Source organism: Campylobacter sp. CNRCH_2014_0184h (assembly GCF_025772985.1).
Taxonomy (GTDB): domain Bacteria; phylum Campylobacterota; class Campylobacteria; order Campylobacterales; family Campylobacteraceae; genus Campylobacter_D.
The window spans coordinates 1-44,741 of the sequence record NZ_JAKMTB010000008.1; the positions used below are offsets into that span (position 1 = coordinate 1).

44 protein-coding genes are annotated in these 44,741 nt (G+C 29.4%); 17 read left to right on the forward strand and 27 right to left on the reverse strand.

The features are described 5' to 3' along the window. Positions 1–149: 149 nt before the first annotated feature. The 6 genes from L8X36_RS06930 to L8X36_RS06955 form a co-directional block, all read right to left on the reverse strand. Positions 150–2,258, reverse strand: a complete 2,109-nt coding sequence (locus tag L8X36_RS06930; protein ID WP_263683186.1) for a polyribonucleotide nucleotidyltransferase — start codon at positions 2,256–2,258, stop codon at positions 150–152. Positions 2,259–2,390: 132 nt separating this feature from the next. Beyond that, on the reverse strand, positions 2,391–3,047 hold the full coding sequence (locus L8X36_RS06935) for a phosphoribosyltransferase family protein (protein WP_263683187.1): 657 nt from the start codon (positions 3,045–3,047) through the stop codon (positions 2,391–2,393). Next, complete coding sequence (locus L8X36_RS06940; RefSeq protein ID WP_263683213.1) at positions 3,047–5,083, reverse strand: LPS-assembly protein LptD; 2,037 nt, start codon at positions 5,081–5,083, stop codon at positions 3,047–3,049. Before L8X36_RS06940 ends, L8X36_RS06935 begins: the two co-directional genes overlap by 1 nt. Continuing rightward, positions 5,073–5,531 carry an RDD family protein gene (locus L8X36_RS06945; protein ID WP_012661236.1) on the reverse strand — a complete coding sequence of 153 codons (459 nt, stop codon included), beginning with the start codon at positions 5,529–5,531 and terminating at the stop codon, positions 5,073–5,075. Before L8X36_RS06945 ends, L8X36_RS06940 begins: the two co-directional genes overlap by 11 nt. After that, positions 5,528–6,778: a phosphoribosylamine--glycine ligase gene (gene purD / locus L8X36_RS06950; RefSeq protein ID WP_263664186.1), complete on the reverse strand. Its 1,251-nt coding sequence runs from the start codon at positions 6,776–6,778 to the stop codon at positions 5,528–5,530. Before purD ends, L8X36_RS06945 begins: the two co-directional genes overlap by 4 nt. Before the next feature lie 261 nt (positions 6,779–7,039). Then, positions 7,040–8,479, reverse strand: coding sequence for a hypothetical protein (locus L8X36_RS06955; protein ID WP_263683188.1), 1,440 nt, complete (start codon positions 8,477–8,479; stop codon positions 7,040–7,042). 112 nt (positions 8,480–8,591) lie between these two features. Between L8X36_RS06955 and L8X36_RS06960 the strand changes: the two genes are divergently transcribed. Next, the gene (locus L8X36_RS06960) at positions 8,592–9,143 is read left to right on the forward strand and encodes a class I SAM-dependent methyltransferase (protein ID WP_263664184.1); all 552 of its coding nucleotides are present in this window, start codon (positions 8,592–8,594) and stop codon (positions 9,141–9,143) included. On the opposite strand, the gene guaA is transcribed toward L8X36_RS06960, so the two are convergent. Beyond that, complete coding sequence (guaA, locus tag L8X36_RS06965) at positions 9,144–10,679, reverse strand: glutamine-hydrolyzing GMP synthase (RefSeq protein ID WP_263679590.1); 1,536 nt, start codon at positions 10,677–10,679, stop codon at positions 9,144–9,146. Between the two features lie 9 nt (positions 10,680–10,688). Then, positions 10,689–12,047 carry a sodium:proton antiporter NhaD gene (gene nhaD / locus L8X36_RS06970; protein WP_263683189.1) on the reverse strand — a complete coding sequence of 453 codons (1,359 nt, stop codon included), beginning with the start codon at positions 12,045–12,047 and terminating at the stop codon, positions 10,689–10,691. 134 nt (positions 12,048–12,181) lie between these two features. On the opposite strand from nhaD, the gene L8X36_RS06975 reads away from it, so the two are divergent. Genes L8X36_RS06975 through L8X36_RS06985 form a run of 3 tightly spaced genes read left to right on the forward strand, consistent with a single transcriptional unit; the run spans position 12,182 to position 15,445 of the window. Continuing rightward, positions 12,182–12,634, forward strand: a complete 453-nt coding sequence (locus L8X36_RS06975; protein WP_263664181.1) for a hypothetical protein — start codon at positions 12,182–12,184, stop codon at positions 12,632–12,634. Further along, on the forward strand, positions 12,627–14,420 hold the full coding sequence (uvrC, locus tag L8X36_RS06980) for an excinuclease ABC subunit UvrC (protein ID WP_263683190.1): 1,794 nt from the start codon (positions 12,627–12,629) through the stop codon (positions 14,418–14,420). Before L8X36_RS06975 ends, uvrC begins: the two co-directional genes overlap by 8 nt. After that, a complete protein-coding gene (locus tag L8X36_RS06985; protein ID WP_263683191.1) occupies positions 14,417–15,445 on the forward strand; it encodes a hypothetical protein in 1,029 nt (342 codons plus the stop codon). The genes uvrC and L8X36_RS06985 overlap by 4 nt, the downstream gene beginning before the upstream one ends. Here L8X36_RS06985 and recR read toward each other — a convergent pair. Genes recR through L8X36_RS07000 form a run of 3 tightly spaced genes read right to left on the reverse strand, consistent with a single transcriptional unit; the run spans position 15,432 to position 17,906 of the window. Then, positions 15,432–16,004: a recombination mediator RecR gene (gene recR, locus L8X36_RS06990; RefSeq protein ID WP_263683192.1), complete on the reverse strand. Its 573-nt coding sequence runs from the start codon at positions 16,002–16,004 to the stop codon at positions 15,432–15,434. The two genes, L8X36_RS06985 and recR, sit on opposite strands and share 14 nt — an antisense overlap. A gap of 1 nt (position 16,005) precedes the next feature. Beyond that, positions 16,006–17,238, reverse strand: a complete 1,233-nt coding sequence (locus L8X36_RS06995) for an ArsS family sensor histidine kinase (RefSeq protein WP_263664177.1) — start codon at positions 17,236–17,238, stop codon at positions 16,006–16,008. Further along, the gene (locus L8X36_RS07000; RefSeq protein ID WP_012661225.1) at positions 17,235–17,906 is read right to left on the reverse strand and encodes a response regulator transcription factor; all 672 of its coding nucleotides are present in this window, start codon (positions 17,904–17,906) and stop codon (positions 17,235–17,237) included. Before L8X36_RS07000 ends, L8X36_RS06995 begins: the two co-directional genes overlap by 4 nt. Positions 17,907–18,019: 113 nt before the next feature. Between L8X36_RS07000 and dnaJ the strand changes: the two genes are divergently transcribed. Beyond that, positions 18,020–19,141 carry a molecular chaperone DnaJ gene (dnaJ, locus tag L8X36_RS07005; RefSeq protein ID WP_263683193.1) on the forward strand — a complete coding sequence of 374 codons (1,122 nt, stop codon included), beginning with the start codon at positions 18,020–18,022 and terminating at the stop codon, positions 19,139–19,141. Here the strand turns inward: dnaJ and L8X36_RS07010 are convergent. From L8X36_RS07010 to gatC, 8 genes are read right to left on the reverse strand one after another with little or no spacing between them, the layout of a single operon-like run. Continuing rightward, a complete protein-coding gene (locus L8X36_RS07010; protein WP_263683194.1) occupies positions 19,138–19,920 on the reverse strand; it encodes a shikimate dehydrogenase in 783 nt (260 codons plus the stop codon). The genes dnaJ and L8X36_RS07010 overlap by 4 nt on opposite strands. Beyond that, positions 19,917–20,723 carry an SPOR domain-containing protein gene (locus L8X36_RS07015; protein WP_263683195.1) on the reverse strand — a complete coding sequence of 269 codons (807 nt, stop codon included), beginning with the start codon at positions 20,721–20,723 and terminating at the stop codon, positions 19,917–19,919. The genes L8X36_RS07010 and L8X36_RS07015 overlap by 4 nt, the downstream gene beginning before the upstream one ends. A gap of 17 nt (positions 20,724–20,740) precedes the next feature. After that, complete coding sequence (locus L8X36_RS07020; RefSeq protein ID WP_012661221.1) at positions 20,741–21,286, reverse strand: DUF1882 domain-containing protein; 546 nt, start codon at positions 21,284–21,286, stop codon at positions 20,741–20,743. Then, entirely contained in the window at positions 21,283–22,524 is a 1,242-nt protein-coding gene (locus L8X36_RS07025) for a serine hydroxymethyltransferase (protein WP_263683196.1), read from the reverse strand. Before L8X36_RS07025 ends, L8X36_RS07020 begins: the two co-directional genes overlap by 4 nt. Then, a complete protein-coding gene (lysS, locus tag L8X36_RS07030) occupies positions 22,525–24,027 on the reverse strand; it encodes a lysine--tRNA ligase (RefSeq protein ID WP_263683197.1) in 1,503 nt (500 codons plus the stop codon). An 11-nt stretch (positions 24,028–24,038) separates the two neighbouring features. Continuing rightward, on the reverse strand, positions 24,039–24,494 hold the full coding sequence (locus L8X36_RS07035; protein ID WP_263683198.1) for a Fur family transcriptional regulator: 456 nt from the start codon (positions 24,492–24,494) through the stop codon (positions 24,039–24,041). Then, a complete protein-coding gene (locus L8X36_RS07040) occupies positions 24,484–25,053 on the reverse strand; it encodes a CvpA family protein (RefSeq protein ID WP_263683199.1) in 570 nt (189 codons plus the stop codon). Before L8X36_RS07040 ends, L8X36_RS07035 begins: the two co-directional genes overlap by 11 nt. Before the next feature lie 21 nt (positions 25,054–25,074). Then, complete coding sequence (gene gatC, locus L8X36_RS07045) at positions 25,075–25,362, reverse strand: Asp-tRNA(Asn)/Glu-tRNA(Gln) amidotransferase subunit GatC (RefSeq protein WP_263683200.1); 288 nt, start codon at positions 25,360–25,362, stop codon at positions 25,075–25,077. A 149-nt stretch (positions 25,363–25,511) separates the two neighbouring features. Here gatC and L8X36_RS07050 point away from each other — a divergent pair, with 149 nt between their 5' ends. The 6 genes from L8X36_RS07050 (at position 25,512) to pyk (ending at position 30,911) form a co-directional block, all read left to right on the forward strand. Continuing rightward, on the forward strand, positions 25,512–26,057 hold the full coding sequence (locus tag L8X36_RS07050) for a hypothetical protein (RefSeq protein ID WP_263683201.1): 546 nt from the start codon (positions 25,512–25,514) through the stop codon (positions 26,055–26,057). Next, positions 26,054–27,049: a hypothetical protein gene (locus L8X36_RS07055; protein ID WP_263683202.1), complete on the forward strand. Its 996-nt coding sequence runs from the start codon at positions 26,054–26,056 to the stop codon at positions 27,047–27,049. Before L8X36_RS07050 ends, L8X36_RS07055 begins: the two co-directional genes overlap by 4 nt. Before the next feature lies 1 nt (position 27,050). Further along, a complete protein-coding gene (locus tag L8X36_RS07060; RefSeq protein WP_263679603.1) occupies positions 27,051–27,383 on the forward strand; it encodes a hypothetical protein in 333 nt (110 codons plus the stop codon). Continuing rightward, complete coding sequence (locus L8X36_RS07065; protein ID WP_263683203.1) at positions 27,370–27,993, forward strand: type III pantothenate kinase; 624 nt, start codon at positions 27,370–27,372, stop codon at positions 27,991–27,993. The genes L8X36_RS07060 and L8X36_RS07065 overlap by 14 nt, the downstream gene beginning before the upstream one ends. Before the next feature lie 107 nt (positions 27,994–28,100). Further along, complete coding sequence (locus L8X36_RS07070) at positions 28,101–29,447, forward strand: FAD-dependent oxidoreductase (RefSeq protein WP_263683204.1); 1,347 nt, start codon at positions 28,101–28,103, stop codon at positions 29,445–29,447. 12 nt (positions 29,448–29,459) lie between these two features. Continuing rightward, positions 29,460–30,911 (forward strand): pyruvate kinase, encoded by a 1,452-nt coding sequence (pyk, locus tag L8X36_RS07075; protein ID WP_039668148.1) that lies wholly within the window; start codon positions 29,460–29,462, stop codon positions 30,909–30,911. Between the two features lie 7 nt (positions 30,912–30,918). Here pyk and gmhA read toward each other — a convergent pair whose 3' ends face one another. The 4 genes from gmhA to L8X36_RS07095 are packed head-to-tail and all read right to left on the reverse strand — an operon-like array spanning position 30,919 to position 34,300. Then, positions 30,919–31,479 (reverse strand): D-sedoheptulose 7-phosphate isomerase, encoded by a 561-nt coding sequence (gmhA, locus tag L8X36_RS07080; protein ID WP_263683205.1) that lies wholly within the window; start codon positions 31,477–31,479, stop codon positions 30,919–30,921. Then, on the reverse strand, positions 31,469–32,842 hold the full coding sequence (gene rfaE1 / locus L8X36_RS07085) for a D-glycero-beta-D-manno-heptose-7-phosphate kinase (RefSeq protein ID WP_263683206.1): 1,374 nt from the start codon (positions 32,840–32,842) through the stop codon (positions 31,469–31,471). The genes gmhA and rfaE1 overlap by 11 nt, the downstream gene beginning before the upstream one ends. Continuing rightward, complete coding sequence (gene rfaD, locus L8X36_RS07090; RefSeq protein ID WP_263683207.1) at positions 32,835–33,788, reverse strand: ADP-glyceromanno-heptose 6-epimerase; 954 nt, start codon at positions 33,786–33,788, stop codon at positions 32,835–32,837. Before rfaD ends, rfaE1 begins: the two co-directional genes overlap by 8 nt. After that, positions 33,785–34,300 (reverse strand): D-glycero-alpha-D-manno-heptose-1,7-bisphosphate 7-phosphatase, encoded by a 516-nt coding sequence (locus tag L8X36_RS07095; RefSeq protein ID WP_263679610.1) that lies wholly within the window; start codon positions 34,298–34,300, stop codon positions 33,785–33,787. Before L8X36_RS07095 ends, rfaD begins: the two co-directional genes overlap by 4 nt. A 130-nt stretch (positions 34,301–34,430) precedes the next feature. Between L8X36_RS07095 and L8X36_RS07100 the strand changes: the two genes are divergently transcribed. Beyond that, positions 34,431–34,736, forward strand: coding sequence for a cytochrome c553 (locus L8X36_RS07100; RefSeq protein WP_039668143.1), 306 nt, complete (start codon positions 34,431–34,433; stop codon positions 34,734–34,736). A gap of 11 nt (positions 34,737–34,747) precedes the next feature. Here L8X36_RS07100 and ccoS read toward each other — a convergent pair whose 3' ends face one another. Both ccoS and L8X36_RS07110 read right to left on the reverse strand, forming a co-directional pair. Beyond that, positions 34,748–34,957 (reverse strand): cbb3-type cytochrome oxidase assembly protein CcoS, encoded by a 210-nt coding sequence (gene ccoS / locus L8X36_RS07105; RefSeq protein ID WP_039668142.1) that lies wholly within the window; start codon positions 34,955–34,957, stop codon positions 34,748–34,750. Next, positions 34,954–37,299: a heavy metal translocating P-type ATPase gene (locus L8X36_RS07110; protein ID WP_263683208.1), complete on the reverse strand. Its 2,346-nt coding sequence runs from the start codon at positions 37,297–37,299 to the stop codon at positions 34,954–34,956. The genes ccoS and L8X36_RS07110 overlap by 4 nt, the downstream gene beginning before the upstream one ends. 174 nt (positions 37,300–37,473) lie before the next feature. On the opposite strand from L8X36_RS07110, the gene rho reads away from it, so the two are divergent. Then, entirely contained in the window at positions 37,474–38,778 is a 1,305-nt protein-coding gene (gene rho, locus L8X36_RS07115; RefSeq protein ID WP_263683209.1) for a transcription termination factor Rho, read from the forward strand. Between the two features lie 2 nt (positions 38,779–38,780). Beyond that, on the forward strand, positions 38,781–40,313 hold the full coding sequence (locus L8X36_RS07120; RefSeq protein WP_263683210.1) for a DNA polymerase III subunit gamma/tau: 1,533 nt from the start codon (positions 38,781–38,783) through the stop codon (positions 40,311–40,313). Here L8X36_RS07120 and L8X36_RS07125 read toward each other — a convergent pair. Continuing rightward, complete coding sequence (locus tag L8X36_RS07125; RefSeq protein ID WP_263683211.1) at positions 40,310–42,400, reverse strand: TonB-dependent receptor domain-containing protein; 2,091 nt, start codon at positions 42,398–42,400, stop codon at positions 40,310–40,312. The genes L8X36_RS07120 and L8X36_RS07125 overlap by 4 nt on opposite strands. Positions 42,401–42,553: 153 nt before the next feature. On the opposite strand from L8X36_RS07125, the gene exbB reads away from it, so the two are divergent. From exbB to L8X36_RS07140, 3 genes are read left to right on the forward strand one after another with little or no spacing between them, the layout of a single operon-like run. Then, entirely contained in the window at positions 42,554–42,985 is a 432-nt protein-coding gene (exbB, locus tag L8X36_RS07130) for a TonB-system energizer ExbB (RefSeq protein WP_149062773.1), read from the forward strand. After that, positions 42,978–43,367, forward strand: coding sequence for a TonB system transport protein ExbD (exbD, locus tag L8X36_RS07135; protein ID WP_039628097.1), 390 nt, complete (start codon positions 42,978–42,980; stop codon positions 43,365–43,367). Before exbB ends, exbD begins: the two co-directional genes overlap by 8 nt. After that, on the forward strand, positions 43,364–44,017 hold the full coding sequence (locus tag L8X36_RS07140) for an energy transducer TonB (protein WP_263683212.1): 654 nt from the start codon (positions 43,364–43,366) through the stop codon (positions 44,015–44,017). Before exbD ends, L8X36_RS07140 begins: the two co-directional genes overlap by 4 nt. 10 nt (positions 44,018–44,027) lie before the next feature. Here the strand turns inward: L8X36_RS07140 and L8X36_RS07145 are convergent, their stop codons facing one another. Beyond that, positions 44,028–44,480 (reverse strand): DUF411 domain-containing protein, encoded by a 453-nt coding sequence (locus tag L8X36_RS07145; protein ID WP_263683214.1) that lies wholly within the window; start codon positions 44,478–44,480, stop codon positions 44,028–44,030. Between the last annotated feature and the right edge of the window lie 261 nt (positions 44,481–44,741).

A 44,741-nucleotide genomic window follows, 5' to 3' on the forward strand; every position in this document is an offset into this window, starting at 1 on the left:
GATTCGAACCAACGGCCCCCTCCTTAAAAGGGAGATGCTCTACCGGCTGAGCTAACGAGACAATCAAAAAACGAAATTATGCCAAAAGAATATTCTTTTGTCAAGATATAATATAAAATTTTGAGCATATTTTTTAACATGCTCAAAATTTAGGCTAAGTCTAAAGATACTTTTCCATTTTTAATTTCTGCAACTTTAACTTTAATTTCATCTCCTACCTCTAACTTTTCTTTAATCTTAGAATTATGTAATAAACCATCCACGCCTTCTTTAAGTTCTACAAAAACTCCAAATTCTACAACCTTTTGAACTCGTCCTAAAAATTCTTCACCGATATCAAATTTAGGCATTTCCTTTTTGTCGCGCTTTTTGTTAGAACCTTTAGAGTGAAGTAAATTTAATATATACTCTTTACTTTGAGAAATCAAATCATGATCAATTCCTGCTATTTTAACCTCACCTTTATCTCTATCTAAATCAATATTAACTTCAAATTTTTCAATAATTTCTTTAATGGTTTTACCACCTTGACCTATAATATCAGGAATTTTATTTGGATCTACATTAAAAATTTCAATCTTTGGCAAAATAGCTTCATTAACAACTATGTTTTGATTAGCCTCTTCCATTAATTGCAAAATGTGCTTCCTAGCTTCTTTTGCTTGATATAAAGCCTCTTTTAAAACCTGTTGCTCTATACCACCAAGTTTTATATCCATCTGCAAAGCAGTGATTCCATCATAGCTTCCTGCTACTTTAAAATCCATATCTCCATCATGATCTTCAAGCCCCATGATATCGGTTAAAATAGCATATTTTTCATCTTCAAAAACAAGCCCCATCGCCACACCTGCTACTAGTTTTTCACTTTTTACCCCTGCAGCTCTTAAAGCCAATGCACCACCACAAACAGTAGCCATAGAGCTAGAACCATTACTTTCTAAAATTTCAGAAACCAAACGAATTGTATGAGCATAATCTGTATCAACACTAGGATACAAAGCTCTTTTTGCTAAATTTCCATGGCCAAGCTCTCTTCTACCAGGAGCTTTTATAGGGCTAGCTTCGCCCACTGAAAAACCTGGAAAATTATAATTAACCATAAATTTTTCACAAATTGGATTTTTTTCTGTAAGCATATCTGACATTTGCGCATCATTATCATTTCCCAAGGTGGCCACAACTAAGGCTTGGGTTTGCCCTCTAGTAAAAAGACAAGATCCATGTGCACTTGGTAAAATATTTGTTTCTATATCTATTTTTCTAACATCCTTTAAACCTCTACCATCTGCTCTTTTATTTTCATTAATAATTTGGTTTCTAATAAGTTCTCTTTTGCATGCATGTAAAGCTTTTTCAATATCTTCAAATTTCCATTCGTTTTCAATAGCCATAGATTCACTTTCAATCTCTTTTGCTATTTGTAAAATTTCACTTGCCCTTTCACTTTTTGCCATTTGATTAATAGCAATTTTGAGTTTTGTTATATAAGTATTTTTTATATAGTCAATAATTTGAATATTATCTGACTCTATTTTAAACTCGAGTTTAGAATTTTTTCTATAAGCAGCAAATGCTTTTTCATATTCATTGGAACCACGCAAGATTGCACTACTTGCAAAATCTAAAGCCTTTAAAGTATCATCTTCGCTAAGTTCATTCATACGGTGTTTATCATCTTGCTTGTTTGCCAAAGCTCTCATTTCTATCATTAAAAGCTCATCTTTAACGCCTGCTACATAAAGATCTAAAGTGCTATTTTTTAACTCGCTATTGCTTGGATTTAAAACAAAATCATTATTTATACGACCTATTCTTACACCACAAACAGGTGCTTTAATAGGGATATCACTTAAATACAAAGCAACGCTTGCAGCGTTTAAACTCATCACTTGCAAATCTACTTCAGGATCAGCAGAAAGAACCATTACAACAATTTGAGTTGGATATGCATATCCTTTTGGAAAAAGAGGTCTTAAACTTCTATCTATAATCCTAGCGCTTAATGTTTCATTGTCGCCTGGCTTAGTTTCTCTTTTTACATAACCTCCTGGAATTTTACCTGCTGCATAAGCTTTTTCTATATATTGTACTGTAAGAGGCAAAAAATCCTCTTCTACCATTTTTTCTTCTCTGGCTACAGTTGCCAAAACCACTGCATTTTTTTCTTGCATTAAAACTGCACCTGCTGCTTGTTTTGCCACTTTATCGGTATCAAATATTTCAAGGTGATTATTGATATTTATTTCATGTCGCATGATTTTCCTTTAAATTTTTATCATAGGCAAAACCAAATAAGCTTTTTAAATTTTAAAAACTAAAACTTAAAAAGCCTGTTTTTATTTTGCCTATAAATTTATATCTAAACAACTTATTGCTCAGATATAAATTTATTTTTTTAAAGGTAAATAATACCTACTTTCTTCTAAAATATCTAAAATTTCGTGAGCTTGCAAAATCGTTTTATTTTTAAAATAAAACTCAATATCTACAAAATGATCAATTTTTTGCACGCAATAAACCTCATCTGCAAAAACACTAATATAATCATATACATCACTTGGCATTAAAGCGGTGGCATAAATAATACTACTAACCTCTTCTTTTAACAAACTTTTTATACATGAAGAAGCAGTAATCCCACTCTCACACCCCTCATGCAACATTAAAATATTTTTTCCTTTTAAATCTTTTAAAAGATTACCTTTTCTATAACGATATACATTCTTTAAAATTTTTTCTTCATAAGTTCTATTTGCCTCACCATAAATATAATCTAAGCTTATATCAAAAGCCTTAACTAAGGCTTCATTGTAAACTAATTCTTTTGTTTCGCTAATCATAGCTATTTGACATTCATCATTATTAGGAGCTTTGATTTGCTCTGTAAATAAAAAATCATAGGGTATTTCTAATTTTTTTGCCAATACATCAACAAAAACTATAGATTTTAAAGAAGGAGTAATAATAATATAATCTTTTAATTTATTTAGTGGAAGTAAATCATATAATCTTTCAAGCGCATCTTTTTCATCTTCAAAAAACATTATATAGACCTTTCATTTTCTTCCAGAGAAAAATCATAAGATACACCGCCCAAAGGATAAAAATTAAACATAAAATACACACCACTTTGATCTTTAGCGCTAATCCCACCACTAGTAAGTTTAGGTGAAATATCCTTACGATACATCAAAGAATAATTCCAACACTTTCTTTGATAAGTATAACCTATCTCCCATTTTTCAGGATCTTTATTCAAATCAAACCACAAACCACCAAATATTTGATAGTTGGTATTTATATCATACTGAGCTTTAGTTCCTAAAAAATTATATTTTTCTTTTTCATATATTCTATAAGCATGATTTAAACTAACTTTCCACTCACCATAATCAAATAAGGCCTCACTAAATACTTTATCAAAGCGATTATCTACTCCTGAATATTCTGCCTCATTTCTTAAACTTATATAATCATTATAAAAATATTCCACAACATTATCAAAACCACCAAAACTACCTTCTTTGGTAAAATACTTAGCCTTTAAACTATGGTATAGCTTTTTTTTGCCTAAAGCACTATAAAAATACTGATACATCGAAAAATTAAACTGCTCAGGATCATCTTTTAATTCTATAAAATCTTCGGTAATTTTACCTGATTTGGCTCCAGGTATAAAATAATTAGCACCTAAATATAAAGTGTGATAAAAATTTTCATAAGGTTTAGAAAGATCTGTATATAAAGAAAAATTATGTGAATTTCTAAACAAATGCTCTTGATTTTTAATATCTGTATTAGAATAATCTACAAAATTTGCATAAACTCTTTCTGTAAAGGCAAAATTTAAAAAATCATCCAAAAAACTTGTATGATAAATTAAAGGCAAATCAAAATCTAAAGTTTTAGCATAAATACCCGTATGTCTATAATATCTATGAAAAGAAGCATCTAAACTATACTGTATATAGTTATCAAAAAAACCATTTAAATATCTATGATATTGAAAAGATGGATATTCTTGCATGGTATCTTTGTTGCTAATTTTAGAAGTGTCTATATAATACTTCGCATAAGCACCATAATAATTATCATCATCAGATAAGAAATAATTTATTTTTGAGGTAACCAAAGAAGCTTCAGTTTTTGCGCTAGAGCTTAAGTTCATATAATCTACATCATTTAAATAAGTAGCATCAATCCATAAGCCTTCTTGAAATTCATCACTCAAAAGGCTCTTGAATAAAGCTTCACTTGAATATTTAATCTCTAAACCATAATGTTCTTTATTTTTTAAATTTTCTTCTTTTTTATAGCTTGATTTTTCTCCAAAAATACCACCGCTAATTTCACCTTGAGAATAAGGACTATCAATAAATCTTAAAGTTGAGTATAATCCATAGCCTCTTTTTGTCCTAATTTGAGGTTCAAATTGAATATCTGCATTATCATCAATAACATAATAGATTGGTTGGTTATAATATAACCCCTCGCTTTGTTTTAAAACCACCTGAGGAATTAACAAACCACTTTTCCTTTTAGTGTCTACACTAAAGCCAAAATACGGCAAATACATTACAGGGGTATTTTTTACATACAATCTTGCATTATAAAGATGTAAAAAATTACTCTCTTTATTTAATTTACCCTCATCAAAACGAATTTCCCAATCAGGATTTTCAACATTGCAACTAGAAACAACCGACTTTTTAGTTACAACAAACTTATCATTTAAATCTGCTTGATGACATTGCAACCAAACCTCTAAATCGTTATTTGAAAAAAATAAATTTTTAAAAGCTGTTGTGTTATCTTTAAGATTAATTTTAGTATAAGTAGAATTGGTTCTTTCTTTTTGCCCTCGTAAGATATTTACATCACCAAACAATTCTAAATCTTTAGTTGTTTCATTAAATTTAGCCTCGCTTGCGGTTATTAAATACAAATCAGAAACTACAACCACATTGTTTTTTGCTTCTATAATATCATTTGTTTTTACAACATCTAAAGCATAAATGTCTACCTTAGAAGCATACAAACTCCCTACGCAAGCTAAAGAAAGCAATATTTTACGCAAGATCTATCACCACTGTTTTGGCTGCATAATCATGCCAAGTTTTCAAAACAATATTACTCAAAGCCCAAGCAAATCCTAAACCATACAACATATCACTAATTTGTCTTACACCTGCTCTTAGAGCGCTTTGAGTAAAATTTGGTTTATCTAGCAATTCTTGATCAATCACCATGATCTTCAAAAGCATTTTTCCTAAAGTTGCGCCATATAAATAAGTAAATAAACTATGGTATGCAAACTGTAAAATCAAAATCCCACCAGCAAAACGCATTAAAAGATTATGAATTTCTTCATAAGTTTGCATAGAATTAATTTTATCAAGCAAAATAATACTTACGATGCCCAAAATTACAAAACTATCAACAACATAAGCTAAAAATCTTTTTTTAAAACTTGCTATTTTTATTTCTTCTTTTTCTAGCTTATCAAATAATTCTTGATTGGTGCTCATTTAAGAACCTGAAAGGCAATATCTTTTCTGTATTGTTTTCCTTTAAAATGGACATTTTCACAAAGTATATAAGCGTTTTTTTGAGCTTCTTCAATGCTTTTGCCAGTTCCCACACAAACCAACACGCGACCACCGCTGGCATATAATTTATCATCTTCTAAACTCACACCAGCATAAGAAATATGAGAATTTTGTGGAATATCGCCTATCTCAATCAAAGCTTTTGGTGAGTCCTTGTAAGGATAATTTTTACTTGCACAAACCACACCCACAGCAAATTCATTTTTAATTTTTATATGAGTATTGGCAAGATTTTTATTCACACATGCTAAAAATAAATCCAAAGGATTTTCTATTAAAGGCATCAAAACCTCACATTCAGGATCACCAAAACGCACATTATACTCTAAAACATAAGGTTTATTATTTACAACCATCAAGCCTATAAACAACACTCCAACAAATTCAGCACCTTCTTCTTTCATGCCTTTAAGAGTTGGCGCCACTATATCTTTCTTCACTTGCTCTAACAAATTTTCACTTGCTAAAGTACTTGGAGCATAAGCCCCCATGCCACCCGTATTAGGCCCTTTATCATTATCTAATAATCTTTTATGATCTTGCGCTGCAGGCAACAATATAAAATCATTTCCATCGCAAACTGCAAATACGCTTAATTCAAAACCATCAAGATATTCTTCAATCACAACAATTTTTCCAGCTTCCCCAAAGCTTTCTCCACTTAGCATATTTTTAGTAGCTTCTAAAGCTTCTTCATGGCTTTGCGCAATAATCACCCCTTTACCTGCACATAAGCCATCCGCTTTTACAACAATAGGAGGTGTTAAAGACGTGATAAATTTCTTAGCTTTTTCATAATCGGTTGTGTTTAAAAATTTAGCTGTTTTGATTTTATATTTTTTTAAAAAACTCTTCATAAAAGATTTTGAAGCTTCCAACATAGCAGCAGCTTTAGTAGGCCCAAAAATAGCAATATTGTTTTCTTTAAAAAGATCTACTATACCCTCTGCTAAAAAATTCTCACTCCCAACTATGCAAAGATCAATCTCAGATGCTTTTGCATAAGCTGTTATAACTTTAGGATCTTTCATATTAAGATTTGTTCCTATTTTAGCAGTAGCACCATTTCCTGGAGCAAAATAAAATTCTAAATTATCATTTGTTTTTTGAAGAGCCAAAGCGATAGAATACTCCCTAGCACCGCTTCCTAGTATTAAAATTTTCATTATTTTCCTTAAAAATATTACAAAAACCCAAATGGCCGGAGTATAAGTGTCTGACCCTCAAAAAGTCAAAGTATGCCATTAGGTGATTTTTAAAGGCTGCAGCTTCTCGCTTTTTTCAAAACTCAAACGAAGTCACAGAACACGGTAAATCACACATCACAGCTTATAATTAATGTGTTGGATCCTCTTTAATACCATATCGAACCATTTAGGCAGTATAATTATAGCTAACAAAACTTAAAAATAGCGTTTAAAAGGTTTTTATAAAATCTTAAATTTTGTCTTAGAATCTTTCTTTAAAAAATATTTTCCTTCCAAAATAACATCAGCAACAGGCGCCCATATAGTCTTTTCATCGACATAAACTATATCAAATTCAGTATTTTTCATTAACCCTTGGTAATTTACTTTCTTAGGTGCATGCTTAACTACATAATAAGGATTCATTGCAAAAATTTGAATCTTCATATTAACATATAAATCAGGATTAGAAGTTACAACTAGGAAATTCTTTTCACATTCTTTTTTTACTTTCTTTACATATGAAAATAACAATTGATCATTTGGGTTTAAAGCATGTTTGTTTAGTCTGTTTAAATAAAGCTCAGCAAAAGAAAGCGTACAAAAAGAAATTTCACTTGCTGTTTTAAAATAAGAGTTTTTAATGCTTGTTGATTTTAAAGATTTTTTCCAAATTTCTATATCTAGTTTTGTTGCACATATATTTAAACCCTGCTTAATCTTTTCAAAAAGCTTTTCTCTTGCCATATTAAAACTATTACTAAAAATTGTAAAATTTTTTTCATAAAAAGATTTTTTTATCAACTCTAGTCTTTCTACGCTTTTAGTAAAATAATCAGCTTCGTTTTTTAATTCTATTAGTTTTTGTTTTTTACCTTGTATCATTTCTTCTAATTCTTGGTGTTTTTTTCCGCCTTCTGCTTCTAATCTTGCTTGTTTTGATTTTATATCTGTTATTAGAGTGCTCATTTGACGATCAAGCGCTAATTTTCTATTTTTTCTGTTATCAATTGAAGCCAAAAGTGCTTGGTAATGACACTGATGAGATAAAAAAACCTCTTCATATAAGCGTTCCATATTGATATGCTTTTGCTTGTCTTTCATATCTTTATATGACATTTCAAGGTGCACTATGATATTTTTCATTGCAGAAAAATCAGCTTGATTGATAGTATTATCCGAAAACAATAAAGTATCTAAAGCCTTATATAAAAAACGCTTCATAGCAAAAAAATCAATAATATATGGCACCTCATCTGTGTTAATGTCTTTTACTGCATTAATTGACAAGGTTTCATTATAAAAATATCTTTGAATGGCTTGTGGGATAGTTAAATTTAATGTGATTTTATCAAGATTATCATAATCTGTTTCTCTATAAAGTTCTTGAACATAAGCATCGCGTCTTGTCAGTCTTAAATCTTCTAATTCATCATCACTATCTGTTTTCCAGAAATCTCTTTCTTTGATAAAATCACCATCTGTAAATTCTTGAAATTTAGAAGGACGTAAATCGGTAATATGCTTTCCATCGGATCTAAATTCAACAAACATACCAACCGTTGGCATACTTCTTTTATCATGCCATGCGTGTTTATTAAATTCAAAAAATGTTTTTGCTAGATTGATTACTGTTCCTCTTCCAGTAGCATCCACATAAACCATTATTTTTCCGTGCATATCCAAATCCTTGATTTAAAGAAAAATTCAATTCTTATTTTAACTTTGTTTTCATAAATTTACAATTATATTTTAAAATTTCACAAAATAAACGTCTTTAGGTATTTTATTTATGTTTTTATATCAATATTTTAAAAACCCAAAACAAACAGGTGCGTTTTGCGCAAGCTCTAAAAAATTAAGTAAACTCATAACTTCTCATGTCCAACATGCAAAAAATATCGTTGAAATAGGGCCTGGTACAGGAAGTTTTACAAAGTATATCCTCAAACAAAAAAGCCATAATGCAAGTTTTTTTGCCGTAGAAATCAATCCTCAAATGGCAAAAAAATTAAAGCAAAAGATAAAAAATATAGATATAGAAGTCAACTCAGCAGAATTTTTACCAAATATGTTAGAAAAAAGAGCGATCAATAGTGTAGATTTAATTATCTCAGGAATTCCTTGGGCTTTATTAAATTCCAAAGAACAAGATTTATTGCTAAAATCCATTCATGATGCTTTAGAGGAAAATGGTTGTTTTGCAACATTTGCTTATATACTCCCAACACCAAAAGGGAGAGCTTTTAAGAAAAAACTTTTTGCCACTTTTAGCAAGGTAGAAATTTCACCTATCATTTGGCAAAATCTTCCCCCTGCTTTTGTTTATTTTTGCACTAAATGATCATTCCCATTCAATCGTTGCTGGTGGCTTGCTAGAAATATCATACACTACGCGATTGATTCCTTCTACTTCATTAATAATACGACGTGAAATATTTTCTAATAATTCATAAGGTAAATGAGAAAAAGTTGCAGTCATACCATCGCTTGCATTAACAACGCGCACACAAACTGCGTTATCATAGGTTCTATTATCACCCATTACACCAACACTTTGCACGTTTAAAAGCACACAAAAAGCTTGCCATGTCTTATCATACCAGCCACTGCTTTTTAATTCTTCAATCAAAATAACATCTGCTTTTCTTAAAAGCTCCAAACTAGGCTCATTTACCTCACCCATTATACGTATAGCAAGGCCTGGTCCTGGGAAAGGGTGGCGATAAACTACATCTTTACTTAAGCCAAGCTCCATTCCCAAAGCTCTTACCTCATCTTTAAAAATTTCCTTTAATGGCTCGATGAGTTTTAAATTCATCTTTTCAGGTAAGCCACCTACATTATGATGAGATTTTATAGTCTTACTAGCTCCTACAACCGAACTTTCGATAATATCAGTATACAAAGTCCCTTGTGCTAGATATTTTACATCTTTATGTTTTTTAGCTTCTTCTTCAAAAACTTCTATGAAAGTATTTCCTATGATTTTTCTCTTTTGTTCAGGATCTCTTACTCCTGCTAAACGACTTAAGAAAATCTCTCTAGCATCAATACTGATTAAATCAATGCCCAAGGTGTGTCTAAACATATACTCAACTTGTTCTTTTTCACCACTTCTTAAAAGACCATTATCAACAAAAACAACTACTACTTGATCTTTTATCGCACTTGCCAACAATGCAGCCACCACGCTACTATCAACTCCGCCACTTACTGCACAAAGTACTTTATCATTTCCTACTTCTTCTTTGATTTTTTGTGCTTGAGTTTTTGCAAAAGATCCCATATTCCATACACTATCACAATTACATGCATACTTAGCAAAATTTTTCAAGATGCTTTTTCCAAATTCACTATGTTGCACTTCAGGGTGAAATTGTAAAGCAAAAAATTTACGCTTCTCATCTCCAAATACACAAAATGGACTATTTTCGCTAGTCGCTAAAACCTCAAAACCTTGTGGCAAATTCTCAACCTTATCAGAATGGCTCATCCATACCGTTTGCTTTTTAGGTAAATTTTTAAACAAATCACTATCATTTTGAATATCTATAGTTGCTTTACCATATTCTTTATGACCTGCTGGGGCAACATTTGCTCCAAAATGATGCGCCATAAGTTGCATACCATAGCATATTCCTAAAACTGGTGTATTTAAATCAAAAATACCCTTATCACAAAAATAAGCATCATTTGCATATACACTAGCTGGCCCACCACTTAAAATAATACCCTTAGGCTCTTTAGCTTTGATCTCATCTAAACTTACATTAAAAGGTAAAATTTCTGCATACACGCCTTGTTCTCTTAATCTTCTAGCAATGAGTTGTGTATATTGTGAACCAAAGTCCAAAACTAAAATATCTGCTTTTTTCATCTAACTCCTTTACAAATTTAACAATTGAAATTGTACATACCAAACTATAATAGATATTATATAACCAACCAAAATCGTCCATGCATATTTTAAATGAGCATTAAAAGTATAAATTCCCTTCATTTTGCCCATTACCCCTACTCCAGCAGCTGAACCAAAGCTGATCAAAGACCCCCCTATTCCTGCTGTAAGAGTTACCAAAAGCCATTGAGTATCATCCATGTTTGGATTTGCCTTTAATACCGCACTCATAACCGGAACATTATCTACAATAGCAGATAAAAATCCTACTCCTATATTAATACTAGTAGCTCCAAATTTTGCATAAAGATCAGAAGCATAAGCAAGCCAACCAACAAAATGCAAGGCGCCCACAGCAGATAAAATACCAAAGAAAAATAATAAAGTGTCCATCTCAATACGCGTCATATAATGAAAAATATTTAAATCTTTTTTGCCTTGTTTTCTGTTGAAAAAATACATATACAAACTAAGCAATGAAAGGCCAAAAATCATACCCCACATTGCAGGTAAATCACAAATACTATGAATAAATACCGCTAAAGCTATAGTTAAAAAACCAAGCACAATAAAAACTTTACCACCTGGTTTAATCTCGACTTTTTCTAAATTATCTTTGTGAAAATTTGGCTTAATATTAGGCACATAACGTGATAACAAATAAGCAGTAAGCAACCAACCAATAAAAGAAGCAGGGAAAAGAGCAAAAAATTCAAAAAACGTGGCTTTTTTTGCTGTCCAAACCATCAAAGTAGTAATATCACCAAAAGGCGACCAAGCTCCACCAGCATTAGCTGCTACTACAATATTTATAGCACCTGGAATTAAAAATTCTTTATTATGTTTATCTATAGTTAAAAGCACAGTAGATAAAATCAAAGCAGTTGTAAGATTATCTGCAATTGGAGAGATAAAAAAAGCTAAAATACCTGTTAGCCAAAATAATTTTCTATAAGTATAACCCTTGCTTACAAGTTTGTATTTTAAAGTTTCAAAAACTGATCTTTCTATCAAGGCTTCTATAAAAGTCATAGCAGCTATTAAAAAAAACACAATTTGCGCAATTTCTAAAATAAGATGATTTACACTTTCTTCAAGTATTTGTGTGTCTAAATCATTCATTACCATATATATACCAATGATAATAAAAGAAAAAGTTCCTATAAATAAAGCAGGCTTAGTTTTATTGATATGATATTTCTCTTCTGCTGCGATAAAATAATAACCTAATATAAAAATTATTAAAATACCTATACCTAAAACACTAAAAGCTAAATTTAGTTCATGTGTTTGACTAGCCAACAAAAAACTAACACCAAAACAAAGTAAAAAAAGTATTTTATTCATATTTCACTCTCCAAAGATTGGAATTTTTTTATTTCCTTTACACTGCCATTATTATCTTTTATCTCATAAAATGGAGCATCCTTATAACCACATGCATTTAGAAATATTAATAAAAAAAATGTTAAAATAATTAAATGAAAATTAAAACGAGTCATTACATCATCAACGAGCTTGCTGATTTTAAACATTATAAACCTTTAAAAATATTTTTTCAATATAAAGAGTTTTTAAATTTATTTAATCACAATCACCAACAAATGATTACTAAACTCTTTATAAAAAATAATACTTTGATTATTTTAGTTAAGCACCACATTGCATATATGGAATTAAATCACGATAATACCAAAAAAATGATTAAAAGTCTCATAAAAAACTATACTTTAGCTAGGCCAATGAGTAATTTTGCAAAGGTAGAAAACATAAAAATACTCAGTGATCAAAACTTTATTTCTAAAAACAAAACTTTTAATGAACATAAAAAAGCTCACTTAGAGCTTTCTAATGGAAATTTTAAAAATCATTTTGAAAATCCTATTTTACATAACAAATTTGAAGAACTGCGAAAGCTTATAAAAAATGCTTGAAAATGAACTCAAAACCTTACCAAATTTACCTGGTGTATATCAATACTTTGATATTCAAGGTAAGCTTTTATATGTAGGTAAAGCCAAGAATTTAAAAAACCGTGTTAGAAGTTATTTTAACTTCACTCCAAATCTTTGCCCAAATCCTAATAATAGCTTAAGAATTCAAAAAATGATTAGCCAAACACATCATCTAGAATTTATCACCACAAAAAGCGAGGCTGATGCTTTAATATTAGAAAATTCTTTCATAAAGCAACTTCATCCAAAATACAATATACTATTAAGAGATGATAAAACCTACCCTTATATTTACATAGATTTAAACGAAGATTTTCCTAGATTTGAAATTACAAGAAAAATCATCAAAAAAAACAAAATAAAATATTTTGGTCCGTTTTTTAAAGGAGCAAAAGAGCTTTTAAATGCTTTGTATTTATCATTTGAACTAAGACAAAAAAAATCTTGTAAGGAGCTTTGCCTTTTTTATCAAATCAAGCGTTGCAAAGGTCCATGTGAGCAAAAAATTTCTAAACAAGAATATGAAAAAATTATCCAAAAGGCAACTCAAGCTCTTTTAAACCCCTTATCTTTGACAAAAAATTTAGAAAATAAAATGTTTGAATATGCAAAAAATGAAAACTATGAAGAAGCAGCTACTATAAGAGATCAAATCAAAACAATAGAAGATTTAAGTGTAAAAATACAAATAGACCTTGCAAAATTAGAAGATTTTGATGTTTTTGCCATACACAATGAAGCAAATATACTCTCTATGGTGCGTTTTGTTATAAACAATGGCAGGATAATCAGCTCAAACCATAAAGTACTAACTCTAAATCATCAAGATGAATTTGACCTAAATGCAATATATAAACAATACATATTAGAAAATTATACCCAAGATAGTCCAGTAAATTCAACCCGAATCTATACGCATGAAGAATTTGAAGACATGAACCTTTTGCAAAATTTACTTAGTGAAAGGTTTTCTAAAAAATTTCATCTTAAAACTCCAAAACTTGGCGAAAAAAAAGCCTTATGTGAACTTGCACTAGAAAATGCAAAAATAAACATACAAAAGCACTTAAAAAGCGATAATTATTTATTTTTAAAAGAATTAAAAGATTTTTTTAACCTACAAAATTATCCTAATTATATAGAAATTTTTGATAATTCTCATATGCAAGGTGAAGCGAATGTCGGTGCTTTGGTGGCTTATAAAGATGGACAATTTGACAAAAGTTCTTATAGACACTACCATTTATCCTATAAAAATGATTATGATCAAATGCTTCAAACTCTTAGCAAAAGAGCTTTGTCATTTGATAAAAACCCCCCACCTGATTTATGGTTAATTGATGGAGGAGATGCTTTATTAAAGCTAGCCAATGATATCATAAAAAGCTCTGGGGCAAATGTAGATATTTTAGCAATTTCCAAAGAGAAAATAGATGCGAAAGCTTACAGGGCAAAAGGAAGTGCGAAAGATAAAATTTATACTCAAGAAGGCAAAATTCAACTTTCTACTGATGATAAAAAATTACAATTTTTGCAAAAATTACGCGATGAGGCACATCGCTTTGCAATTAGTTTTCATCAAAAAACAAAAAGAAAGCAAGATTTGCAAAGTTCTAGATTAATACAACTTGGAATTTCTCAAGGATATATTAAAAAATTTTTAGATTATTATGGTAGTTTTGATGAGATTAGCAAAGCTAGTTTTGATGAATTAAAATCACTTTCCAATGCAAAAATAGCTAAATTAATCAAGGAAAATTTATGATATTATTTATTAGTGTTTTGACTTTAATTTTATGTTTTTTAAATTATTATTTTTTATATCCTATGGATCAAAAATTATTCTTCATTTATACTTTTATAAGTATTTTGATTTTTATTATTGCCTGTATTTATATAATCTCAAAAAATCATAAAATCAAAAAAGACAAAACCTTGATTCAAGAAATAGAAAAATATTTTTCCTTACCAAAATCAAACTCTTTAGAAGAATTAAAAGAAAATTTAAAATTATCGTTTGATTTAATGGGTAAAAAACTGCATGAGCAAAAAAAGGAAAACCTACATCTAGAACAAAATTATCAATATCTTGTCCACGGCTTGAGCTATCTATATCTAGATAATTCTGCTTATATATTAAAACCTTTTATCAATGATTATAAACCTAACTTAGAGCATAGACGCTTTAAAAACATACATGCAGGTATTATCAATAATAGCAAAAATGAAAATTTTCTATTGCAGTCTATTTTGCTTAAAATGGGTATTAGTAGTGAAATTTTATACAAACATAACCAAAAAGATGATAAAAATTATTCTTTTATCATTTCAAAGGAAAAAATAGATGATGTTTTAAATTTCACTTTTGAAGAAATTCATATTGAGGAGATTGTTGATTTTTTAAATACTCATTTTACACAAGAGTGTTACATTACAAGAGATTGTTATAATGTTTTAATTTTTAAATCTTCTTACTTTGAAAATGATCTTATTTTAAACATAACTAATCAATTTTGTCCCCATAATCAAACCATAGATAATTTAAGTGACTTTAAAAAGGCATTACAATTTAGATTTAAATTAATTTTAGTAGACTATGAGGTTATAAAATTTGACCTAATGTATATTAGTCAAATTTTACAAGAGTACAAGATAAAAAATCCACAAATTGCAATTTTGCTTTTTTCTAAAAACAGAGTTAAAGATTGTAATTTTGCAAATTTAATCTTAAATGATATTAATAAAAGTGAATGGCTAGCATTGTTAAAACAATATATCAATCAAGCTTAGTTCTGTGATTTATAGCTTTATGCAAAGATATAAAATCAACATTTTCCAAGCTAACACCACTTGGAATACCTTGAGCTATTTGAGAAAAACTCAAATTTAAATCTTTTAATTTTTCTTCTATGAAAAAAACAATGGCATCAGAATTTAAACCTTGTGTGAAAGCAAAAAATACTTCTGTGGTTTTATTATGCTCAATCATGCTTCTTAATTTTATAATATTTTCTTCACTTGTATCATCAAGTACAAAATAAAGCCCATCATAACTTCCACTATCTTCTAAAACCAAAACATCTTTAGAATCTTGAACTATACAAATAATACTATGATTTCTTTCTATATTAGAACAAACTTCGCATAATTCATTTTCACTTAAAGCACCACATTGTGTGCATTTTTTTATCATTCTAATTGATTCTTCAATATGATAAGCAAGCTTAGAACCTAATAAGGGATCTTTTATGCAAACATGATATGCAAGCCTTAAAGCAGACTTTTTCCCTATAGTAGGCAAAGCGGAAAAGGCAGATACTAGCTCGTTAAATTTTTCCAAACCTTTCAAATTATTTTAACCTTGAAAAAACAATTTTAAAAGTATGATAGCCATCTTCATAGCTGTAGGTTAAATTATAACCGTGAAGATTGCAAATATTATTAATAATATAAAGCCCTAGTCCCATTCCCTCTACTTGGGTATTTTGTTCTCTCACAAAAGGTTTTAAATAATAATCAAAAGTTTTTTTAAGCTGCATCCCTTTATTTCTAACAATTATATAATCCCCAGAGCATATAATCTCACACGCTTTATCATCTGAATACTTAATAGCATTATCAATTAAATTTTTAAGCATTAAAGAAAAGAGTTCTAGATCAGCAATTATCATAGTATCTTCTTTATAGGATATTTTTACTTTTTGATAAAAATCATCCCTCATTAAATAATCTTCAGCCTGCTCTAAAATCAAACTCAAATGATAGGTTTGCAAATTAAGTTGACAATTTCTTGATAAGACTTTTTCGATTTTCCCAAATTCATCAATCAACAATTCCAGTCTTTCAAAAATCGCTACTAGACGATCTTTTTGCTTTTGATTATCTAACATTTCACAAACTATTCTACCTTTGCCAATAGGTGTTTTAAGCTCATGCATAATCATTCTTAAAAAAAACTGTCTTGATTTTACAAGCTCTTGAATTTTATTGATAGCATGATCAAATTCAAAAGATATTTCTGAAATTTCATCATTAATCTGAGAGTATTCAGATAAAGGTTCAATTTTACCTGCACTAATATTTTTAATTTTCTTTTTTAGAATTTTTAAAGGCATTAAAGATCTTAATACTGAAAAATATAAAAATATAATCAAAATCAAACTAAAAAAGAAACTTAATAAAAATAAATATTCTAAACGCGTAGAAGCATTTAATTCATAAAGATGTTTTGCATTCAATCTTTCTACATAGAAAAAAATTTGATTATGATAAATAATAGAAGAAAAACTTCCATACAAAGAATTAATCCTAAATACCTTTTCACCTTTTGCAATGATATGTTTTGCGCTGCGATCATTTTCAACTAATTTAAAAGATTTAGAAAGAAGATACTCATGTATTGAAAAATCTTCTTTTCTTTCTAGATTATATATTATTTTTTCTACAATTTCTTTTTGTCTTCCTTGTTCGTTGGTTAAATAAGAATCAATCTGAACCTTTCCTAAAAGCACAAACAAGGCACAAACAAATAAAAAAGCTGTTGCAAAAAGAACGGTGATTTTAAGATTAATAGTTACTTTCATCCTATTAATTTATATCCTATTCCTCTAACTGAAAAAATATGTTTTGGCGCTTTTGAACTATCACCAATTTTAGTTCTAAGTCTACCAATAATAACATCCAAGCTTTTAGAATCTTTATCTTTTAAGCTTTTGCAATGATACACAAGTTGTTCTCTGCTAACCGAAAAACCATGTTGTCTTATCATATAGCTTAAAATTTCATACTCAGCAGGAGTTAAAACCAAAACCTCATCATTATAACTTATCTCATGTCTTTTTTCATCAATTTTAAATGCCGAATTGATTATTTTCTCGGGAGTTTCATTGGTTCGTTTAGAACGACGAATCAAACTCATAATTCTTGCGTGCATTTCTTTTGGATCATATGGTTTTGGCAGATAATCATCTGCACCTATTTGAAGTCCTACAATTTTATCACTCAAATCACTTCTAGCTGAAGAAATAATAATAGGAATACTATATTTTTCTCTTATTTCACGACAAACTTCAAGACCATCAAGTCCAGGTAAAGTTAAATCAAGAATTAAACAATCATAGTTTTTTATACCAGCACTCATTCCCAAATATGGATCTTCATAATTAGTAACTTTTATATTAAACTGGGCCAAATATTCTGCCAAAAACTCTGCAAAATCTGGATCATCTTCGATCATTAAAACATTAATCATCTCTACCCCTTTAGTGAAAATATGTTACGAACTTAACATTATAACACATAATTTAACTATTCATTTATTTTTTTGCTAAAATTACAATATTAATTTTTCAAGAGAGGAAAAAAGTGGAACTTAATTATTATGAAATACTAGAAATTTCCCAAACTTCAGATAAAGAAACCATAAAAAAAGCATACAGAAAGATGGCTTTAAAATATCATCCTGATAGAAATCAAGGAGACAAAGAAGCAGAAGAGAAATTTAAGCTTGTAAATGAAGCTTATGAGGTGCTTAGCAATGATGAAAAAAGAAGTATATATGATAGATACGGAAAAGAAGGGCTTAAAGGTCAAGCCGGTGGTTTTGGTGGTTTTGGAGATGTTGATTTAGGGGATATATTCTCGAGCTTTTTTGGAGATGGATTTGGTTTTGGCAGCTCAACACGTAAAAAAGAAAAAGGAAATAAATATCCTCAAGATTTAAAAATAACGACAAAAATTAGCTTTAAAGAAGCTGTTTTTGGCTGTAAAAAAAAGATCGATTTTACCTATAAAAGTTTTTGTAAATCATGTAAAGGAAGTGGTTCAGAAAATGGAAAATTAGATACTTGTCCTCATTGCGGAGGAAAAGGGCAAGTTGGTGTTAGACAAGGCTTTATGACCTTTGTGCAAAGCTGTGATCATTGTAAAGGCAGTGGTCAGATTATAAAAGATAAATGTAAAACATGTCATGGTAATGGCTATGAAGAAATAAAAGATCATATAGAACTTGATATACCAGAAGGTATAGACAGCGGTATGAGTCTTAGAGTACAAAATAAAGCAAATGAGCTTCCAAATTCTTCTCAAAGAGGTGATTTATATATCAAAATCATCGTAGAAGATGATGATAAATTTATCAGACATGATGATGATATCTATACCATAGTACCTGTATTTTTTACCCAAGCTGCTCTTGGAAAAACTATTAAAGTATCCACTATAAGAGGAGAGGCTGATCTTAAACTTCCAGTCGGTGCAAAAGATAAACAAAAATTCGAATTAGCCAACGAAGGTGTTAAAAATATTCACAATGGAAAATTAGGCTCACATATTGTACAAATTGAAATAAAATTTCCAAAAACGCTTACTGATGAACAAAAAAATCTACTATTGCAGCTTGAGAAAAGTTTTGGCTTAGCAGATGAAGAAGGCTTTATAGAACAAGAAAGTTTGTTTGATAAAATCAAATCTTGGTTTAGCCACTAAGGAAGTTTTAAAGCCATTTCCATGGCTTTAAAAATTTCTTCTGTTTTTTGACATTCTAAAAATAACTCAAGAGCAAAAACACCTTGCCATAAAAGCATTTGTGTACCATCTTTTATTTTTAAGTCATTTTCTCTTGCTAATTTTAAAAAAGGTGTATTTTTACCATATATCACATCAAAAGCATATTTGGCATGTTGAAAAATACTTTTTAAAATCTCTTCTTGGCAAGGTAATTTTTCATCATTTAAACCTACACTAGTTGTATTGATAATCAAATCAAATTTTTTACTTAAATCAAGTTGATTATATAAAAAACATGGATAGCTAGCTAAATTTTCAAATCTAGCACTAGAACGATTTGCTACTGTAACTTCAATATACATAGATTTTAAAGCATATGCTAAAGCTTTAGCTGTACCCCCAGCACCCAAAATCAAAGCATTTTTGATAAAAGAAAAATCCTCAATTGCTTTTAAAAATCCCAAATAATCTGTATTATAAGCATAAATTTTATTATCTTTATTTAATAAAGTATTAGCAGAGCCTATATGTATAACACTTTCATCTTTAAAATCAGCTATTTTACAAGCTGCTTCTTTAAAAGGTATGGTGATATTAGCACCATCTAACTTTTGAATAATCTCTTTTAGTTTTGCTTTATCTTTTAGATGATATCTTGTATAAACTGCGTCTTCTTTGAGTGTTTGCAAGGCATTATTATGCATTCTTGGAGATTTAGAATGCATAATAGGGTCACCTATAACTGCAAAAGTTTTCATTTTACTCTAAATGTAAAAGCACCTTTTGCAATTTTAGAACGTACTTTTTCTAATTCGGTCTTTAATTCACTCTCTTTATAAGGTCCAACTAAAACTTTCGTTAGCTCTTTGCCATTTACTGTTGTTTTATAAATTTTATAATCATATCCATTTTCTTTAAGTATATTTAATTCTTTTGATTTAGGATCTAAACTATTTAAAGAAAAAACTTGAATATAAGCACCTGAAGGAAGTTGTGTTTGAACATTTGGTGCTTTGATACTTTCAAATAATTCATTTGTATTGCTTTGCTCTGGAGCTTTTGGTTTTTCAACTATATTATTTTTTGGTTTTTCAGAAGGTTTTTGAGTTGGTTTTTCTATAGATTTTTCTATAGGTTTAATCTCTTCTTGTTTTTCTTCCACCTTAGCAGGCTCTTCTTTTGGCTCTATTGTAGTAATTTGATCTAAAACACTATTACTTGGAACTTCTTGCTTTTCTTCTATGGTAGTATTTGTATCATTCAAAGAACTCTCTTCTTTTAATTTTCTAGCTAAAGCTTCAAATTCATCCTCTTCTTTAGCACTATCTGTAATAGGCAAAGAATTAAAATTATTTTCATAAGCAGCTTGCTCTTGTGGTTCTGATGGCATTTGTAATGTTTTTTCTTCACCTGGGTCATTAATTAGCTTCATTACTATCATAACAACTAAAAATACAATGATTAAAATAATCGATCTAAGTAAAATTTTTTTAAGTTTTTCGCTTTTATTGCTTTTTTGCAAAATTATATCATCAAATTCGTTTTTATTGTTTTCTTCCATTTTTCATCCTTTCAAAATTACATATGTTTAGACCAAGAAGCGCCACGTTCTTTTTGATAAACTTCATAAGGCAAGGTTAATATATTAAATTCTCTAGGTATATCCATACTAGGAAAAACCTTCCACTCTACTGGCATCTTTTGAGAAAAAAGTAAAGATAGTTTTGAGCCCAAAGAACAAGCCTCGTTAAAAGTTGTATGTCCTTTATGAATATACAAATGTAAATGATTATTAGTTCTTGTTCTATAAGCAGTAAAATTAATAAAACCTTCTTCTCTTAAAACAAGCTGCGCTCTATGCCAAAAACGCTCCGCGTTAAAACCGTTATAATCAAATACAATATTTTCAACCTTATCAAAACTATTGATCAAAGAATGCGCCACAATTATCTTTTTTTCCATATGCTCTTGTATAACACTAGCGGTTAATGGGGCATTAACTTTTTCAAATTTATCAAAGAAAATTCTACCCTTGTATTCGTATTTATTTACTATAGTATCACGCTTTATATAATAATGGCTTGTAACCATTTTAATTAAAGCTAAATCCATTGTTGTAATCAAAATAAAGCCCTTTCATAAATAATAAAATTACTTGCTAAATCCTTCAGTTTAACCTTAATTTCCTCTTGTAATTTTGTATTTTGTATATCATCTAAAATATCAGCTATATAATTTGCAACAATAGAAATTTGCTCTTCTTTAAAACCTCTTGCTGTTAAAGCTGCTGTTCCAAGTCTTAAACCACTCGTTACAAAAGGACTTCTAGTTTCACCTGGAACAGTATTTTTATTAGCTGTAATACCTGCTCTTTCTAGCGCTAAATCTGCATCTTTACCACTAAATTCTTTATTTAAAAAGCTTAATAAAATCAAATGATTATCAGTACCACCGCTGACTAAATCATATTTTCTATCTATTAAAACTTGTGCCAAAGTAGCAGTATTTTTGATGATTTGCTTAGCATAAATTTTCCACTCATCACTTAAATTATATTTAAATCCAACAGCCTTAGCAGCAATTACATGCATTAATGGACCACCTTGAATGCCTGGAAAAATTGCAGAATTGATTTTTTTAGCAATTTCTTCATCATTACACATGATAATCCCACCCCTTGGACCCCTTAAAGTTTTATGTGTAGTAGAACTTATAACATGAGCATAAGGAAATGGACTAGGATGCTCACCCGCTACAACCAAGCCTGCAATATGTGCAATATCAGCAAACAAGTACGCGCCAACCTCATCTGCTATTTCTCTAAATTTGGCAAAATCAATCACTCTAGGATAAGCACTAGCACCACAAACAATAAGTTTTGGTTTAATCTCTTTTGCTATCTCTCTAACTTTATCATAATTAATTCTTCCATCAAGCTCAACTCCATAAAAAAAGCTTTCATAAACCTTTCCAGAAGAACTTACTTTAGAACCATGAGTTAGGTGTCCTCCATGGCTTAAATCCATACCCAAAATTCTATCACCTGGATTTAACAATGCCATATATACACCTTGATTTGCTTGTGAGCCTGAATTAGGTTGCACATTGGCAAAATTACAATTAAAAAGTTTTTTACATCTTTCTATAGCAATCGTTTCAATCTCATCAACAAATTCACATCCACCATAATATCTTTTACCAGGATAGCCTTCTGCATATTTATTTGTTAAAATACTTCCCATTACCTCCATAACTTCTGGTATGGTAAAATTTTCACTTGCTATCATTTCAAGACCATCGCATTGTCTTGCTAACTCTTTTTGGGTTAAATCAAAAATTTCTTTATCAAATTTTTCCAACATTTACTCTCCTTTTATCTCATTTTTAAGTGGTCTCATGGCTGGGAAAAGCACTACATCACGAATTGATTTTTTATTAATTAAAAGCATAACCAATCTATCTATTCCTATACCTTGTCCTGCAGTTGGTGCCATAGCATAACCTAATGCATTAACAAAATCCTCATCCATTTCGCATGCTTCTTCATCACCTGCATTTTTTGCTTCAATTTGCTTTAAAAATCTCTCATATTGATCTAGAGGATCATTAAGCTCATTAAATCCATTAGCAATTTCTCTACCTGCGATAAACAACTCAAATCTTTCAGCAATATCTACATCTTTATCACTTCTTCTAGATAAAGGACTTATAGAAATAGGAAAATCTATCACAAAAGTAGGATCAATCAATTTATCTTCAACATAATTATCAAAAAGTTCAGCTTGTAAATGACCTAATTCCAATTTTTCATTGGCTTCAAATCCATCTTTTTTTAGCTTTTCTAAGATTAATTCTTTATTATTAATAAGCTCATCATCCAAACCGCCATATTTTTTTAATGCGTCTTTATAAGTAATTCTTTCAAATGGCTTAGAAAAATCAATTATTTTTTCATCAAATTCAAGTTTTTTATCTAATTTTAATTTATCTAAAAGCATAGCAAAAAGCTCTTCTGTTAAATCCATTAAATCATGATAATTATGATAAGCCCAATAAAACTCGATTGTAGTAAATTCAGGATTATGCGTTAAATCCATCCCTTCATTTCTAAAACATCTATTAATCTCATAAACCGCCTCAAAACCACCTACAATCAAACGTTTTAGATATAACTCTGGAGCAATTCTTAAAAATCTTTCCACACCCAAAGCATTGTGATAAGTTACAAAAGGCTTTGCATTTGCTCCCCCTGCAATAGGATGCATCATTGGTGTTTCAACTTCCAAAAATCCTTTGTTGTCAAAAAAAGATCTAATATAAGAAACGATTTTAGAACGCAAAATAAAATCTTTTCTCACCTCACTATTCATAATCATATCAAGATATCTTTTTCTATATCTTTGCTCAATATCTGTCAGCCCATGATATTTTTCCGGTAAAGGCACTATAGCTTTTGTAGCTATTTGAATTTGTTCTACATGAAGACTAAATTCTCCTGTTTTTGTCATAAAAGGAAAACCTTTAACCAAAACAATATCCCCTACTTCAAGATATTTTTTTAAAATAGCAAAGTATTCTTCCCCTAAAATGTTTTGATTGAAATAAATTTGTAAATTATCTTGTTCATCTTCTATATTAGCAAATACTGATTTACCAGCTATCCTAAGAAGCTTTAATCTTCCTGCTAATACTCCATGAGCATTTTCATCACGCTGATTTTCTATATCTTTAATATAGATGAATTTAGCCTTATATTCACTTATACTCATTTCTTTTTTTAAAAAGTGTGGATAAGGGTTGATTCCTAGTTCTTTTAACTCTTGCGCTTTTTGAATTTTTTGTTGCTCTAAAATATTATCAAACATTAAATATACCTTTATTTTTTACTACATTGTGGACATACGCCATAAAGTTGCATTAAATGTCCTGTTAATTTAAAATTATATTCTTTTGCGATTAACATTTGTTGCTGTTCAATAATAGGATTTTCAAATTCTACAATCTCGCCACAACTTTTACAAATCAAATGATCATGGTGAGGTTTATTTGCAAGTTCAAATTTCTTCCCTGAAGCACCAAAAGATATAGAAGTAGCCATACCGGATTCTTCTAACAAATTTAAAGTTCTATAAACTGTTGCAATGCCTACATTTAATTCGGGATTTTTTTGCTTTATTTCTACGTATAGACTTTCTGGAGTATAATGCATATCGCTATTATATAAAGTTTTTAAAAGCACTTCTCTTTGTTTAGTATATTTTAGACCATTATCTTTAAGTGTTTTTTTAAAACGCTCAAGCAAAACATCATATTCAATATTTTCAATTTGCATTATTTACCTCCGAATTTAGACTTAAATTAGAATCTATAATTTGTTCTTGTATTTTATCTAAACCATTTTGAGTAAAATCAGTATTCATTATAAAATCACCTGTTTGTCTAAGTAAATCTAATGTATAGCTATTTTTAGCATATTTTTCTAAGCTTACATTTAAAAATTCTATATTATTAATACAAGCCACTAAAATTGCAAAAATCAAAAATATTTTAGCACTACCAAATAAAAATCCACCTATACGATCTATAAAACCAAGACCACTCATACTAAAAATCTTTGATAATATATTTCCCAAAGTCATACAAGCTACCCAAATTACAATTAACAAAACCAAAAATCCCGCAAAAATCGCAAGATTTTCGTTTTCAATTGCATAAAAATTATTATTAATAATTTCTGCTACTTCTTTAGCATATCTTGAAGCAAGTAAAACCCCACCAACTATGCCTAATAAACCAAAAATTTCCTTAAATAAGCCACTTACCAAGCCTTTTAAACCTAAAATCGCAGTTAAACCTAAAACAAATACATCAAACCAAGAAAAATTTTCCATCTATATTAAACTCCAAATATTTTATTCAATTATCTTAGGGACTATAAAAAATCCATCCTGAGAATTTGGAGCATACTTACTAAGCATATCTATCACATCAGATTTTCTACTTTCATCTAGTCTAAATGGAGTTGCAGCATTTGTAGTGCTGGTCATAGCTTCAACATCATCAAGTTTTAGCTCATCTAATTTTTCTACGAAATTAACAATCTGACTTAATTGTTCTTCTAATTCTTGTCTTTTATCATCGGCAATTTTTAAAGCACTTAGCTTTTCAAGTTTGGTTAATAATTTATCATCAATTTGCATAATTTACCTTAATCTTAATTTTTAACTCAAGAAAACTCTTTTTAGGTTAAAAATTATAACATAAAATCATTTATTTTTTCATTTTTATATGTTACAATTATAGACTTAAAACAATAAATAATGTTTATTCTTGCTAAAAAAGGGAAAATATGGCTTTAAAAGAAAACCTAAAAGCGGTTCAAGCAGAATTAAGCTCTCAAGAGCAAATGATGGAAAATTTTATCAAATCTGAGCGCTTTATAAAAAAATACAAATACTATTTCATTGTAATCATTATACTTTTAATCGCATATCTTAGCGGAAGTTATTTTTACAATCTAAAACAAGAAAGTAATATTCAAGAAAGTAATATAATTTTTAACAACTTATTGAAAAATCCTTCAGATCAAAAATTATTTGAAGAATTAAAACAAAAAAATGCAAATCTATACACCATATTCATGATGAATCAAAACAATCAAGATCTTAATCAAACTTTAAGTCTTAATATAGATCCTTTGTTGAAACAAATAGTACTTGCTCAAAACAATCAAAAGTCAGAATTTTTAAAAGATTATAATACCTTGCTAGCAGGTTTTGAATTTCTAAAACAAAATGATTTTAAAAATGCAGATATAGAATTTAATAAAATACCTATAAATTCTCCTTTATGGCAGATTATTACAAGCTTAAAACATTATCAAGGAATAAAATGAAACACTTTTATTTATTTATTATAACTTTAATATTTTTTAGTGCTTGTGGCACAAAAAGGGAGTATTATCAACCAACACAAACAGAACAACTTCCTTATAGCTCACATAATATTAATGGTAAGATTATCAATTTCAATAACAATATAGCACAATTAAATAGCAATTCCTTTATAGATTCCACGGGGAATATTATTAATTTTAAACTAGATAAAAATTATCATATTTTAAATATGCAACAAGAAGAGGTTCTTATCGGCGATGATAATGGAAATTTTAAGATTTTAAATTTACAAGGAGATGAATTATTTTCTCATAAATTTAACGAAAGTGTAGTGAGTGCAAGTATAGATGGAGATGATATAGCTTTAATTTTAGCTAGCAATACCTTAGTATATGCAAATAAAAATCTTGGTATTAAAATGCTTCAAAATCTTGGCACAGCCTATGCTCAAGATAGTCGTTATGCTAATCCTTATTTTTTAAATACCATTATTATATATCCTATGCTTAATGGAAAATTAGCCATACTTAATAAAAGCACACTAAAAGTGAGTAAAGAAATTTTAGTAAGTAGTGAGGAATTTTTTAACAATATCATCTATCTTCATGTTAAAAATGATACTATGGTTGCTGCAACTGCACAAAAAATCATCGTTGTTACTCCAAATAGAACCTTATATTTAAACGAAAATATTAAAGAAGTAAACACTAATGATAATGAAATTTTTGTACTAACAAAAGATGGAAGAGTTATTAAAAATGATTATAATCTTAGAAAAATCGATGAAGTAAAATTTCAGTTTGCTCTGTTTTCTAAAAGCACCTTGTACAATAACTCTTTGTATATTTTTGAAAAAACAGGTTATTTGATCAAGCTAGATACAAATTTGAAAGATTATACAGTATATAAACTAAGTGAAGCCGTTGATAAAAAAAGTTTTATGACTAATGGTAAATTTTTCTTTCAAAATAAATTTTTACAATTAAACTAAAATGAATCAAGAGCTTAGTGATATTCTTATAAAATATGGGATTGTTTTAAAAAATACTAAATCCTTAGATATCCATGCTTTTAGTAAAAAGAAAAAATTAATTTGTATTTATGGAGAGAATACAAATAAACAGTGTTGTTTGATTTTATTTTCTTTTACAAAAAGTAAAATTTTAACAAAAGAATGTCTAGAATTTGAAAGTATTTTTCAAAATATAAACCAAACTCTAAACTTAAATTTTCAAAATTATTTTATATTTCACCAAGCTTTAATTTGTTCTAAAGCAAAAGAATATCTAGCTACCAAAGGGATTAAAAATTATGCTTTTATGTGATATTGGTAATACAACCGCTAGTTTTCTGAATGAGCAAAAATTTTATTCTATGAGTATTGAGCAGTTTTTACAATACGAACCTACACAAAAAGTATTTTATATCAATGTAAATCCAAATTTAGAGCAAAGATTAGAACAAAATCCTTTATTTATCAATCTTGCCTCATATTTTAATTTTGATACTATTTATGAGAATTTAGGGGTTGATAGAATAGCAGCATGTTACACTATAGAAGATGGTGTTGTAGTTGATGCGGGTTCTGCAATAACTGTAGATATTATTTCTAATTCTATTCATCTTGGGGGATTTATACTCCCAGGTATTGAAAGCTATAAAAAGTCTTTCTCCAATATTTCATCACGTTTAAGATACGAGCTAAACACACAGATTAATTTTGATGCTTTCCCTCAAAGAACCGTTGATGCTTTAAGTTATGGAGTTTTTAAAAGCATATATTTACTTATAAAAGATAGTGCATATGATAAAAAATTATATTTTACAGGCGGAGATGGGCAATTTCTTGCAAATTTTTTCGACTATGCAATTTATGATAAATTTTTAATTTTTAGAGGTATGAAAAAAGCTGTTTGTGAAAATTTTATACTTTAAAATTTATTTCTATACCCATGCGCTTGAAATTATAAAATTTATTTACTCAAAACAACTATATTTTGATATTATTAGCAAAACCAAACACACAAAAGGAATTGATAACAATGGATCAAAAACATTTTGATACCGTGGTAATTGGCGGTGGGATTTCTGGTGCTGCAGTATTTTACGAGCTGGCTAGATACACAAATATTCAAAATATTGCTTTGTTAGAAAAATACAATAGCGCTGCAACTTTAAATAGCCATAGCACAAGCAATTCACAAACTATCCACTGTGGTGATATAGAGACAAATTACACTTTAGAAAAAGCAAAAAAAGTTAAAACAACAGCAGATATGATTGTAAAATATGGTCTTTTGCAAAATGCACAAAATAAGTTTATGCACTCACACCAAAAACTCGCACTTGCAGTTGGAGACAAAGAATGCGAGTATATGAAAAACAGATATGAAGAATTTAAAGAATTATATCCTTATATTAAATTTTATACTAAAGATGAAATTAAGCAAATAGAACCTAATGTTGTATTAGGCGAAGATGGCATAAATGATAGAACCGATGAAGTAGTAGCTATGGGTGTAGAAGCAGGAGCGGTTTATACTACAGTAGATTTTGGCTTGATGAGTCAAAATCTTATAGAGCAAGCTTGCAAACAAGGAAAAAATACTCATGTTGCCTATAATCAAGAAGTTGTGTTTATAGAAAAAAAAGATGATATTTTTTATATTAAAACAAAAGATTTTAAAGAATATAGCGCGAAATCTATTATAGTAAATGCAGGAGCGCATTCTTTATTTTTGGCACATAAAATGGGTATAGGATTAGATAAATCTTGCTTTCCGGTTGCAGGAAGTTTTTATATGTCTAAAAGAAAAATTTTAAATGGTAAAGTTTACATGGTGCAAAATCCAAAACTACCATTTGCTGCGCTACATGGTGATCCTGATTTATTAGCTAATATGAATACACGCTTTGGCCCTACTGCCTTAGTTATCCCTATGTTAGAAAGATACCATGGTTTTAAATCACTACCTGAATTTTTCAAAACACTTAACTTAGACATGAATGTAGTTAAAATTTGTTTTAATCTTTTTAAAGATTCTACTATTAGAAATTATATTCTTTATAATTATTTGTTTGAAATTCCTTATATTAACAAAAGACTTTTTGTAAAAGATGCCAAAAAAATAGTTCCTAGTTTAAAAACAGATGATATTTACTATGCTAAAAACTTTGGCGGAGTGCGTCCTCAAGTGCTTGATAAAAAGGCAGGAGAATTAATGCTTGGTGAAGCAAGTATCACTGAAATTCCAGGTATAATTTTCAATATGACACCAAGTCCAGGTGCTACAAGCTGTCTTGGCAATGGTTATAGAGATGCAAAACTTATTTGTCAATACTTGGGTGCTAATTTTAATGAGGATTTATTTACTAGCGAACTACTATAAAAAGGATAAAAAATGCTAAAAAAAACAAAAATAGTTGCAACGATTGGACCAGCAAGTGAAAACGAAGCTACAATAAGACAAATGATTATTAATGGGGTGAATGTTTTTCGTTTAAATTTTTCACATGGAACCCATGAGTATCATAGTCAAAATCTAGCTACTATTAGAAAAGTAGCAACTGAACTTAATGCAAGAATTGGAATTTTGCAAGATATTAGTGGACCAAAAATTAGAACCTTAAAAATTCCAGAAGCTTTTGAATTAAAAAATGGAGATAGACTAGACTTTTACAAGGATACTTTTGAAGGAGAAAAACTTTCTAATGAACATTATAAAGTCTGTATTAATCATCCTGAAATTCTTTCAATGCTAAAGGTAGGAGAATACATCTATCTTTGTGATGGCTCCATCAAAACTAAAGTAGTGCAAGTTGAAAAAGATTTTATCCAAACCCAAGTAGAAAATAGCGGGGTGCTAAGTTCAAACAAGGGAATTAATTTTCCTAATACAAAAATTAATATCGATGTTATCACCCAAAAAGATAAAGATGATCTTGCATGGGGTATTAAAAATGATGTTGACTTTTTAGCCATCTCTTTTGTACAAAATGCTCATGATATTGATGAAGTTAAGAAAATACTTGATGAAAATAATGCCAAAATTGCTATTTTTGCAAAAATAGAAAAATTTGATGCTGTTGAAAATATCGATGAAATCATAAATTGCAGTGATGGTATAATGGTAGCAAGAGGGGATTTGGGTATTGAAGTGCCTTATTATAGAGTGCCGAATATACAAAAACTCATCATTAAAAAGGCTAACGAGGCTAATAAACCTGTCATCACTGCTACTCAAATGCTTTTTTCGCTTGCAAAATCCAAAACTGCCACAAGAGCTGAAATTTCAGATGTTGCTAATGCGGTACTTGATGGCACTGACGCAGTTATGCTTAGCGAAGAAAGCGCAGTAGGGATTGATCCGGCAAATGCGGTTGATATTATGACTCAAACCATTATAGAAACAGAAAAAAACTATCCTTATGAAAAATTTGAAACCTTTAAATGTTTCAATGAAACCGATATTATTGCCAAATCAAGCACACAACTAGCAACCGATTTAAATGCAAATGCAATTTTTACCATCACAAGTAGTGGTGCTTCTGCGGTTAAAACAGCAAGATATCGTCCAAAAATGGATATCATAGCTATTACTCATTCTAAAAAAGCTTTAAATTTTTTAAGTATAGTTTGGGGAGTTCAACCTGCTATATTAATAGAAAAACATGAAAATTTAACAGAGCTTTTAAGCAATTCTGTAAAACTTGGAGTCGAAAAAGGCCTTATGAAAAAAGATGGAGTTTATACTCTTACTGCAGGTTTTCCAATAGGTGTTGCAGGAAGTACAAATTTAATTAGAATTTTACAAAAAGATCAAATTGAATATTATTTAAGTTTGGGAAAATAACCCAAACTTAATATTCTTCTTCTATCAAATCACATAAACAATGTATAATTAAAATATGCATTTCTTGAATTCTAGCTGTATCATCGCTTGGAATGACTATATTATGCTCACATAGTTCATTCATCACTCCACCACCCTTTCCACTGAGTCCTATACACTTAGCACCAATTTCTCTAGCTTTTTCAAAAGCTTTAATCACATTTGGACTTTTTCCACTAGTAGAAATTCCAATCAACACATCATTATCACTAGCTAAAGCTTCAACTTGTCTTGAAAAAACAAATTCAAAACCATAATCATTTCCTATAGCACTTAAAGCAGAAGTATCAGTGCTTAGAGCAATAGCAGCTAAAGCCTTTCTTTCTTTTTTATATCTTCCGCTAAGTTCAGCTGCAAAATGCTGGCTATCTGCAGCGCTTCCACCATTTCCACAAATTAAAATTTTCCCACCACTTTTCAAGCACACTTTTAACTCTTGAGCAACCATAGCAATTTGCTCTTTTAAACTCAAACTTTGTTCTAAAGTTTTTTGATGTTGAATAAATTCCTTTTCGATTTTATTTATCATTTGCAATCCTATTAATTATATTGGTAGTGCTAAATCCATCTTCAAAGTCGATCAATTCTACTTTTTTTACTAAATTTGAACCCACTACCTCTTTGTCTTTATAATCAGCTCCCTTAACTAGCACATCAGGTTTTAAAAACTCTATCAATTCATAAGGAGTATCCTCATCAAAAATCACTACATAATCTACAAAATACATGCTCGCAAGCATACATGCACGTTGAAACTCTAAATTTATAGGTCTTGAATTTCCTTTTAGTCTTTTTACGCTTTCATCTGAATTTAAACCTACAACTAAGATATCTCCTAATTTTTTAGCTTTTTCAAGATATTTTATATGACCATAATGCATAATATCAAAACACCCGTTGGTAAAAACTACTTTTTGATCTTGTAGCAATTTTACAAGCTCTTCTTTGCTTTTAATTTTATCTTCAAAAGAAGCTTTTTTGAGGTTTTTTATCTCTTCTAAACTTACACTCACACTTCCTACTTTTGCTACCACAACAGCTGCTGCATCATTTGCTAGCTCGCACGCTTTTACAATATCAACTTTTAAAGCCAAAGCATAAGCAAGCATAGCTATAACACTATCTCCAGCTCCTGTTACATCATAAACCTCCAAGGCTTTTGCAGGGATAATATGTAATTTTTCATCAAAAAGTGCTATTCCTTCTTCAGATAAAGTTATGATAGAATAAGCTAAATTTAAATCATCTTTTAATTTTTTCAAAGCTTTTTCTAAATTATCAATTTTTTCTACACCCAAAGCTTGAATAGCTTCTTTTTTATTTGGAGTTAGTAAGGTTGCATTTTGATATTTGCTAAAATCACTTCCTTTTGGATCAATCAAAATAGGTAAATTTAAAGTATTTGCATGCTCTATCAAAGCTTTTGTTACTTTTGAAGTTAAAACTCCTTTGGCATAATCACTCAAAACAATCGCATCATAATCTTTTGCGATTTTTTTATACTCTTGAATAATTTCATCTTCTAATTTAGTATCAAAATCATTCTCATCATCAAGTCTTAAAACTTGCTGAGAATGTGATAAAACTCTGCTCTTAAGAGGGGTTTTTCTATCTTTTTCTACTAATAATTTTGCATTTAAATTCTCTTTTAAAAATCTTCCACTCTCATCATCACCCACAAGTCCTAGAGCAAAAACCTCAGCACCAAGACTTTTTAAATTTGCATATACATTACCAGCTCCACCTAGTCTTTTGTCTTCTTTTTGTGATTTCATCACCATTACAGGAGCTTCTGGAGAAATTCTAGTACAATCACACCATATATAATGATCCACCATAAAATCCCCAACAACTAAAATTTTTGGCTTTTTAGAACTTAAAAAATCAAGCATTTACTTCCTTTTCATAAAGCCTTTTAATCTCATCTAAATAATCTTTTATTCCCTCTTCAAGACTAAATTTAGCTTTATATGAAAAACTCTCATCTAATTTTGCTTGAGTATGAAATTGATAAGCATTTTTATAAGGATTAGGAATATACTCACAAGGATAATTAGTGTTTAATTCTTTTTGTAAAATATCAACTATATCTTGAAAAGTTCTTGCCTTACCTGTAGCTACATTATAAATTCCGCTTTTTGCTTCTAAAGCTTGCAAATTTGCACTCACAACATCTTTAATATATACAAAATCACGATAAATTTGATCACTTCCTTCAAATAAACGCGGACTTTTGCCCGCTAAAATTTGATGTCCAAATTGCAAAATCATAGAAGCAGTGCTATTTTTAAAAAATTCTCCCTTGCCATATACATTAAAATATCTAAGTCCAACTATATGCATTTTATTAAAGTATTTTTTTGCTAATTTATCCATCATTAATTTTGAAAATGCGTAAGGATTTTTAGGAGCTTCACTTAAATTTACAGTTTGTGGGCTTGGTGCATCTCCATAAACTGAAGCTGAACTCGCATAGATCAATTTTGCATTAAGCTCCAAAGCAAGTTCTATAAAATCTTTAAAAGTGTTTAAATTAGTCTTTAAAACTTTGTTTTGATCATAAACAGTTGTATCTGAAATTGCAGCCTTATGAAAGATCGCATCGGGTTTAAAATCTTTTATAACTTTTAAAGTTCTTTCATCATTAATATCACCCACATAAAGCTCACCTTCAAAATCTAAAATATTTTTAAAATGACCAAAGCTTTCTAAATTTCCATTTTCAAAAGTAGTGCTTGAACGCATTTTATCTACAATCAAAACTTCATGTTTATCTTGAAGTTCTAAAGCAAGTGCAGAGCCTATAAAACCTGCTCCACCCGTTATCACTATTTTCATTTTCTATCCTTTAAATAATGCAAAAGTTCTTTTAAATTTTTAAAGACCTTATAGTTTTTATCATCATTATAATTTTCATTAATCAAAAATAGATTTTTTACACCAGCATTAATTCCAGCTTGCATATCGCTTAAATTATCCCCTATAAAAAAAGATTGTGAAAAATCTATATCAAATTCTTGTTGTGCTTTTAAAAGCATGCCAGGTTTTGGCTTACGACATTCACAATTTTCTAAATGTGGGCAGTGATAAATTTTTTCTATTCTAATGTTTCTTTTTAAAAACTCATCCAGCATATATGAACTTAAAATTTCAAAATCTTTTTCACTATAATAAGCTCTTGCAATGCCTGATTGATTAGTAGCTACAAAAATTAAAAAATTTTGCTTTTGAAAAAATTCGCAAAGTTCAAAAATACCATCACAAAATTCAAAATCACTGATCTTATGAACGTATTTTTTATCTATATTAATAATCCCATCTCTATCTAAAAATAACGCCCTTGTTTTCATAAAAAAATTATAATGTATTTTTATTAAGATTTTTATAATTTATCAAGTAAAAAAGTTTTTTAAGCGACTTTAAATAAAAAAAGCTTATAATTCAAAACATTTTATTTTCAATTTATATAGGAGTGATACAATGAAAAAGCTACTTGTTTTATCAGCTTTAGCATGTCTTGGTGTTTCAGCTTTTGCTGCAGATGGTGCTACACTTTACAAAAAATGTGCAGTATGTCATGGTGCTAAAGCAGATAAAGTTTATCTTAACAAAGTTCCTGCTTTAAATTCTTTAACTGCAGCTGAAAGATTGCAATACATGAAAGACTATGCAGCAGGTAAAAGAAACGCTTATGGTCAAGGTGCTATCATGAAAATCAACCTTAAAGGTTTAACAGAAGCAGATTTCAAAGCAATTGAAGAATATATCGAAAGCTTAAAAAAATAATTTAACAGCCTTTATGGCTGTTTTTTGTTCTTTTCTAAAGCTTCTTTTTTTCTTTTTTCTAAAATCACCGCATCATTTAAAGCTTCTTCACTATCATTTAAAGTAGTAAATTTATAATCATCATCAAATTGTTTATTCTTTATACCCCAAAGCAAAGCGCAAATTGCCAAAAACAAAGCAACCAAAGAAACACCTATCATCATCATTAAAACACCGTTCATTTTTTAATCCTTAAAGCATTTAAAATTACTATTATACTACTAAAAGACATTGATAAAGCTGCGATTAAGGGATTAATCAAACCAAAAAAAGCTAAAGGCATGCTAAAGGCATTATAAAATAAAGAAAAAGCCAAATTTTGTTTAATAATTTGATAAGTTTTTTTAGCTATTTGTATGGCTTTTTCTAAGCTTTTTAGGTCATTTTTTAACAATATAATATCACTATTTTCCATAGCAAGTTCAGAACCTTCTTTTAAAGAAATCCCAACACCTGCATAAGAAAGCGCTAAAGCATCATTTACTCCATCTCCTACCATTAAAACCTTACCTGTTTGATTTAAATTAGCTATTATTTGCATTTTATCTTCTGGCATACACGAGGCTTTGAAATTATTTATTTTTAATTTTTCAGCCACCTTACTCACAGCAGATAAATTATCACCACTTAACATATAAATTTGCATTTTACATTCTTTCATAAATCTAATCAACTCTTCAGAGCTTTCTCTCATACTATCTTCTAACTCAAAAACTGCCAATATAATTTTATTTTTAGCAAATATAAAATGCGTGGTTTGAAATTCTTGTACTTGTATATGATTTTCTTTGAAAAATTTCTCATTTCCTCCCAAAAATTCATCTTTACCCAAAAAAGCTTTATAACCTCTTGCTTGAAAATTTTGAACTTTTTCAAATTCTATTCTGCCATCGATTTTTTCATCTAAAAATTTCAAAATGCTTTTAGCCACTGGGTGGTTAGTCAGGTGTAAGAAATTTAATAACTCATTTTTATCCAAACTCTCATCCAAAAAGCTTTTTTTAACTTCTAAACTAGCCTTTGTTAAAACCCCTGTTTTATCAAACACAGCCACATTGCACTTGCTCAAATCCTCCACAACACCTGCTTCTTTGAATAAAATTTTTTCTTTCAAACCAGCACTAATTGCCACTAAAGAACTCACCGGAGTAGCCAAAGCCAAAGCACATGGGCAAGCTATAATTAACACAGAAACCATGCGTATCATAGCCTCTTCAAAACCCAAATTTAACACAAAAAAAGTAAAAGCAAAACAAAGTAAAGCACAAGTTAAGATAATAGGTGAAAAATACTTACTTACTTGCTGTACCATTTTTTCTATTTTGGCTTTTTTTGAACTTGAGTTTTCAAGTAAATTAATAATCCTAGCTAATTTAGAATCCTTATAAAGTGCATTTGCCCTATATAAAGCATTCCCGCTTAAAACCAAAGAAGCAGAATAAATCATATCATCTTTTTGCACATCAAGTGGTAAACTCTCTCCACTTAAACTAGACATATCCAAGCTAATATTACCACTAACACACACTCCATCTATTAAAATTCTATCGCCTTCTTTTAATTCTATAATATCTCCTATTTGTACTTCTTCTACATCGATATTTTCTATTTTGTCATTTTTTAAAACCCTTACTTCACTACTTAAAAACGATCGTAAATGATCAAGCGTATCAAGGGCTTTTTTCTTACTTAAAAGCTCTAAGTACTTTCCTATAAAAACAAAACAAATAATCATCGCCACAGAATCAAAATACACTTGCGAAGCTCTTGAAAACATTGCCCATATTGAATATATATAAGCTAAACTTGCCCCACTAATTACCAAAGTATCCATATTAACACTTTTAAATTTCAAAGCATAATAGGCATTTTTATAAAAGATTGAGCCTGTATAAAAAAGCACAGGAGTACAAAGTAAAAATTCAGCAAAATGTAAAATATCCTTAGTATCAGCTTCCATGCCACTAAAAAATCCAGCATACTTGGCTACAGATATCCACATGATATTCATCACACAAGCTATGGCAACTATTAATTTTGCATAAAAATCTCTTTTAGTTTGGGTTGCTCTTTGTTCATTCTTTGTAGGCAAATACACACTAGCTTTATAACCAATACTTTCTATGCTTTGGATAATTTTTGCTAAATTTATACTTTTTTCATCAAAAACAATTCTAGCTTTATGAGTAATAGAATTAATATCAACTTCTATCACCCCTTCACTTTTAATGAGAATTTTTTCATTAAGCCAAACACAGGCGGCACAATGAATTTCTTCTATAAGTAAAAAAATCTCACTAAAACCTTCTTTGGTTTTTTGTATGTATTTTTCATAATCTTTAACATTATGTTCTATTATGGCAGGAGTTAGGGTTTGATTGCCAAGTTTTTCATAAAATTCTTCCAAATTATTTTCTTGTAAAATCTCATAAACACTCTCACAACCCTTACAGCAAAAATAATTTCCATTTTTTTCTATCATTTGATCTTGTCTGAAACTTAATTGGCAGTGTTTACATTTCATCTTATACTTTCTTCAATAATTTTTTACAATATTTTATCATTTTTTAAAATCACTATTTTAAAAATTATTTACAAAGCTATATTATAATTTTAAAAATTTGACAAAGAAGCATTTTTTTGAATAAAATCTCTTATTCATTATTAAATACTACATTTTCTACATTTTAGAGGATATATGGAAAATACAAAAGAAAAAAAACAACATCAAAGAACACACATTCCAGTGGAAGGTTATAAGATAGAAGATTTAAAGTTGCTTGATCTAGAAAGCTTAGTTAAAATTGCTAATGAAGCAGAAATAGAAAACCCAAGAGAATTTAGAAGACAAGATCTTATTTTTGAAATTCTAAAAGCACAAACCAAAAAAGGTGGTTTTATACTCTTTACAGGAATTTTAGAAATTTCACCTGAAGGCTATGGCTTTTTGCGTGGAATGGATTCAAATTTAAGCGATAGTGTAAATGATGCTTATGTGTCAAACTCACAAATTCGCAAATTTGCTCTGCGTGTTGGAGATATAGTTACTGGTCAAGTTAGAGAACCAAAAGATCAAGAAAAATACTATGCTTTGTTAAAAATTGAAGCGATTAATTATCTTCCATTAAAAGAAGCTAGAGAAAGACCTTTATTTGACAATCTTACTCCAATTTTTCCAACTGAAAAAATCAAATTAGAATACGATCCCTTAAAACTAACAGGTAGAATGCTTGATTTATTTGCCCCTATAGGAAAAGGCCAAAGAAGCTTAATCGTAGCACCTCCAAGAACTGGTAAAACCGAGCTAATGAAAGAACTAGCTATTGCTATTGCTAAAAATCACCCAGAGGCTCATTTGATTGTACTTTTAGTAGATGAGCGCCCTGAAGAAGTTATAGATATGCAAAGATGTGTTAAAGGCGAGGTTTTTAGCTCTACTTTTGACTTACCTGCTTATAATCATGTTAGAGTAGCTGAGCTTGTTATAGAAAAAGCAAAAAGAATGGTAGAAACAGGCAAAGATGTCATTATCTTGCTTGATTCTATCACAAGATTAGCAAGAGCTTATAATACTGCTACGCCAAGTAGTGGTAAAGTTTTAAGCGGTGGAGTTGATGCAAATGCCTTACATAAACCAAAACGCTTTTTTGGTGCAGCTAGAAATATAGAACATGGTGGCTCATTAACCATTATAGCAACTGCTTTGATAGAAACAGGCTCAAGAATGGATGAAGTAATTTTTGAAGAATTTAAAGGAACAGGAAACAGCGAAATCGTTCTTGATAGAAATATTTCAGATAGAAGAATTTACCCTGCAATTAACATCATAAAATCAGGTACTAGAAAAGAAGAATTACTCCAAGGTGTTGAAAAGCTTCAAAAAATTTGGGCAATTAGATCAGCTATTTCACAAATGGATGACATAGAAGCATTAAAATTTTTATACTCTAAAATGCTAAAAACCAAAAGCAATGAAGAGTTATTATCTATCATGAATGAGTAGCAATGCTTCAAGCTCTTGCTGTTAAATACAGACCAAAAAATTTCAATGAGCTTGTAGGGCAAAATACTGTTTCTACAAGCTTAAAATATGCTCTTGAAAATAACCGTTTAGCGCACGCTTACTTATTCTCAGGGTTACGCGGAAGCGGAAAGACTTCAAGTGCAAGAATTTTTTCAAGAGCTCTAGTATGCGAAAATGGACCAAGTGCTAACCCTTGTGGAGAATGTTCCCAATGTTTATCTTCACTCACTGGCTCTAATATAGACATTATAGAAATGGATGCTGCAAGCCATAGAAGCTTAGAAGATATACAAGAACTTATCGAGCAAGTCAAATACGCTCCATCTTTAGCTAGGTTTAAAATTTTTATTATCGATGAAGTGCATATGCTCACCCCACAAGCAGCAAATGCCTTGCTTAAAACCTTAGAAGAGCCACCAAGCTATGTAAAATTTATACTAGCAACAACCGATCCTTTAAAACTTCCTGCCACAGTTCTTTCAAGAACGCAGCATTTTAGATTTAAGCAAATTTCTACCCATGATATCTTAAATCATCTTGAGTGGATTTTGGAAAAAGAAAATATTAGTTATGAAAAAGAAGCTTTAAAACTCATTGCAAGAAGCGGAAACGGATCTTTAAGAGATACCCTAACCTTACTAGATCAAGCCATAGTATATTGTCAAAATGATATACAAACACAAAAAATCACCACTATGCTAGGCTTTTTAGATCCAGCTAAAATTGAAGAATTTTATCAAGCCATTTTAGCCAATGATAAAGATAAAGTTCTTGAGTTTTTAAAAGAATTTGAAGATTATGAGGCAAGTAATGTCATTGATGAGATGATATTTTTTTTAAAAGAAGCATTTTTTGCCAAAAATCATCTTTTTTCTATATTAATTTATGAAAGATTTTTTAGAATTCTTTCACGTGCTAAGACTATGTTAAATTCTAGTGATGATGATAGTTTTGTGCTTTGCGTTATGGCTTTCATGCTTATAGAAGCAACTTATCTAAAAAGCATTGATGAGGCTATTAAAGGTTCAAAGCAAGATAACATGTCAAGCCCAAAACAACAAGAAACTCCTTCTATTCAACAAACCCCTAAAGAAGAAAAACTTAGTCCTTATGAAAATCTCTTAAAAGCAATATATAAAAGAGATTATGACTTAGCTGAAGTTTTCAAAAAAACCACACAGTTTGTTTCTTTTGAAGATGACATTTTAAGCATTAGCTCGCATGCTAAAGATGATGATAGAATGGTTTTAAACAATGGTTTTAAATTAATCAAAACATTGCTTCATGAGCTTTTTGGAGAAAAAGCACAAATTAAAATCCAAAAAATAGAAACCATAGACACTCAAAAACTACAAGATATATTCAAAACTCCCATAAAACAAGAAGTAAAAAGCACTCCAAATTTAAATGAGCATTTTGAAAATTTTAAAAAAGACGCTAAAAAATACGACCCTAAAGACGAAACCAAAGAAGCTCTTAACAAGCTCTTTGGTTCCCCAACTATACAAAATTAAAAACTACCATTAATTGAAATATAAATTCTTCTTCCCTCTTCTATACGATTATAAGTATTTACCCAAGTATCTTCACCTTTGTTTTTATAAGATTCCCAATCATTTGTAAAACTTTTATCAAAAAGATTATAAATTGCTGCATTAATATTCCAATTTTTATTGATATCATAACGCACACCCATAGAAGCTAAAAAGACATCTTGGTAATATTCTCTATTAATATTTGTATCACCCATATATCGATCTATTTGCCATTCGCCTTTTACCCATGGAGTGAATTTATTAAAGATATTATAACTTGCTTTTAGCATGATATTGTGTTTTAGACTATCAATTTCTGGCTTTCCTATCACAGTTTTATCTTGTGCATCTTTTACTTCACTATCAAGATAAGTATAAGCTAAATCTAAATTTAAATGTTCTATAGGGGTAATCCCTGCTCCAAGCTCTATGCCTTTGTATTCAACCTTGCCATGATTAATCGCTTGATAACAAGACTCAGCTTCGCATTTTCCAACACCCGAAATCATACTATCTTTGTCGAATTTTTGACTAGAAATTTTATCTTTGAAATTGGTTAGAAAGCCAGTTGCTGAAATATAAAATAAGTCATTATTATAAACAGCAGCTAATTCATAATTAAGCGATGTTTCTTCTTTTAAATTTGGATTTCCATACATAGGGTACTTGCCCTGTCCACTATAATTATAAGCACCTGCTATCAATCTATTAGCGTATGGAGTTCTAAAGCCCGTTGAAACACCACCTTTTAAAGTAAGTTCGCTAGTAGGATTATAAACCAAATAAGCTCTTGGTGAAATATTATTTCCAAAAATTTCATGATAATTATATCTTGCACCAAAAGTAAATCTTAAATCATCTCTTATACTATACTCATCTTCTGCAAAAAGAGCTAATAAATACTGATCAAAATTCGTAGGATTAGCTATTTTATCTTGCATTTTTTCAAGTCTATATTCACCACCCACGCTTAAAATATGACTTTGGCCTAAAGGAATAACTGATCTTGTATCTACAATAATATCTTCAGCAACTATATCTCTATTTTGTCCTAAAAATGGTTGTGTTTTTTGACCAACTACCTCACGACCATCATTACTTACACGGTTATACTGCAAGGTAGAAGTAATCGAAAAGTCTTCATATACCCCCTCATGACTTAAATAAGTTACCAACTTATCTACTTGCATAGTATCTGTATAACCACCTGTTAAAGCCCCATTATCACCAGATGGCTTAGTCAGCGTTCCTAGTTGGCCTTTTTTGTTATCATAATGATTTCTTGAAAAATCAATATCAAATATCAAAGTATTATAATCATCTACTAAATAGTTTAACCTAGTTCCTAAATTAAAATTATTAGCTTTTGTAGGACTTTGAGCTTGATCACCTTGCACTCTTTGTCCGCTACCATTACTAAATTCAACATTCGACTGTTCTCTGTAAAACTCTCTAAAACGTAAGGTTAATCCTAGGCGATCATTCATCAACGGGCCGCTTGAATATATACTTGTACCATAAGTATTACCCCATTCTTTATGTGCATTAAAAATACTATCTAGACTAACTGATGTTTCCCATTTATCACTTACTTTTTTTGTGATGATATTCACAACACCACCTAAAGCTTCAGAGCCATATAAAGTACTCATTGGCCCTTTTATCACTTCTATTCTTTCTATACTAGAAATTGGTGGTAAAAATGAATTTGAAATTTCATTAAAACCATTAGGCCCTACTTCTCCGCCTATCCCTTGTCGTCGTCCATCGATTAAAATTAAAGTGTATCCTGTAATACCTCTCATGGTAATGTTATAAGATCCAGTTTTTCCTTTACTAGCGAATAAATCCACACCAGGAATATCAGCAATAGCTTCGGCAACATCTCTATAAGGCTTACTTTCTAAATCTTTTTTGCTAATCACATTTATAGTAGCAGGGGCTTCTTTAATATCTTGAGAAAAACCAGAAGCGCTTACTATGGAGCTATCTAATAAAACTTCTTGCGATAAAGCATTGCAGACCAAAAAACTAGCAACACAAAACGATAAACAATGTTTTTTCATTATTTCCTTTCTTATAAATAAATTTTCAAAACTGGAATATTATGATAATAATTATTAATTTAAAATAAATTTATTGTATCAATTATGATAATTGTTATTAATAAAAAATTTAATTTTTAGTAATATAATCACAAAAAATAAAACGAGGATAAGATGGAATTTTTAAAAACTTATATTGACTTAATTATATTTATTGTTTTAGGAATAATGGCATTTATTGCTATATGGTGCACTATAGAACGTATATTGTTTTTTAGAAAAATTAAGCTAAATGATTATCAATGTCAAGAAAAATTTGATGATGCAATTAGTGAAAATCTCACCATGCTTTATATCATTTACACCAATGCTCCTTATGTAGGACTTTTGGGAACTGTAGTGGGGATTATGATTACATTTTATGACATGGGCGCAAGTGGGAATATTGATGTTAAATCTATTGTTATTGGTTTATCGCTAGCTTTAAAAGCTACAGCATTAGGAATTTTAGTTGCTATCCCTTCTTTAATGGCTTACAATGGATTACTTAGAAAAATATCAACCTTGAGTAATGCATATCGTATTTTTAAGGATAAAAATGCTTAAATTACCAAAAAATGAAGGCTTAAACATCATTCCTTTTATAGACATAATGCTTGTTTTACTAGCTATTGTTTTAAGCATATCCACCTTTATCGCGCATGGTGAAATCAAAATCAATCTACCTCAAAGTGAAAATTCAAATTCTATAAACGAAAATAAAGACAAAGTGAGTATTTTAATCAATAAAGAAAATGAATTTTATATAGATGGAAAAACAGCTTCCTTAGAAGAAATAAAAGCAAAATTTGACACTATAGATTCTAAAACATTAGTAGAGTTAAAAAGTGATAAAGAAGCAAAATTTGAAAGTTTTGTAAAAATTATTGATATTTTAAAAAATAAAAATCATGAAAATTTTCAAATTTTAACAGAGCAAAAAAGATGAAAACATTCATAAATAATCATAAAAATCAATCCTTTTTTATCACTTTATTTCTCTTTTTGCCTTTATTTTTTGTTTTTATTTATACTAAGAGTTTTTTACATATACAACATAGTGCTTCAAAAGAAGAAAAATTTAATATAGCAATAAAACAATTTTTACAAGATTCCCCTAAAGTAAAAACGAAACAGCCTAAACAAGAAAAAATAAAAAAGCCAGAACAAACAAAAGAAAAAGCTATCATTCAATCTAAAAAAACAAACACTTTAACCAATACCAAGGCAATAAATCAATTAAATGAAAAAATAAAGCCTCAAAAAACTACAGCACAAGAAAAAAATACTCCAATAACTTCTCAAGAAAGCATATCTTTAGCTAATAACAATGAGCTTTTAAAAGAAGTCAAACAAGCTATAGATGAAGCTTTAATCTATCCTAGACAAGCTAAAAAAATGCGAATGAGTGGCGAAATTTTAGTAGAATTCACATGGACTAAAGATAAAAATCTATTAAACTTAAAAATATTAAAACCATCAAAATATAAATTATTGAACGATAGTGCCTTAGAAACTATACGTATAGCGTCTAAGAATTTTCCACAATATGAAAAAACTTTTCATATAAGAATACCATTAATATATAAAATAAACTAAGCAAAATTGCTTAGTTTGTCTTGACTAAATTATGTCCTTTATAGATCCCATAAATTTTATAGTCTCCATTTTTAAGCATTAAAACTACAGGATATTCTTCTTCATAACCTTGCTCCATTCCAGGACTTCCCTGAGGCATACCAGGAGCAGAAATACCTATAACATCTTCAGGCTTATTTTTCAAAAGCCAAGCAACTGCATCTTCAGGCACATGCCCTTCTATAACATAACCATCAATTACGCCAGTATGGCAACTTTGATACATAGGCTGAATATTCATTTTTTCTTTTATTTTTAAAAAATCATCGCTTTTGTGTATTTGCACTTTATAACCTTTATCTTTCATATAATTAGCCCAAAGATCGCAGCATCCACAAGTAGGACTTTCATAAATATTTAATAATTTCTCATTAGCCAATAAAGTTGCAAAACCCAGTGATAAAGTTAAAAATAATTTTTTCATATATCCTCCAAAAAAAACAAAAAGATAAAATACATTATAAAAATTAATATTTTTTATAAAACCAATAATTTTTATTTTAAAATCTATAAAAATACAAAAATACACTCTTGCTTCACTCACAAATACTTTTTTACCTACAACTAAAACCCAAGCTATATACCAAACAAAACATTCAATGAATAATTTCAAACCAAATTTATTAACTCTATTAAAAGCTTAAACCAAAATTTGTTATAAACATTTCAAACATAAATCAACCAA

What these genes read in the sequence shown, in the direction of transcription:
- L8X36_RS07070 (WP_263683204.1), top strand. Translation starts at nt 28,101, where the DNA reads ATGGATCAAAAACATTTTGATACCGTGGTAATTGGCGGTGGGATTTCT.
- L8X36_RS07040 (WP_263683199.1), bottom strand. Translation starts at nt 25,053, where the DNA reads ATGGAAAATTTTTCTTGGTTTGATGTATTTGTTTTAGGTTTAACTGCG.
- uvrC (WP_263683190.1), top strand. Translation starts at nt 12,627, where the DNA reads ATGCTTGAAAATGAACTCAAAACCTTACCAAATTTACCTGGTGTATAT.
- L8X36_RS07100 (WP_039668143.1), top strand. Translation starts at nt 34,431, where the DNA reads ATGAAAAAGCTACTTGTTTTATCAGCTTTAGCATGTCTTGGTGTTTCA.
- L8X36_RS07140 (WP_263683212.1), top strand. Translation starts at nt 43,364, where the DNA reads ATGAAAACATTCATAAATAATCATAAAAATCAATCCTTTTTTATCACT.
- L8X36_RS06935 (WP_263683187.1), bottom strand. Translation starts at nt 3,047, where the DNA reads ATGTTTTTTGAAGATGAAAAAGATGCGCTTGAAAGATTATATGATTTA.
- L8X36_RS07010 (WP_263683194.1), bottom strand. Translation starts at nt 19,920, where the DNA reads ATGAAAACTTTTGCAGTTATAGGTGACCCTATTATGCATTCTAAATCT.
- L8X36_RS06945 (WP_012661236.1), bottom strand. Translation starts at nt 5,531, where the DNA reads ATGAGCACCAATCAAGAATTATTTGATAAGCTAGAAAAAGAAGAAATA.
- guaA (WP_263679590.1), bottom strand. Translation starts at nt 10,679, where the DNA reads ATGAAAAAAGCAGATATTTTAGTTTTGGACTTTGGTTCACAATATACA.
- L8X36_RS07095 (WP_263679610.1), bottom strand. Translation starts at nt 34,300, where the DNA reads ATGAAAACAAGGGCGTTATTTTTAGATAGAGATGGGATTATTAATATA.
- L8X36_RS07000 (WP_012661225.1), bottom strand. Translation starts at nt 17,906, where the DNA reads ATGATTAATGTTTTAATGATCGAAGATGATCCAGATTTTGCAGAGTTT.
- L8X36_RS07125 (WP_263683211.1), bottom strand. Translation starts at nt 42,400, where the DNA reads ATGAAAAAACATTGTTTATCGTTTTGTGTTGCTAGTTTTTTGGTCTGC.
- L8X36_RS07050 (WP_263683201.1), top strand. Translation starts at nt 25,512, where the DNA reads ATGGCTTTAAAAGAAAACCTAAAAGCGGTTCAAGCAGAATTAAGCTCT.
- rfaE1 (WP_263683206.1), bottom strand. Translation starts at nt 32,842, where the DNA reads ATGCTTGATTTTTTAAGTTCTAAAAAGCCAAAAATTTTAGTTGTTGGG.
- rho (WP_263683209.1), top strand. Translation starts at nt 37,474, where the DNA reads ATGGAAAATACAAAAGAAAAAAAACAACATCAAAGAACACACATTCCA.
- rfaD (WP_263683207.1), bottom strand. Translation starts at nt 33,788, where the DNA reads ATGAAAATAGTGATAACGGGTGGAGCAGGTTTTATAGGCTCTGCACTT.
- gmhA (WP_263683205.1), bottom strand. Translation starts at nt 31,479, where the DNA reads ATGATAAATAAAATCGAAAAGGAATTTATTCAACATCAAAAAACTTTA.
- L8X36_RS07025 (WP_263683196.1), bottom strand. Translation starts at nt 22,524, where the DNA reads ATGTTGGAAAAATTTGATAAAGAAATTTTTGATTTAACCCAAAAAGAG.
- exbD (WP_039628097.1), top strand. Translation starts at nt 42,978, where the DNA reads ATGCTTAAATTACCAAAAAATGAAGGCTTAAACATCATTCCTTTTATA.
- purD (WP_263664186.1), bottom strand. Translation starts at nt 6,778, where the DNA reads ATGAAAATTTTAATACTAGGAAGCGGTGCTAGGGAGTATTCTATCGCT.
- L8X36_RS06960 (WP_263664184.1), top strand. Translation starts at nt 8,592, where the DNA reads ATGTTTTTATATCAATATTTTAAAAACCCAAAACAAACAGGTGCGTTT.
- L8X36_RS07110 (WP_263683208.1), bottom strand. Translation starts at nt 37,299, where the DNA reads ATGAAATGTAAACACTGCCAATTAAGTTTCAGACAAGATCAAATGATA.
- pyk (WP_039668148.1), top strand. Translation starts at nt 29,460, where the DNA reads ATGCTAAAAAAAACAAAAATAGTTGCAACGATTGGACCAGCAAGTGAA.
- L8X36_RS06995 (WP_263664177.1), bottom strand. Translation starts at nt 17,238, where the DNA reads ATGAAAGTAACTATTAATCTTAAAATCACCGTTCTTTTTGCAACAGCT.
- L8X36_RS06930 (WP_263683186.1), bottom strand. Translation starts at nt 2,258, where the DNA reads ATGCGACATGAAATAAATATCAATAATCACCTTGAAATATTTGATACC.
- L8X36_RS07055 (WP_263683202.1), top strand. Translation starts at nt 26,054, where the DNA reads ATGAAACACTTTTATTTATTTATTATAACTTTAATATTTTTTAGTGCT.
- L8X36_RS07145 (WP_263683214.1), bottom strand. Translation starts at nt 44,480, where the DNA reads ATGAAAAAATTATTTTTAACTTTATCACTGGGTTTTGCAACTTTATTG.
- ccoS (WP_039668142.1), bottom strand. Translation starts at nt 34,957, where the DNA reads ATGAACGGTGTTTTAATGATGATGATAGGTGTTTCTTTGGTTGCTTTG.
- gatC (WP_263683200.1), bottom strand. Translation starts at nt 25,362, where the DNA reads ATGCAAATTGATGATAAATTATTAACCAAACTTGAAAAGCTAAGTGCT.
- L8X36_RS06985 (WP_263683191.1), top strand. Translation starts at nt 14,417, where the DNA reads ATGATATTATTTATTAGTGTTTTGACTTTAATTTTATGTTTTTTAAAT.
- nhaD (WP_263683189.1), bottom strand. Translation starts at nt 12,047, where the DNA reads ATGAATAAAATACTTTTTTTACTTTGTTTTGGTGTTAGTTTTTTGTTG.
- L8X36_RS06975 (WP_263664181.1), top strand. Translation starts at nt 12,182, where the DNA reads ATGAAAATTAAAACGAGTCATTACATCATCAACGAGCTTGCTGATTTT.
- L8X36_RS07060 (WP_263679603.1), top strand. Translation starts at nt 27,051, where the DNA reads ATGAATCAAGAGCTTAGTGATATTCTTATAAAATATGGGATTGTTTTA.
- L8X36_RS06955 (WP_263683188.1), bottom strand. Translation starts at nt 8,479, where the DNA reads ATGCACGGAAAAATAATGGTTTATGTGGATGCTACTGGAAGAGGAACA.
- L8X36_RS07120 (WP_263683210.1), top strand. Translation starts at nt 38,781, where the DNA reads ATGCTTCAAGCTCTTGCTGTTAAATACAGACCAAAAAATTTCAATGAG.
- lysS (WP_263683197.1), bottom strand. Translation starts at nt 24,027, where the DNA reads ATGTTTGATAATATTTTAGAGCAACAAAAAATTCAAAAAGCGCAAGAG.
- L8X36_RS07015 (WP_263683195.1), bottom strand. Translation starts at nt 20,723, where the DNA reads ATGGAAGAAAACAATAAAAACGAATTTGATGATATAATTTTGCAAAAA.
- exbB (WP_149062773.1), top strand. Translation starts at nt 42,554, where the DNA reads ATGGAATTTTTAAAAACTTATATTGACTTAATTATATTTATTGTTTTA.
- L8X36_RS07065 (WP_263683203.1), top strand. Translation starts at nt 27,370, where the DNA reads ATGCTTTTATGTGATATTGGTAATACAACCGCTAGTTTTCTGAATGAG.
- L8X36_RS07035 (WP_263683198.1), bottom strand. Translation starts at nt 24,494, where the DNA reads ATGCAAATTGAAAATATTGAATATGATGTTTTGCTTGAGCGTTTTAAA.